This window comes from Phenylobacterium sp., assembly GCF_035569475.1.
GTDB lineage: Bacteria > Pseudomonadota > Alphaproteobacteria > Caulobacterales > Caulobacteraceae > Phenylobacterium.
Map to the genome: position 1 here is coordinate 1 of NZ_DATMNA010000111.1, position 42,451 is coordinate 42,451.

Sequence of the window (42,451 nt, forward strand, 5' to 3'; positions counted from 1 at the left end):
ACGAAGATCTGGCCGGCCTGGGTCTCGGAGGTCCGCAGGATCGAGATGCGCGGGAAGAGGCCTAGCTGCACCGCCTGCTGGGTGAGCGAGAAGGCGCCGGTGATCACCGCCTGGCTGGCGATGATGCTGGCGAGGTTGGCCAGCAGCAGGACCGGCCAATAGATCGCCTGCGGGATCATCCGGTAGAACGGGTCGACGTGAGCCGCGGGATGATGGATCACCAGGGCGCCCTGTCCCAGGTAGTTGAGCAGCAGGGCCGGCAGGACCAGAAAGATCCAGGCCGCGCGGATCGGGCTTTTCCCGAAGTGGCCCATGTCGGCGTACAGCGCCTCGGCGCCGGTCACCGCCAGGAACACGCTGCCCAGGATGACGAAGCCCAGGAAGCCGTTGTCGACCAGGAAGATGATCCCGTAGTGCGGCGACAGCGCCCGGAAGATCGTGGGGTCCTCGGCGATGTGGTAGACGCCCAGCCCCGCCAGGACCAGGAACCACACCGCGCAGATCGGCCCGAAGAACCTGGCGACGCTGGCCGTGCCGCGGGCCTGCACCAGGAACAGGCAGATCAGGATGCCCGCGGCGATGGGCACCACCAGCTTGGCGATCTCGTGCGGCGCGCCGGGCGCGTCGCGCACTCCTTCCACCGCCGACAGCACCGACATGGCCGGGGTGATGATCCCGTCGCCGTAGAACAGCGCGGCGCCGGCCATGCCGAGCAGCAGCACCCAGCCGGAGCGCCGGGGCACGATGCGCTGGGCGAGCGCCATCAGCGCCAGGGTGCCGCCCTCGCCCTTGTTGTCGGCCCGCATCAGGAAGACGACGTATTTGACCGTGACGATCAGGATCAGCGCCCAGGTCACCAGGGACACGACCCCCAGGACGGCGAGTTCCGGCGAGACGGTCGACCGCGTATGGCGCAGGGCCTCGCGCATGGCGTAGAGCGGGCTGGTCCCGATGTCGCCGAAGACGACGCCCATGGAGCCGAGCGCCAGGGCGAAGAAACTCTCTTTGATCGGGGAGCGATGCGACTCCTCGGGCGCCTCCAAGGCGCCGCCGGCCGTATCAGCCATCCAGTCTCTCCGGGGACCGAAACGGCATCCCCTTGGGCGGCCCGATGCCGTCTCGCGGCGGGCGCGATACACCCATTCCGAACCCCATTCAATGCTGCGCCGCAGCACGATGCCACAAAGGCGCCGCTTTTCCTTGAATGCCGGGCCCTGGGGCCTAGTTTCACACCGACGACTCGGAGGCGGGGATGGATCGCAGATTGGCGCTGGTGACCGGCGCCTCGGCCGGCATAGGCGCGGCCTTCGCCCGCATACTGGCGAGCCATGGCTATGACGTGGCCCTCACCGCGCGGCGCGCCGACCGGCTGGACAAGCTCGCCGAGGAGGTCTCGCTGCGTTACGGGGTCGAGGCCCTGACCGTGGCGGCCGACCTGGCCGATCCCGAGGCGCCGGGCCACGTCCTCGATTTCCTGACCGCCCATGGCCGGACGGTGGACGCGCTGGTCAACAACGCCGGCTACGGCCTGCCGGGCGCCTACGCCGACACCCGCTGGGACGACCAGCGCGCGGTGATCCAGGTGATGATGACCGCGCCGGCGGAACTGGCCCACCGGGTCCTGCCCGGGATGCTGCACCGGAAATTCGGCCGCATCGTCAACGTGGCCTCGCTCGCGGGCCTTGTCCCCGGCGTGGCTGGCCATACGCTCTATGGCGCGACGAAGGCCTTCCTGGTGCGCTTTTCCCAGAGCCTGCACCTGGAGACTCAGGCGCAGGGGGTGCATGTGAGCGCGCTCTGCCCCGGCTTCACCTTCTCCGAGTTCCACGACGTCGCCGGCACCCGGGCGCAGATCACCCAGTCGACGCCGCCCTGGCTGTGGCTGGGGGCCGACGAGGTGGCGGCGGCCGGCTATGAGGCGGTGGAGGCCAACCGCGCGATATGCGTGCCCGGCGCGCCGAACAAGGCCATCGCCGCGGCGGCCAAGCTGATCCCCGACGACTGGGCCATGGCTCTGATGGCCTCGCAGAGCTCGCGGTTCCGGAAGCTGTGATGCGCCTCTCCCTCTCTCGCTGCGCCCGGGGGAGAGGCTATTTGGCGTAGGGCGCGGCCGCCTCGGGTCTGATCAGCCCGTGGGTGGAGGCGGCGATGCCGGCCAGCAGGAACTGCACGGCCATGGCGCAGAGGATCAGGCCCAGCACGCGCACGATGATCGACAGCCCGATCTTGCCCAGCAGACGGCCGACGATCGGCGAGGCCAGGAACGACAGCAGGGTGGCCACCGAGACGGCGGCGATGGCGCCGACGCCGAGAGCCGCGCCCGGCAAGCCGTACTCCTTGGCCTGGCTGGCGTAGATGATCACCGTCGAGATCGCGCCCGGCCCGATCAGCAGCGGCATGGCGAAGGGCACGATCATCTGCTCGACGCGGCGGCGCACATAGGTGCGGCTGTCCTTGGCGTCCTCCGCGGCGTCGGCGAAGCCGGAGGTGAAGTCGTCGCCGAGCATCTTCAGTCCCAGGACGAACAGGATGACCCCGCCGGCGATCCGGAAGGCCGGAAGAGAGATGCCGAAGAAGGCCAGCAGGCTCAGGCCGGTGAAATAGAACAGGGTCAGGAAGCCCATGACGAACAACGAGATCACGAAGGCGATCTGCGCGCGTTCGCGGCCGGTGGCGCCCGCCGTCGAGGCGACGAACACCGGCACGTTGCCCGGGGGATCGAGCAGCGCGAACAGGGCGACGAAGAAGTTGACCGCGAAGTCCCAATGGATCATCCCTGGGTCTTAGCCCAAATCGCTGCGCGCGCCGAACCCCCTCGGCCCGCGCGTCCTTGCCCGGAGCCTTCGTCATGGCCGAAGCCGCGCTCGCAGATGCGCCCGTGAAAGCCGACCGCCGACTGATCGTCCCGCTCGACGTCCCGAGCGCAGAGGAGGCCCGCGCCACCGTGGCCGCGCTCGGCGACGCGGTCAGTTTCTACAAGATCGGCCTCGAACTCTTCGCCACCGAGGGCATGGCGCTGGCCCACGAGCTGAAACGGCAGGGCAAGCAGGTGTTCATCGACTGGAAGCTGCACGACATCGGGACCACCGTGCAGCGGGCCGCGGCCGTGCTGGCCGAACAGGGCTGCGATTTCCTGACCGTGCACGGCGAGCCCCAGGTCATGGCCTCGGCGGTGCGCGGCCGCGGGGCCTCGTCCCTGAAGATCCTGGCGGTCACCGTGCTGACCAGCCTTTCCGACGAGGACCTGCCGGAGATCGGCTACGAAAGCACCGTGCGGGCCCTGGTCGAGCGCCGGGTGCATCAGGCCATCGCCGCCGGCTGCGACGGGGTGATCTCAAGCCCGCGCGAGGCGTCCCTGGCGCGGGCGATCGGCGGCCGCGACTTCCTGGTGGTGACGCCCGGCGTGCGCCCCGACTGGTCCGCCAAGAACGACCAGGCCCGTGCGGCCACGCCGCTGGACGCCCTGAAGGCCGGCGCCTCGCACATCGTCTGCGGGCGGCCGATCACCGCCGCCAACGATCCGCACGCCGCGGCCCTCCGCGTCGCCGCCGAGATGGCGCAGGCGGGGTAGGCTTCCCTTCCCGCCAAGCGGGAGGGGAAGGATCAGAAATCGACGGCGATGCCCTTGCGTTCCCAGTCGCCGAAGCGGGTGGGTTCAAGGCCCTTGGGGCCGCCCTGTTCGGCGCCTGCCGCGGCGGCGGCCTCGGCTTGCGCGTGGCGCTGGGCGGCTTCTTCCAGGGCGCGCCGGGCTGCGGGCGTCAGCGGCTTATCCGGCGCCGCATTGGGCACATCTTCGTTCATGGCCCCGATTTTAGACCCGGCGGGCGCGTCCGCAAACCGCTTGCTTTGACGCCCCGGAGCGGGCACGCCGCGCCGCGTGACCGATCTTCCCGCCCAGACGCCCTCGCAGAATCCTCCCAACGACGCCGCCGGGCTGCCGGCCCGCGCCGCGGCCCTCGACCTGCTGACCGCGGCGCTCGGCGGCCGCGCCGGCATGGACGAGGGCCTGAGCCATCCCGCCCTGGCCGCCCTCGACGGGCGTGACCGGGCCTTCGCCCGCGCCCTGGTGATGGCGACCCTGCGCCATCTGGGCCCGATCGACGCCGCCCTGCAGGCGCGCGTGAAGAAGGCGCCGCCGGACAAGGTGGTGCAGATCCTCAGGCTGGGCGTCGCCCAGGCCTTCGTGCTGAAGACCCCGGCCCACGCCGCGGTCGGCACCTCGGTGGATCTGGTGGCCCAGGACAAGGGCCTTTCGATGTTCAAGGGGCTGGTGAACGCCGTGCTGCGCGGCCTGCTGCGCGAGCCGCCGCAATTGGACGATCCGGAACTGCTGGCCCCGGGCTGGCTCTACGCCCGCTGGCGCGCGGCCTTCGGGGCGGGCGAGGCGCTGAAGATCGCGGCCATGATCGCCGAGGAGCCGGCCACCGACCTGTCGCTGAAGGACCCGGCGCAGGCCACCGCCCTGGCCGCGGAGCTGGAGGCGACGGCGCTGCCCGGCGGATCGCTCCGCACCGAGCGGCGGGGCGACATCGCGACCTGGCCGGGGTTCGCCGAGGGCGCCTGGTGGGTGCAGGACGCCGCCGCCGCGATCCCGGCGCGCCTGCTGTCGGTCCAGGCGGGCGAGACGGCGCTGGACATGTGCGCGGCCCCGGGCGGCAAGACGCTGCAGCTCGCCGCGGCGGGCGCCCAGGTGGCGGCCGTCGACCGCGCGCCCGCGCGGCTGAAGCGGGTCGCCGAGAACCTGGCCCGCGTGGGCCTCGCCGCCGAGACCGCGGCCGCCGACGCGGCGACCTGGCCGGATAGGCGAAGCTTCGACGCCGTCCTGCTCGACGCCCCCTGCTCGGCCACCGGCACATTCCGCCGCCATCCGGACGTGCTGTGGGCCGCCAAGCCCAGCGACGTGGCGGGCCTGGCCGCCGTGCAGTCCAAGCTGCTGGACGCCGCCGCACGGCGCCTGAAGAGCGGCGGGCGGCTGGTCTACTGCGTGTGTTCCCTGGAGCCGGAGGAGGGCGAGGGTCAGGTCGCCGCCTTCCTCGGCCGCACGCCGGGCGTGGCGCTCGACCCCATCGCCGCGGGCGAGGGCGGCGCGCCGGCCCCCAGCGTCCTGCCCGACGGGACGCTCCGCATCCTGCCGCACCATATCGAGGGCGGCCTGGACGGCTTTTACGTGGCGCGGTTCAGGAAGGCCTAGCCGCCGAGCGGGGGGCGACGGCGGCGTTTGGGGGCTCCCCCTCTGGCCGGAAACCTCGCATCACGTTATGCGGACGCCATGGTCCGTTCCGCCCCCCTCATCGCCCCTTCGATCCTGGCGGCGGACTTCGCGCGCCTGGGGGAAGAAGCCGCCGCCGTCCAGCAGGCCGGGGCCGACTGGCTGCACGTCGATGTCATGGACGGCCACTTCGTGCCCAACATCACCATCGGGCCGGACGTGGTGAAGGCTCTGCGGCCGCACGTGACGATCCCGATGGACGTCCACCTGATGATCGCGCCGGCCGATCCCTACCTGGAGGCGTTCCGCAACGCCGGCGCCGATATCCTCAGCGTCCACCCCGAGGCCGGGCCGCACCTCAACCGCACCCTGCAGCGCATCCGCGCGCTCGGGGCCAAGGCGGGCGTGGTGTTCAACCCCTCCACCGACCCCTCGGTGATCCAGTGGATGATGGAGGACGTCGACCTGATCCTGGTGATGTCGATCAATCCGGGGTTCGGCGGCCAGAGCTTCATGACCTCGCAACTGCGCAAGATCGCGGCCCTGCGGGCGATGATCGACGCCACGGGCCGCGACATCCCGCTGGAGGTGGACGGCGGCGTCACGCCGCAGACCGCGAAGCTCTGCGTCGAGGCCGGGGCCACGGCGCTGGTGGCGGGCACGGCGGTGTTCAAGGGCGGGCCGGCCGCCTACGCCGCCAACATCGCCGCCCTGCGCGGCGCCTGAGCCGGGCGCGCCGATGGCCGGCCCGGCGCTCGACCGAATTCCGGGCGGCTATCCGATCTACGCCGCGGCCCTGGCGCTCTGGCGGCGCCCCGGCCTGGAATGGCGCGCCTCGCGGCTGAACCAGCTCCTGCTCGGCTATCCCGAGCCCGAGGGCCTGGCCGCCCAGCCGCGCGACCTGCGCCCGGCCAACGAGGAGGCCGGGCGGCGCATCCTGGCGGGCGGCCTGGTGTTCGGCGGCGAGACCCTGGCGGTCGGCCCGCGCGGCGATCCCTGGGACCGGCCCGCGCCCAGCCGCCGGTTCGCCGTCGCCCTGCACCGCTTCGGCTGGCTGAAGGACCTCACCGCCCATGGCGATCCCGGCGCCTGGGAGGCGCTTCGCCTGACGCTCGCCTGGCGGCGGCTGTTCGGCCGCTGGAACCGGTTCTCGTGGGAGGCCGGCGTGATCGAGCGGCGGGTGTTCAACCTGGCCTGCGCCATCGCCGCCCTCTCGGGTCCGGCCTCCGACGCCGAGGCCGACCAGATCGCCGCCGACCTGGCGCGGCAGGCGCGCTATCTGCTCAGCCTGGGCGACGGTCCGGCGCGAGCCGCGGAGCGGGCCGCCGCCGCGGCGGTGGCCGGCGCGGCCCTGGCTGGCGCCGCGGGCGAACATCTTCTGGACCGCGCGCTCGGCCGCCTGGCGCGGGCCCTGCCCGTGTCGGTGCTGCCCGACGGGACCCACGCCAGCCGCTCGCCGCAGGCGGCGCTGGAGCTGTTCTTCGACCTGCAGACCTTGGACGACGCCCTGGCCCAGCACGGTGTCCACGCGCCGGACGAGATGATGCGCGCCCTCGACCGGCTGGGCGGCGCGGTGCGGTTCTTCACCCTCGGCGACGGCCGCCTGGCGGCGTTCCAGGGCGGCGAGGCGCTGGCGGGGCCCTATGTCGCCGCCGCGCGGGCCGGGGAGGATTCGATCGACCGGGCGGTCCCGGCCGCGCGGGGCGGTTATCACCGGCTGGAGGCGCGCACCCTGCAGGTGATGGCCGACGCCGCCGCGCCGGCGGCGGGGGCCTGGAGCGAGGCCGCCTGCGCCCAGCCGCTGGCCATCGAGGTGCTGGCCCATGGCAAGCGCCTGATCGTCGGTTCCGGCTGGTCGCCGGACGCGGCCGGGCCACAGGCCCTGCGGCTGGTGGACGCCGCCTCCACGCTCTGCGTGTCGGAGGCGGCCTGCGGCGCGCCGTTGCAGGGCTTCGCGGCCCGCGCGCTAGGCCCGCGGCTGCGCGACGCCTATGCGGTCGACGGCGTCGACCGGCAGGCCGCCCGCGGCGGCGCCTGGCTGGAGGCCGGCCACGACGGCTGGGCCCGCCGCTTCGGCCTGCGCCATCAGCGCCGGCTCTATCTCGACCTCGACGCCGACGAGCTGCGCGGCGAGGACGCCCTGGTCCCGCTGGCCCAGCGCGGCGGGGCGGCCGGCCGCCGGTTCGCCCCCTTCGTGGTGCGCTTCCACCTGCACCCGCAGGTCAGCGCCCTGATCGCCCGCGACAGGACCAGCGTGCTGTTGAAGGTCGAGGGCCAGGCGGCAGGCTGGTGGCTGCGCAGCGACGCCCAGGAGGCGACGCTGGAACCCGCGGCGCACCTCGAGGACGGCCTGGTCCGCCACGGCCAGCAGATCGTCCTGCGCGGCCAGGCCCGCCTCGACGCCGGGGGGAAGCTGCGCTGGAAGCTCTCCGCGGCGCATCAGCCCAGCGACCAGAGCCAAGTTGACGCCGAGGCGGCGCCAGCCTAAGCCCCGCTCATCCTTGCGTGACTGGCGAAACTGAGGTGGGTGACCACCGGGGAGCGCAAAGGACCATAGCGCCGCTCGCCTGGGCCTTTCTCTTCACGCCAGGAGGATGCCGTGCCCGCCGCTCCCGATTTTCCGCCCGCCCCCGACCGCGCCCCGCTGAAGCGCGCCCTGCTGTCGGTCTCCGACAAGACCGGCCTGGTCGAAGCCGCCCGCGTGCTCGCCGCCGCAGGCGTCGAGCTGGTCTCCACAGGCGGCACCCGCAAAGCGATCGCCGACGCCGGCCTGCCGGTGAAGGACATCTCCGACCTCACCGGCTTCCCCGAGATGATGGACGGCGGCGTGAAGACCCTGCACCCGGTGGTGCACGGCGGCCTGCTGGGCGTGCGCGACGCGCCCGACCACGCCAAGGCCATGGCCGACCACGCCATCGGCGGCATCGACCTGGTCTATGTGAACCTCTACCCCTTCGAATCCACCGTGGCCGCCGGCGCCGACTACGCCACGGCGGTGGAGAACATCGATATCGGCGGGCCGGCGATGATCCGCTCGGCCGCCAAGAACCACGGCTACGTCGCCGTGTGCACCGAGATCGCCGACCTGGAAGAGGTGCTGGCCGAGCTGCAGGCCGACGGGACCACGAGCCTCGACCTTCGCAAGCGCCTGGCGGCGCGGGCTTATGCGCGCACGGCCGCCTACGACGCGGCGATCAGCGCCTGGTTCGCCGAGGCGGTGGGCGAGCAGTGGCCCAAGCGCCGCGCCTTCGCCGGCGAGCTGGTCCAGACCATGCGCTACGGCGAGAATCCGCATCAGGCGGCAGCCTTCTACCGCTTTGCCAACCCGCGCACCGGCGTGGCGACGGCCAGGCAATGGCAGGGCAAGGAGCTCAGCTACAACAACATCAACGACACCGACGCGGCCTTCGAGCTGATCGCCGAGTTCGATCCGGCCGACGGCCCGGCCTGCGCCATCATCAAGCACGCCAACCCCTGCGGCCTGGCCACCGGCAAGACGGTGCTGGAGGCCTATGAGCGGGCGCTGGCCTGCGACCCGGTGAGCGCCTTCGGCGGCATCATCGCGCTGAACCGGAAGCTGGATGCGGCGACCACGGAGGAAATCCTCAAGCTGCTCACCGAGGTGGTGATCGCCCCCGGCGTCGACGAAGACGCGCTCGCCCTCTTCGCCAAGAAGAAGAACGTCCGTCTACTGACGACCGACGGCCTGCCCAACCCTTTGTCGGCGGGCCTGACCTTCAAGTCGGTGGCCGGCGGCTTCCTGGTGCAGGGCCGCGACAACGCCCGCCTGACGCCCGCCGACCTGAAGGTGGTCACCAAGCGCGCGCCCACCGAGGCGGAGGTCCGCGACATGCTGTTCGCCTTCACGGTGGCCAAACATGTGAAGTCCAACGCCATCGTCTATGCCAAGGGCGGCCAGACCCTGGGCGTGGGCGCCGGCCAGATGAACCGCAAGGACTCCGCGCGCATCGCGGCCCTGCGCGCCGCCGACTTCGGTCTGGACCTGAAGGGCTCGGCCTGCGCGTCGGAAGCGTTTTTCCCGTTCCCCGACGGCCTGATCCAGGCGGCCGACGCCGGCTGCACCGCGGTGATCCAGCCCGGCGGCTCCATCGGCGACCAGAAGGTCATCGACGCCGCCGACGAACGCGGCGTGGCCATGGTCTTCACCGGCGTGCGGGTGTTCCGGCACTGAGCCGGCGACAATACCTCCTCTTCAGGGGAGGGCGGACCGCGCGGAGCGCGGGACGGGTGGGGGTTTGTGGGCCAGAACTCCGCGTTCGACCTTGAACCCGACTCCCCCCACCCCGGCCGCTCCGCGACTCGTCCCTCCCCTAAAGAGGAGGGACGGCGCACCGCTACCGCTTCTTCTTCACGCCCTCGGCGGCCAGCTCGCGCAGCGCTGCGTTGGCGATGGTGAGCTTGGCGAAGGTCCAGCCGCCGCCCGAGGCCTCGATCTCGTCGATGGTGCGGCGCGCGAGGCTGGCCTTGTCGGGCCGTAGCGCCGTCCAGGCCGAGGCGGCGTCGCGGGCGTGGTGGGCGTCCTCGCCCGCCTGGGCGCCGCCGGCGAAGGCCATCACCGTGCGCGTCAGGTCCGCCTGCTGGGTCAGCAGGTCCTCGATCAGCCGGCGAAGCGCCATCCGCTCGAAGTTGTCGCCCACCGCATAGGCGCCGGCCGCCTGGCGCACCCGGTCGAAGCCGAAGGCCTCGCCGACCGCATGGTAGAGCCGCGCCACATTGGCGAGCGGCCAACTGGAGGCCTCGGCGATGTCGACCAGGTCGCCGGCGATGGTCATGGGTTGCAGCACCGCCACCGCGCGGGCCTTGTCGGCCGGCGCCCCGGCCTCGGTGAGCTGGCGCACGCGCGCCTCCACCTGGGCCTGTTCGATGGGCGACAGGATGGCGGGCATCAGCTTCAAGAGGCCCTGGAAGCTCGGGCCATAGGCCTTGACCAGGGCGTCGACCTCGAGCTTGTCGCGCGCCGCGCGCCGGGTGAGCCAGAAGGTGGCGCCGCGCAGCGCCGCGCTCAGCCGGCGGAACAGGGCCATCTGCCCCGCCGCCGGGGCCTTGCCGTCCAGGGCGGCCACCGCATCCCACAGGTCCGCAATCCCCAGCACCGCCTTGGCCGCCTCATAGCCGGCGGTGAAGGCCCGCGCGTCGGCGCCCGCCGCGGGCATCAGCCGGGCCGGGAAGCTCGGGCCGCAGCGGTTGATGACGTCGTTGGCGACCACGGTGGCGATGATGTCACGCCGCAGCCGGTGGCGGCGCATGGGCTCGGCCCACTTGCGCATCGCCTTGGGGAAGTAGTCTTCCAGCAGGCGCTCGAAGAACGGGTCGTCCGGCGCGTCACTGGCGACGATGTCCCGCTTCAGCTCCAGCTTGCCGTAGGCCAGGAGGACCGCCAGTTCCGGGCGGGTGAGCGGGCGGCCCGCCTGGGCGCGCTCGGCCATCCCGGCCGCGTCGGGCAGGCCCTCGACGGCGAGGTCGAGGCGGCCGGCGTTGACCAGCTCGGTCATGAACTGGGCGTAGGGCGCCATCTCGCCCAGCGCGTCCATCTCCATCAGCGAGAGCGCGAGCGTCTGGTCGTAGTTGTGCGCCAGGACGTGGTCGGCGACGTCGTCGGTCATCGACTGCAGGAGGGTGTCGCGCCGCTTGCGGGTCAGCTCGCCGGTGCGCTCCAGCATGCCGGTGAGGATCTTGATGTTCACCTCGTGGTCGGAGGTGTCGACGCCGGCCGAATTGTCGATGGCGTCGGTGTCGATCCGCCCGCCGCCCAGGGCGTATTCGATGCGGCCCGCCTGGGTGAGGCCGAGGTTCGCGCCTTCGCCGACCACCTTGACCCGCAGCTCGGCGCCGTTGATCCGCACCGCGTCGTTGGCCTTGTCGCCGACGTCGGCGTTGGCCTCGGCTTGCGCCTTCACATAGGTGCCGATGCCGCCCAGGTAGAGCAGCTCCGCCTGGCTTTTCAGGATGGCGTTGATCAGCTCGGTGGGGGCGAGCGCATCGGCCTTCACCTCCAGCATCGCCTTCACCTGGGGCGACAGCGGGATCGACTTCAGCGTGCGGGAGAAGACCCCGCCGCCCTTGGAGATCAGCTTCCTGTCATAGTCCTGCCAGGACGAGCGCGGCAGGGCGAACATGCGGGCGCGCTCGGTCCATGACCGGGCCGGGTCGGGGTCGGGATCGAGGAAGATGTCGCGGTGGTCGAAGGCGGCCAGCAGCCGGGTCTGCTTGGAAAGCAGCATGCCGTTGCCGAACACGTCGCCCGACATGTCGCCGCAGCCGACCACGGTGAAGGGCTCGGCCTGGATGTCCTTGCCGAGCTCGCGGAAGTGGCGCTTCACCGCCTCCCAGGCGCCGCGGGCGGTGATGCCCATGACCTTGTGGTCGTAGCCGGCCGAGCCGCCGGAGGCGAAGGCGTCGCCCAGCCAGAAGCCGTAGGCCTCGGCGATGGCGTTGGCGATGTCGGAGAAGGTGGCCGTGCCCTTGTCGGCGGCCACCACCAGATAGGGGTCGTCCCCGTCGAAGGCGATGACGTTCTGCGGCCGGATCACCTTGCCGTCGGGGGCCAGGTTGTCGGTGATGTCCAAGAGGCCCGAGAGGAAGGTGGTGTAGGCCGCGACCCCTTCGGCGCGCACCGCGTCGGGCGACCCGCCCTTGGGCAACTGCTTGGGATAGAAGCCGCCCTTGGAGCCGACCGGCACGATCACCGCGTTCTTCACCTGCTGGGCCTTCACCAGCCCCAGCACCTCGGTCCGGAAGTCGTCGCGCCGGTCGCTCCAGCGCAGGCCGCCGCGGGCGACCGGGCCAAAGCGCAGGTGCACGCCCTCGACGTTGACGCCCCAGACGAAGATCTCGCGGTAGGGCTTGGGCGCCGGCAGGTCCGCGAGCTCGCCCGAGGCCACCTTGAACGAGATATAGGGCTTGGGCTCCCCGTCCGGTCCCGGCTGGTAGAAGTTGGTCCGCTGCATGGCGCCCACCAGCAACGCCAGGCGGCGCAGGACGCGGTCCTCGTCCAGGCTCTCCACCGATTGCAGGGCCTCGACGATGCGGGCCATCAGGGCGTCGGCCTGATCGCGCCGGGCCTCGACGCCGGCCCCGGTCTGCGGGTCGAACTTGGTCTGGAACAGGCTGAGAATCAGCCGCGCCACTTCCGGGTGGGCCGACAAGGCTTCTTCCTGCACCCGCTGGCTGGGATCGAGGCCGGACTGCTGGCGATGGCGGGCGAGCGCGCGGATCAGGGCCGCGTCGCGCCAGGGGATGGAAAGCGCCAGCACCAGGCGGTTGAAGCCGTCGTTCTCCGTGCGGCCGGTCCAGACGGCGACGACGGCGTCCTCGAAGGCGGCCTTCAGGTCGGCGAAGACCAGGTTCGCCCCGAGCGGGTCCTCGATCTCGAAGTCGTGCACCCAGACGGCGGGCATGCGCGGCCGGCAGACCGGGAAGCCGGCCTCGGCGAGCGCCTTCAGCCCCATGTTCTCCAGGATCGGCAGCACGTCGGACAGCGGCGCCGGCTGGGCCGGGCGATAGAGCTTGAAGCGGAACTGCAGCTTGGAATCGCCCGGCGAACGATAGGCGCGCACGCAGACCGCCTGGCCTTCGGCCATGCTGTCGATCACCGCCAGGTCCGCCAGGCCCTCCGACGGAGGGAAGCGGTCGCGGTAGCCGGCCGGGAAGGCCTCGCGGTAGCGGCCGAGGACCTCGGCCACTTCGCCCGGCGGGCGGCCCGAAGCGCGCACGGCGTCCTCGAAGCGGTCCTCCCAGGTGCGGGCGGCCTCGGCGATGGCGATCTCCAGCGCCTTGAGGTCGGGCTGGTCATGGTCGCGCGGCGAGAAGCCGATGATGTAGTGCACCCGCGCGAGCGGGGCGTCCGAGAAGCTCGGGTAGGAGGCGGAGACCCGGCCGCGGTAGGCGGTGGCCAGGATCCTGCCGGCCCGCGCCGCCAGGTCGGAATCGTAGTGGTCGCGCGGCAGGAACAGCAGCACCGAGGCGAAGCGCTCGAACGGGTCGCGCCGCTCGAACAGCCGCACGCGCGGCCGGTCGTAGAGGTGCAGGATGCCGAGCGACTGGGTGAGCAGCTCGTCCTCGGTCATCTGGAAGAGTTCGTCGCGCGGGTAGTTCTCGACGATGTTGCGCAGCCGCTTTTCGTTGTGGCTGCCGGGCGCGGTCTCCGCGCGGACCAGGGCGTTGGCCACCTTCTCGCGGATCAGGGGGACGGCGCTGGCCGGCTCGTCATAGGCCTCGGCGGTGAACAGGCCCACGAAGCGGACCTCGCCGAACGGCTTGCCCTGGGCGTCGTAGCGCTTGATCCCGACGTAATCCATGTAGCCGCGGCGGTGCACCCGGCTCTTGACGTTGGACTTGGCCACGGTGAGCGCCGGGTCCGACAGGATGCGGTGCTTGACGTCGGCCAGCAGGATCGCCGGCTCATTGGCGCGGCGCAGGACGTGGCGGGCCGGGTCGCGGAGCACGCCGAGGCCGTCCTTGGCCTGGTAGAGCGGCTCCTCGGCGGCGAACTCGCCGCTCTTCAGGCGTGGATATTCGTAGACCCGCGCGCCCAGGAACACGAACTGCTCGGCCTGCAGCCAGCTCAGGAAGGCGATCTCCTCGGGCCGCGCCTTCTCGCCGCTCAGCTTCAGTTCGGCCAGCGTCTTGCCCATCAGCTCCAGCATGGCGGGGAAGTCGTCCACCGCGGCGCGCACGTCCTTCAGGGTCTCGGTGACGCCGGCGACCAGGGCGTGCTCACGGTCCTTGCCGACGGGATCGAGGATCACCTGGATCATCGACTCGCGGCGCGCCAGGCCTGTCCCTCCGCGAACGCCGGCGCGGTCGCGCTGCACCTCGACGATGGGATGGAACAGGGCGCGCACCGAAAGCCCCTGCTCGGCGATCTCGCCCATGATCGAATCCACCAGGAACGGCGCGTCGTCCTGCACGATCTCCAGCCGGTCGAGGCCGCCGGCGTTTCCGCCGATCACCGGCGCGATGCGCACCGTCGGGCCGCGGCCGCGGCGGCGTTCGCCGAACCGCCAGAAGTCGGCTAGGTTGGCGGCCAGGTCCGCGGTGCTGAGTTCGGGCAGTTCGTCGGGGGCGGCGTCGGCCGCCGCCTGGGCGGCGAAGGCCTTGGCGTCGGTCAGGGCGGCGTCGTCCTTAAGCGCGGCGACGATGGCTTTCGGGAGGGCTCCGAGGGCGGGCGCGCGGGTCATGCGGCGGCTCCCGGAACGAGGACGGCGCCGGAGGAGAGTGTCCGGCGCCGTTTGGTTCCGCCGTGGGGGGGCGACGGAACGCTCTCTGCTCGCTGGGTCCGCGTGCTTGGGGGGAAGCGGACGCAGGCGCCGGACGTTTCACGCCCGGGGCCAACCATAGATAGGAGCCGATTTCGCAAGTTGAAGACCCTTGGATTTTGTTGTCGACGTCAGGCGGCTTTCGGGCGGCGCCGGGAAGGTTCGGAGAGGGGGCCCTTGGAGGGTGGCGGATCGGCGGCGTCGGGCGGCTCGTTGGGCATCTTGTTCTTCAGTTGCTGCGGGTCGCCGTCCGCCGAGAGAATCACCGCGATCCAGCGGCTGCCGTCGAACTGCGCCAGGATCACCATGGCCATGACGGTCAAGGGCGTCGACAGGAAGGCGCCCGTGAGCCCCCATATGGCGCTCCAGAAAGCCAGGGACAGCAGCACCATCACCGGGTCGATGTTGAGGCTGCGCCCCTGCATCCGCGGATAGACCACGTTGCCGATGATCACGCCGACCGCCTGCAGGGCGAGGAACAGGACGAACGCGCGCCCGTAGCCGTCGAACTGGACCAGGGCGAAGAGCGGCGGGGCGACGCCGGCGAACACCCCGCCGGCCACCGGGATATAGACCGCCAGGAAGATCAGGAAGGCCCAGAACAACGCGTCGTGCAGGCCCACCGCGACCATGGCCACGAAGGACAGGCTCGCCACCATCAGGCCGGTGACCGTCTGGACGAAGAGATAGCGCTCCACCCCGTCGCGGATGCGCAGGAAGGCGATCACCGCGTCCTGGCGCTCCTCGCGCTGCGGGAAAAGGCCGATGGCCTTGCGCTCCCAGCCCTTCCGCGAGGCCAGGATGAAGGCCAGGTAGACGAGGACGAACAGGGCGGTGGACGCGAAGTCCTGCACCGCGCGCGCCGCCAGGCCCAGGTACTTCGAGGCGTCGAGACCCTTGATGACGCTGAGCACGGTCGGCGGGTCTTTGACCCGGGCCATGCCGGCGAGCTGGGCGATGATCGCGTCGAGCTTGGGCTCGTAGGCGACCAACTGCCCCACGAAATTCGCCCCGTTCATCGCCACGAACACCGCCGTGCCGCCGAACAGCACGAGCGAGATGGTCACCGCCAGCGGCAGGGCGGCCCGGCGCGAGACGTGCGGCAGCCGGTGCTGCAGCACCCGGGCGAAGCCGTCGATCATCACCGCCAGGAACATCGCCAGCGCCAGCGGCGTCAGGATGCTGGCCATGAAGTAGAGCGTGGCGCCGGCCGCGATCACCGCCAGGACGACGAGCGCGTTGCGGGCGACGGTGGTCACGCCGGCAGGAGGGGCTGAGGCGGGCATCTGGGGCTTTCGCTTTGGGCGATCCCTACCCCGCTTCGACTCAGAAGGGGAGGGGTTTGCCTCTCCCGCCCGGGGCGTATTGCGGCGTCATGCCTCGTTCAGCGCCTTATCGAGAATGGCTTCGAGCCGCTCGGCCTTCCGGTCCGAACCGGATGGACAACCCGGCGCGAGTTCGCAGCTAGCGCGGCGCCATGCGGATCGCGCCGTCCAGGCGGACGTGCTCGCCGTTGAAGTAGCCGTTGGTGATCATCTCCAGCGCCAGGGAGGCGTACTCCGGCGCATTGCCGAGGCGCTTGGGGAAGGGCACCGAGGCGGCCAGGCCCGCCTTCACGGCTTCCGGCGCGAACTGCATCAGGGGCGTGTTGAAGATGCCGGGCAGGATGGTGTTCACCCGGATGCCGTCGCCGGCCAGGTCGCGGGCGATGGGCAGGGTCATGCCGACGATGCCGCCCTTGGAGGCCGAATAGGCCGCCTGGCCCATCTGGCCGTCGACCGCCGCCACCGAGGCGGTGTTGACGATGGCGCCGCGCTCGCCGTCCTCCATCGGCTCCAGGTCCAGCATGCCCTTCGCCGACTTGGCGATGCAGCGGAAGGTGCCGACCAGGTTGATCTGGATGATGAAGTTGAAGCTATCGAGCGGGAAGTGCTTGGTCTCGCCGGTCTGCTTGTCGCGGCTGGCGGTCTTGATGGCGTTGCCGGTGCCGGCGCAGTTGACCAGGATCCGCTCCTGCCCGTGCGCCGCGCGGGCCTTGGCGAAGGCCGCGTCGACGTCCTCTTCCGAGGTGACGTTGCACTTGCAGAAGACGCCGCCCACCGACTTGGCGACGGCCTCGCCCTTCTCTTCGTTCATGTCGAAGATGGCGATCTTGACGCCATGTTCGGCCAGCTTGCGCACGGTGGCCTCGCCGAGGCCCGAGGCCCCACCGGTGACGACCGCGGCGACGGAGGAATCGAGTTTCATGGGCGTGGCGCTCCCGCTTTGCGTGCTTGGACCTGGGTCCAGGCCTTTAGCCCCAAGCCTCGCCGCGAAAAAGTGTCACCTTACGTCAACGTCAACCTAGTCCTCGGCGGCGGGACCGAATTCCGGGAACAGCTGGGCGAAGGGCGAGGGCCCGTTCGGGTCCCAGCTATGGCGTGCGCCGACGGTGATGCCGCCGTCGACCACGATGTGCGTGCCGGTGACGAAGGCGGCGTCGTCGCTGGCCAGGTAGAGGGCCGCCTTGGCGATGTCGTCGGGCGCGCCCGCCTTGGGGATCGGCTGCACCTTGGCGCCGTGTTCGGCCACGCGGGCGGCCATCTGGTCGGCGACCTCGCGCGGCAGGCCGAGCGAGGCGCCGAAGATCGAGGTGGCGATCAGGCCCGGGCAGATGGCGTTGACCCGGATCTTCTGCGGCGAGAGCTGGGCCGCCGCGCAGCGGCTCATGTGGATCACCGCGGCCTTGGCGGAGGAATAGGCGATCGGCCCCCAGCCCGCCTGCAGGCCCGCGATCGAGGCGGTGTTGACGATCGAGCCGCCGCCGCGCTCCAGCATCAGGGGCGCGGCGTACTTCATGCCCAGCGCCGGTCCGCGCACCAGCACGTCGAAGATCCAGCTCCAGCGCTCGGCCTCGATCTCGGCGACCGAGCGCATGGCGTCGGAAATGCCGGCGTTGTTGAACAGCACGTCGAGGCCGCCGAACTCGCTCTTGGCGAGGCCCAGGGCGCCGGCGATGTCGCCCTCGACGGTGACGTCGCAGCGGACATAGCGCACCGCGCCCTTGAACCGCTGCTCGAGCATGCGGCCCTTCTCGTCCTGGATGTCGGCGGCGACGACCTTCGCGCCCTCCGCCACGAACAGCTCGACCGTCCCCAGGCCGATGCCCGAAACGCCGCCGGTGATGACGGCGACCTTGCCGTCCAGACGTCCCGCCATGCGGCGCTCCTTTACAATCTTCCTTTCCCGCGGAGCGGGAGAGGGAATGGTGGAGAGGGCACGGACTGGGCGCCGAGCTTGCGGCTTCCCCTTTCCAGCCCCCGCTCGGAGCCCGTCCTCGGGCCGACCTCCGGTCGGACCCGCGGGGCGGGCGGTCCCCTTTCCCACAGGTGGGAAAGAAAGAAGCGCCTCGGCGTCGGTCAGACGGTGATGACCACCTTGCCCATGGCCTGGCGGCTGCCCAGGTGGGCGATGGCCTCGGCGCCCCGGGCGAGCGGGAAGCGCTCGGAGACGTGAGGCTTGATCTTGCCCCGGGCGTAAAGCTCCAGCAGGTCGTCGATGCTCTTGGCGAAGGCTTCCGGGTTCTTGCCCGCCCAGCTCCCCCAGAACACGCCCACGATATCGCAGCCCTTCAGCAGGGCGAGGTTCAGCGGGATGCGCGGGATGTCGCCGGCGGCGAACCCGATCACCAGATAGCGGCCTTCCCAGGCGATGGAGCGCAGCGCCGGCTCGGCGTAATCGCCGCCGACGGCGTCATAGATCACGTCGGCGCCGTTCGGGCCGCAGGCGTCCTTGAAGAGGGCGCCCAGCGCCCGCTGGCCGTCCTTGTCGAAGGGCCCGCGGCCGTAGACCACGCCGGAGTCCGCGCCATGGGCGATGGCCAGGTCGACCTTCTCCTGGGTGGAGCAGGCGGCGATCACCCGTGCGCCCAGCGCCTTGCCCAGCTCGACGGCCGAAAGGCCGACGCCGCCGGCCGCACCCAACACGAGCAGGGTCTCGCCGGCCTTCAGGTGACCGCGATCGGTGAGCGCGTGCCAGGAAGTGCCGTAGGTCAGGATGAAGGCCGCGGCGATATCGTGCGGCATGGAATCCGGGATCTTCCAGACCCGGCCGGCGGGCAGCAGCACCTCCTCGGCCATGGCGCCCCACCCGGTGTTGGCCAGGATGCGGTCGCCGGGCTTCACATTGGTGACGCCCTCGCCGACCGATTTGACCACGCCCGACAGCTCGCCGCCCGGCGCGAAGGGGCGCTCGGGCTTGAACTGGTACTTGTCCTCGATCATCAGCACGTCGGGGAAGTTGACGCCTACGGCCTTTACCGAGATCACCGCGTGGCCGGGCTTGGCCTCGGGGCTGGGCACGTCCTCCAGGACGAGCGTCTCCGGCCCGCCAACGGCCTTGCTCAACAGCGCCTTCATGCCCGCTCTCCCGGTCAGCTCTTTGCAGTCGGCCGGACGCTAGCCCAGCGGCTGCGAGGGCGGAAGGCGGAAACCGAACGGACGTTTGAAAGCCGGGAGGTCAGAACCGGTGGGCTATGCCGAAGTAGACCTCCACGTCGGGCGTGTTGCGATTGAGCGCGAGGTTCAGGCCGGCGTCCAGTTGGCTGTTCTTGCCCACGGCGCGGGCGGCGATCAGATCGAAGCTGGCCTGGTAGGTCCGCGCCGCCGGATCGTCGTCGACCTGGCCCCAGAGCTCCGCGCCCAGGGTGGTGTCGCCGAAGCCTCGGGTGATCGAGACGGTGGTGCTGGCCGCCATGTGGACGCCACCGCCGGCGGCGTTGCGGACCACGTCGACCTCCGGCGTGAGGCCGAGGCCGAAGCCGACGCCGTTCAGCAACGGGCTGGTGATCGGCATGCGGACGCCGCCGCTCCAACCGCCCGCGCCCAGGCCGTGCGTCGCGGTGGGCGCATTGACGAAGCCCTGCACCGAGACCGCCACGCCGTCCTTGGCGTCGGGATTGGTGAGCGCCCAGCGGGCGCCCACCGTCAGATCGCCCACGCCGGTGACGTTCGGCGCGCCGCGCTGGTGCTCCACGATGAGCGGCGTCCAGGCGACCTCCGCCTCCAGGCGCGACGTCAGGCCGAGTCGGACCTCGCTGGCGCCCAGGCTGTAGGTCTCCGAATGAACGCCGCCGCTCCGCCGGAACACGGCGTCCGCCAGGGCCGTCTCGATCTGCACATGGCCGGCGTCGAGGATGCAGGGCGGCGTCGCCTTGCCCGGCCGGTCTGCGCAGAAGTCGCGCAGTCCCTGGCCATCGGCCGAGGCCGCCGCCGGGGCCGCGGCCTCGGTTTGGGCGCGCGCCGGCAGGGCGGGCAGCAGAACCAGGATCAGGAGGGCTAGAATTCTCATTCGTCGGGGATAATTCCCACTCGCAAACTTTCGGTAAACCAGCTCTGGGAATTTGGCCGCACGCGCGGACTCCCCTATATTGCCGGGCCTCCACACAGAAAGCCTGTCCCCTTGGGCGTGACCCTAGACCTTTCGCGCGCGCCGGCCACGCCTGCCGCGCCCATGAAGCCGAACCTGTCGGGTCTGACGCGGGCGGAGCTCGCCCAGGCGCTGGTGGCGGCCGAGGTCGTGCGCCCGGAGAAAGCGCGGATGCGCGCCAGCCAGCTCTGGCGCTGGATCCACCACTACGGCGTCACCGACTTCTCGCTGATGAGCGACGTGGCCAAGGAGATGCGCGCCGCCCTGGCCGAGGCCTTCAGCATCGCCCGGCCCGAGGTCGTCGAGCGCCAGGTGTCGCGGGACGGCACGCGCAAATGGCTGATCCGCACCGCGCCCGGCATCGAGATCGAGACGGTCTACATTCCCGACGTGGGCCGCGCCGGGGCGCTCTGCGTCTCCAGCCAGGTGGGCTGCACGCTCAACTGCACCTTCTGCCACACCGGCACCCAGGCTCTGGTGCGCAACCTCACGGCCGCCGAGATCGTGGCCCAGGTGCAGGTGGCCCGCGACGACCTGGGCGAGTGGCCCTCGCCCAAGGAGGACCGCCGGCTCTCCAACGTCGTCTTCATGGGCATGGGCGAGCCGCTCTACAACCTCGACAGCGTGGCCGCGGCCATCGACATCATCGCCGACGGCGAGGGCATCGCCATCTCGCGCCGGCGGATCACGGTCTCGACCTCCGGCGTCGTGCCGGAGCTGATCCCGCTGGGCGAGCGCACCCAGGCCATGCTGGCGATCTCCCTGCACGCCACCAACGATGAGCTGCGCGAGAAGCTGGTGCCGCTCAACAGGAAGTACCCGCTGGCCGAGCTGATGGCGGGCGTGCGGGCCTTCCCGGGCCTGTCGAACACCAAGCGGGTGACCTTCGAGTACGTCATGCTGAAGGGCGTCAACGATACGCCGGCCGAGGCCAAGGCCCTGGTCCAACTGCTGAAGGGCATACCGGCCAAGATCAACCTGATCCCGTTCAACCCCTGGCCGGGCAGCCCCTATGAGTGCTCCGACTGGGGGACCATCGAGGCCTTCGCCGCGATCCTCAACCGCGGCGGCTACGCCTCGCCGATCCGCACGCCCCGCGGCCGCGACATCCTCGCCGCCTGCGGCCAGTTGAAGAGCGAGAGCGAAAAGGTCCGAGCCAGCGCCCGGCGCAAGGCAGCGGCGACCGAGGCCGCCCCTCAATAGTTCCGCTCGTCGTCCCCCGGCTTGTCCCGGGGGGCCTACGATCACGGCGGTCAAGGGCGGGCGCTGCGGCGCCGCCGTGATTCCGCGTCGATACGGAGATCATAGGTGGCCCGCGCAAGCCGGGCCATGACGACCGTTGTTGAGGTGTGGCGCCGTGCTATCCAGGGCGCTCCGCCGAGAGAGCAAGCCGCCATGACCACGCCCCTCCAGTCGCCGGAGATTCAGGCCTTCGCCACAGGCTTCCCGGTCACCCTGCTGCACGCCGGGGTGACGGTGGCCATACTGTTCGCGGCGGCGACGCTTTACGTCATGCTGACGCCCCACAAGGAAATCCGGCTGATCCGCGAGGGCAACACCTCCGCGGCCGTGTCGCTCGCCGGCGTCCTGGTCGGCCTGGCCATACCGCTGGCCGTTTCCCTGAAGGCCTCGACCAGCCTGATCGAGCTGGCGCTGTGGGGCGTGGCGATCACCCTGGTGCAGCTCCTGATCTTCCGGCTGGTCGACCTGATCCTGCACGGCCTGCCCAAGCGCATCCAGGACGACGAGATGGCCGCCGCCGCCATGCTGGTGGGCGCCAAGATCGCCACCGCCCTGATCCTCGCCGCCGCGGTCTCCGGCTAGGACAAGAGCCGGCGCGTCCATGCATTTCCCCAGGCTGCCCGACTGGCTGATCTACGCCGCGGTGGTGGCGGCCCTGCTGTTGGCCGCGGTCGGCCGCCAGGAGCGCGCCGACGCCCCGCCGGCCCCGCCGCCGACCACCGAGGCCGAGGGCGCGGCCCTGGGCCCCGCCTCGCCCTTCGACCCGGCGGTGGTGGTGGAGGTGGCCGACAAGACCGAGGCCGGCGCCGGGACGGCCTTCTCCGTCGCGCCCTCCGGGGTCTGGATCACCGCGCGCCATGTGGTGGAAGGCTGCTCGAAGGCCGCGATCGTGGTCTCACCTGGGCGCGGCGTCGCCGCCAGCGTCCGCATCGACCCCAGCGCCGAGACCGCGATCCTCACCACCGACGGCGGCGCGGCCGCCCTGCCGCTCGGCCTCTCCCAGCGGCTGCGGCGCGGGGAGCGGGCCTTCCACCTGGGCTTCCCGCAAGGCCGCCCCGGCGAGGCGAGTTCGCGCCTGCTGGGCCGCGAGAACCTGGTGGTTGAGGGCCGCGGCGCGCGCACCGAGCCGGTGCTGGTCTGGGCCGAGACCGGACGGACGGACGGGCTGAAGGGCACGCTGGGCGGCCTCTCGGGCGCGCCGGCGCTCGACGACCACGGCCGGGTGATCGGCGTCACCATCGCCGAGGCCCCACGGCGCGGACGCATCTACACCACCTCGCCGGAGACCACCGCCAGGACCCTGGGCGCCGGCGGTCTGCGCCTGCCGGATTCGGCCGGCGCGCCGATCACCGCCGACAACTACGGCCGCGTCGCCGACGACCTTCGCCGCAACCTTCGGGTCGCCCAGGTGGTCTGCCTGACCGCCTAGCCTGGACAGCGCCTAGGCGGGCGCCATGGCCAGGGTGCGGCGGTTCACGCGGGCGAGCAGCAGGAACAGCACCAGGGCGGGAATCGCGATCAGGCCCGCGCCGACGAAGGCGATCTCATAGGCCGGCATCTGGCCGTAGGTCTTCGCCAGCCCCTCGACGATCACGCCCGAAAAGCCCTTCAGGAACTTGCCCAGGAGGGCGTAGGCCGACGACAGCAGGGCGTACTGGGTCGCCGTGTAGCCGAGGCTCGTGAGGCTCGACATATAGGCGATCAGGGCGACGCCGGCGTAGCCCTGCACGAAGTTGTCGCCGCCCATCACCGCGCCGAACATCGGCACATTGCCGGGATAGAGCGCCAGGAGGGCGAAGGAGGCCGTGCCCAGCCCCTGGAGGATCGCCCCAGTGATCAGGGTCGGGAACAGGCCCAGCCGCACCGCGCTCAGGCCCCCGATCGCCACCCCGGCCAGGGCGCCGAACAGGCCGATGGAGCCCCGCACCGCCGCCACCGCGTCCTTGGTCAGCCCCAGGTCCACATAGTAGGGCGTGTACATCGGCCCCATGACGAAGTCGGGCAGGCGATAGGTCGCGATGGCGATCAGCATCAGGAAGCCCAGCGCCTTGTGCTGGGCGAAGAAGTCGACGAACGGCCCGACGACGGCGTCGAAGAAGCCGCGCGGATTCCACAGCGGCGCCTGGGCCTTCAGCGCGGCCTGGGCGCGGGCGGGCTCCAGGGCGAACCAGGTCGCGACCAGGCCGATCGACATGGCCGCCCCATAGGCCACATAGGCCCCGGGCCAGCCGATCCGCGCGGCCACCGCCAGGATCAGGGCGTCGGCCGCGATGATCGCCGCGCGATAGCCGAGCGCGGCGGCGGACGACAGCAGGCCCTGCTCGTCGCTGTCGGACGCCGCCTCGATGCGCCAGGCGTCGATGGCGATGTCCTGGGTGGCCGAGGCGAAGGCGGTCAGGAGGGCGAAGGCGCCGATGGCCGTCAGTCCGCCGGGCCCCTTCGGCCCCACGATGGCGATCCCCACCAGGCCGGCGGCGACCAGGATCTGGGCGAAGGCCATCCAGCCGCGGCGCCGTCCGAGCCGGCCCAGCAGCGGCAGGTCCACGCGATCCACCACCGGCGACCACAGCCACTTGAGCGAATAGGCCAGGCCCACCCAGGAGATGAAGCCGATCGCCTTCAGCCCCGTGCCCTCGTCGCGCAGCCAGTAGCCGAGGGTGTTGGCGGTGAGCAGGAAAGGCAGGCCCGACGAGAAACCCAGCGCCAGGGTCACCGCGACCTTGGGCTGGCGCAGCTCGCGCAGAACCTCCATGGCCGTGCGCTTGCGGCGCGGCGGGGCGCTGGCTTGGCTGGTCATCGGCGGCCTCGTGGGCGAACGGCGCGCCCCGGCGCCCGGTCAGCCGACCTTGGCGCGCCTCAGGGCTTCGGTCCAGCCCGGTCCCGTCCAGCGGGTCAGGGTGGCGCGCAGCGCGTCCGGCGACATCGGCTTGACCAGGAAGTCGTTCATCCCCGCCGCCAGGCACGCGTGGCGGTCGTCCTCGAAGGCGTTGGCGGTCAAGGCCACGATGGGGGTCTCGACGCCGAGCTGGCGAAGGGCGCGGGCGGTCTCCACCCCGTTCAGGCCCGGCATCCGCATGTCCATCAGGATCAGGTCATAGGCCCCGACCTTGGAGGCTGCGATGGCCTCGTCGCCGCCGCTGGCGTGGTCGACCTCGCAGCCCTCGCGGGTCAGGAGCGCGCGGGCCAGCAGGGCGTTGATCGGATTGTCCTCGACCAGGAGCACCTTCTTGCCCGGCGCGGCGGCCGTGGCGATCCGCTCGTCCTCGGCGCCGGCGGAGGAGGCCTGCTCGGCGCCGGCGGCGATCAGCACCCGTTCGGCCAGGGAGGCGCGGCGCAGCGGCTTGATGAGATAGCCGGCGAAGCCCGAGCGCCGGTAGCGGCCGATCAGGGCGCGCTCTTCCGGAGCCAGCAGGATGATGGCGCGGCGCTCCGGCGGCCGACGCACCAGCCGCGCGCCGGTGGCGAGCGCGTGGTCCACCAGGACCACGTCGCCGAACTGGGTGCGGGCGATCAGCTCGTCCATATGGGCGGCCGGGACCGGCCGGCCGTCGCAGGCCTCGATCTGCCGCCGGGCGGCCTCGCGGACCATGGGATTGGCCGAGGCCACGCCCACCTTGCGGCCGGCGAGACCGGCGGCCGCAGCCGGAGACGCGGCGGGCCGGAACGCCGCCTCGAACCAGAAGCAGGCGCCGCCCTGCGGCCGCGCCTCGACGCCGACCGCGCCGTCCATGGCCAGCGCCAGCCGCCGGGCGATCGCCAGGCCCAGCCCCGCGCCGCCCAGGTGGGCGTGGGCCGGGTCGGCCTGGGCGAAGGCCTCGAAGATGCGTTCGCGCTGGTCGGCGGTGACGCCGGGGCCGGTGTCCTCGACGGTGAAGCGCAGCCGCCCGCGCTCGCCGGGGACCACGCCCACCAGCACGCCGCCGGTCTCGGTGAACTTTACCGCGTTGCCGGCGAAGTTGAGCAGGATCTGGCGCAGGCGGCCTTCGTCGGCGCGGATCGCGCCGGGAACCGCCGGCGCCGCCCAGGCGATTTCGACACCCTTCTCCCGGGCCCGCGGCGACAGCAGCTCGCAGACCCCGCGCAGCAAGGCGTCGACCTCGACCTCGCCCGGATGCAGCTCGATCTTGCCCGCTCCCAGCTTGGCGAAATCCAGCACGTCGTTGACGAGGGTGAGCAGATGCTCGCCGGAATCGCGGATGGCGGCGGCGTAGGCGCGTTGCTCGGCGGTCAGGCGCGTGCCCTCCAGCAGCCGCGACATCCCCAGCACGCCGTTCAGCGGGGTGCGGAACTCGTGGCTGAGGGAGGCCAGTTGCTCGGCGCTGATCTGGGCGCGCCGCGGACGGCGTTGGGCGAGCGGTCTGGCGGGCCTTGCGGGAGGTCTGCGCATGACGCCTGCGATAGCCGCAAACGCCTTAACGGTCGGTCAAGCGGCCGCGCCGCCCGCCATCTCGCGGGCCAGGGCCAGGAGGGCCATGCGGGTGCGCGGATCGGGAATGGCGTTGAACGCCTGCAGGATCTCGAGCGCGCCGGGGCGGGAAAGCGCGCGGAACACGTCGTCGTCGTCGTCGCGGCCGGACACCTCCTCGCCCACCAGCCAGGAGATGGAGGTGCTGAGCGCCTGGGCGGCGGTCAGCAGGGTCGAGGCCGCGACCCGGTTCGCGCCGCGCTCGTACTTCTGCACCTGCTGGAAGGACACCCCGAGCCGTTGCGCCAGGTCGCTCTGCGAAAGCCCGAGCTGGCGGCGGCGGGTGCGTAGCCGTGCGCCGATCATCAGCTCCAGTTGTGCGGTGCGGCCGGGGTCGGGTGTGTCCATCGCGACGCCTCCAATGCGTCACAGTGTAGCTGATCGCTCGCGGGCGGGCGTGTTAAAGTAGACGCCAGCCGCAAGTCATCGTTAACTGCCGGCGCTATGCGAGCACGCGACATCATCGTCGAAGATCCGGTGGGCCTGCTCACACCGCGCGAGCGCGAATGCCTGCGGCTGGTCGACCAGCACCTTTCCTCCAAGCAGATCGCCCGCCAGCTCGGCATGTCGAAGACTTCCGTCGACACCTATTGCGACCGCGCGCGCCGCAAGCTGGGGGTGGAAGACCGCTACGCTGCGGCGCGGCTGGCGCGTCAACTGGACGTCGACCTGCCGGTTAACCATGTCCTGACCGGATCAGGACACGACGCGATCAGGACAGACGCCGCCGTTAACCTCTGGCCGGATGAGCCGGCAACAGAGGGGGTGGCCCATGGGCGACTGGCAGAACTTCGACAACAGAGCGGTGATCGGCAAGGCCTTGCGGCTGCGCCGGGAGATCGACGACTTCGAGGCCCGCTGGCCGACACCGGCGGCCCGGGAGGAAGCCCTCCCGACCTTTACCTGGGCGCAACTGGAACGACAGCTCGTAGATCTGGCGGCCACGGAGGCGCAAGCCTCGATGGTCCGGCATTTGGTGTCGGGTACGCGGAAGCTGGCGCCGTTCAAGCCTTCGGAAATGGTCCTGCGGGAGATTCTCTGCATGACCTGGGTTCTGCTCGACGAGAACTTCAAGTCGGAACCCGACGCTGGCTTGGCCGAAATGATCTGAGTCCCGTCGCCCGGCTCGGCGCCATCGTGGCGATCGCCGTCATCACCGCCCTGGCTTTCGGGGGGATGTTGGCGGGCCTCCATGCGCTCCAGGACCTCGGGCGAACTTTTTTCCGGGCCTGAACCGGACCGAAACCATACCCGGCTTAAACCTTTAGGCGCCCGTCGCAGCCCGGCGAGCGCAGGAGAGAACTCATGCTCAAGCAACGTCGTATGATCGCCGAGCAAGTCGCCGGCGCCCTGTTCGAAGCCGAAGCCGCCATCGACGCGGCGCTGGCCAAAACCGCTGCGCTCACCGGGGTCATGCCGAGCCTCCGCCGGCAGGCCGGGGCCTCGGCCCTGATCGGCCAGGACGCCGTGGAGCGCGCCAGCCAGGCGATCGCCGCGCTCGCCGACGCCCGCCGCGCCATCGTCGAGACCCACAAGGAGCTCTCGATCGTCCAGACCCAGATCGGCCTGGGCGCGGTGGTGATGACCGACCCGGGCAGCGGCGACAAGCCGCCGCCCTCCTTCGCGTCGACCGAGGAGGTCCAGGTCGGCCGCCGCGCCCTTCGCCCGGTCCGCGCCGCGTAGAATCCCTTCCGCCCTCACGGGCTGTCTGGCAGATTGGACCCTCGGCTCTCGCCGGGGGTCTTTTTTCTTGCATCCGCACAGCTACGCCCTGCCGCCCTGGGTTGGACTGGCGATCACGGTGATCGTCGGTGGAGGCGCCTTCTGGAAGGGAGGGCGAGAGGAACAGGTCGCGGCCGGCGGTCTGATGCTGAGCTGGCTGACCACCCTCGTCCTGCGCGATCCCCGCTGGTCGGGGACCCAGTGGGGCGCCTTCGGGGCCGACATTTGCCTGCTGGTCCTGCTCGCGGCGGTCGCGCTGCGAACCCGCCGCTACTGGCCGCTGTTCGCGGCGGCCTTTCAGTTGCTCTGCGTCGTCACCCACATCGCCCGTATCGTGGACCCCGGCGTGCGGGCCTGGGCCTATGCGACCGGGCAGGTCATCTTCAGCCAATGGGTGTTCTTCGCCGTGGGTATCGGCGTGTTCAACACCTGGCGCGCCAGCCGTCAGCCGGCCAGCGACGGCGATCCGATGACCGATCCCGGGGCGATGCGGCGGTAGATCAGCGCCTCGGCCACGTGGACCCGCCGCACGGCGTCCGCGCCCTCCAGGTCGGCGATGGTGCGCGCGAGCCTCAGGGTCCGGGTCCAGCCACGGGCGGTGAGGCCGCCGGCCTCCGCGGCGCGGGTCAGCAGCGCGCGGGCCGGCGCGTCGAGGGCCGCGATGGTCTCCAGCCATTCGCCCTCGGCCCGGGCGTTCAGCGCCGCCGCGCCCTCGCCGCCGCGGACCGCCCGCTCGGCCTGGGCGCCGCGGGCCTCGGCCACCCGCGCGGCCGCCTGGGCGGTCCCCTCCGCCGGCGCGGGCAGGGCCAGATCGGCGGCGGTGACCGGCGGCACCTCCACCTGCAGGTCGATGCGGTCCATCAGCGGACCCGAAATGCGGCCCAGGTAGTCGCTCTGGCAGCGGGGCGCGCGACCGCAGGCGCCGCGCCCAGGCCCGCCCAGGCCGCACCGGCACGGGTTCATCGCGGCCACCAGTTGCACCCGGGCCGGATAGCGCACATGGGCGTTGGCGCGGGCGACGATCACCTCGCCGGTCTCCAGCGGCTGGCGCAGGCTGTCCAGCGCCTGGGCGCTGAACTCCGGCAGTTCGTCGAGGAACAGCACCCCGTTGTGCGCCAGGCTGACCTCGCCCGGCTTGGTCTTCAGGCCTCCGCCGGTCAGCGCCGCCATGGTCGCCGAATGGTGCGGCGCGCGGAACGGCCGCGCGCGGGTCAGCTCGCCCTTGGCGATCAGGCCGGCCACCGAATGGACCATGGAGGTCTCCAGCAACTCCTCAGGCGTCAGCGGCGGCAGCAGGCCCGGCAGGCGGGCGGCCATCATCGACTTGCCCGACCCCGGCGGCCCGACGAAGGCCAGGTTGTGGCCGCCCGCCGCGGCGATCTCCAGCGCCCGCTTGGCGTTCTCCTGACCCTTCACCTCGCGCAGGTCCGGCCGGCGCTCGCCGTCGCGCATGGGTCCGGGCTTGGGCGCCGAGAGGACCTGGGTCCCCCGGAAGTGGTTCACCAGGGCGATCAGCGACGGCGCCGCCAGGATCCGCGTCTCGCCCGCCCAGGCGGCCTCCGGCCCGCAGGCCTCCGGGCAGATCAGCCCCAGGCCCATGCCGCCTGCGGCCACCGCCGCCGGCAGGGCGCCCGAAGTCTGCACGATGCGGCCGTCCAGAGACAGCTCGCCCACCGCGGCCCAGTCGGCGAGCGCGTCGGGCGGGATCACGCCCATGCCGGCCATCACCGCCAGCGCGATCGGCAGATCGTAGTGGCTGCCCACCTTGGGCAGGTCCGCGGGCGCGAGATTGACGATGATCCGCTTGCCCGGCATCGCCAGGCCAAGGCCGGTGAAGGCCGCGCGGACCCGTTCCCGGCTCTCCCCCACCGCCTTGTCGCCCAGGCCCACCACGATGAAGGCGAATTCGCCGCCGGTGAGCTGAGCCTCCACGTCGACCCGGCGCGCCTCGACGCCTTCGAACGCCACGGTCACAACCCGTGCGGCCATGCCCTTTCCCCAGCCCCCCAAGACCTTGTGGTCAATCGTCAGTTATCCACAAGATCGCACCACACGGCCGCGCTCAGATCAAGAACAAAAATAGAACTTATGGGGAAAACGAGACGTTTCCGTGACTTGAGGGCGCGTCTTGCGGGGACAACCTAGGCGGTAGAGCGAAGGGTTTCAATCCGTTGCCAGAGGATATCGGCGGCGTCGATTCCGGTGAAGGTCTTGAGCGCCACGGCCCCCGTGGGCGAGGTGACGTTGATTTCGGTCAGATAGTCGCCGATCACGTCGATGCCGACGAACAGCAGGCCGCGCGCCTTCAGCTCCGGGCCGATGGCGGCGCAGATCTCCCGGTCGCGGGCGGTCAGCTCCACGGCCTCGGCGCGGCCGCCGACCGCCAGGTTGGAGCGGATCTGGCCCTTCTGCGGCACCCGGTTGATCGCGCCCACGGCCTCGCCGTCGATCAGCAGGATCCGCTTGTCCCCCTGGGTCACCGACGGCAGGAATTTCTGCAGGATCACCGGCTCGGGGCTGAGCTGGGCGTGTATCTCCAGCAGGGCTTCGAGGTTGGGGTCGTCGGCCAGGTGGCGCGTCACGCCCGATCCGCCGCGGCCGTTCAAGGGCTTCAGCACGACGTCGCCGTGCCGCCGCCGGAACTCGGCGATCGCCTCGCGGTCGGAGGTGATCAGGGTCGGCGGCTGCAGGCGGGGGAAGTCGGTGACGAACAGCTTTTCCGGGGCGTTGCGAACCGAGACCGGGTCGTTCACCACCAGGGTCCCAGGGTGGACCTTCTCCAGGAAGAAGGTCGAGTCGATGTAGTTCATGTCGAAGGGCGGGTCCTGGCGCAGCAGGATCACGTCGAAGGCGGCGAGGTCCACCCGCTTGAAATCCCCCAGCGTGGCGTGGTCGCCCACCCGGCGCTGGACGCTGACCTGCCGGCCGCGCGCGAACACCCGGCCCTCCTCCATGGCGAGGGTGTCGGTGGTGTAGACGAACAGGCTGTGACCGCGGGCCTGGGCCATCTCCATCATCAGGAAGGTCGTGTCGCCCTCGATGTTGATCCCCTCGATGGGGTCCATCTGCACCGCGACCTTGAGGGACATGGAGAGCTCCGGGCGACCTGGACCTTGGGAGATAGGCCGCTGCGGGCCGCAGCGCCAGCCGTGCAAACGTGAAGGATCAACGATCCTTCCGAGACCGCAAAGCAAACTGGCTGCCATGAGATTTATGGCGCGGCCTGTCCGCTGGACGAGGCCTTCACCTCGAAGCCGAAGGGTCGCCCGCGCTAGTTCAACTGCAACCGCACCCGCTCGCGCTGGGCGCGCGCCGCCAGGGCCGCGCCGCCGTCGAGTTCCGTCGCCCGCGCCAGGGCCTCGAGCGATCCGGCCAGGGCGCCCTGGCCCTCGCGGGCGGCGGCCACGTCGAGCCAGGGGCGGTGGTCGCTGGGATCCAGCAGGGCGCGGCGCAGGGCGGCGCGCTCGGCGCGGGGGAAGTCGCGCATCTGGATGGCCCGGGCGTAGATGGTGTTCTGCAGGCGCATCAGCACTGCGCGGTCACTGACCGGCGCCATCAGCCGGTCCAGCCGGTCGGCGACGTTGGGGGTGAGGCCCGCGTGGAGGGCGCGCCGGGTCAGCTCGGACGGCAGGACCACGCGGCCCTCCGAGAACGGGTCCAGGGCCAGCGGGCCTTCCTCGGTCTCGATGCGCAACAGGAAGTGGCCGGGGAAGTCGACGCCCTGGACGGTGAGCGCGCATTTCCGCGCGGCGTGCAGGTAGAAGACCCCCAGCGCCACCGCCAGCCCCTTGCGCCGCTCGGCCACGGCCACGACGTCGGCGTTGTCGGGGTCCTCGTAGGTCAGGAGGTCGCCGGCCAGCCGAAGATCGCCTGCCATGCTCTCGGCCAGGGCCTCCTCGGCGCTCTCCTGCTTCAGGCGCAGCCCCAGTCGCTCGACGCCTGCCGCGCCCAGGTCTCGGGCGGCCTGCGGGTCGCGCGCGGGGTCCTCGTGGATGGCGCAGGCGATCGCGGCTTCCAGCAGCGGGAAATCGGCGTCGGGCGCGGCGCCCGCGCCAAGCAACAGGGTCTCAGCTTCCTCGCGACTCATGGCGTTGTCGGCTGGTCCCTCAGTTTCCCTTCCAGGCGTCGGGAATATGCCTGGGGAGTCTGCCCGGCGCGAGGGCTATCAGGTCGAGACGCACCGCCGCACCGCCGAGGGCGGGCCGCCCGGCCGCCAGGGCCCGGCCGGCGCGCCGCAGCCGCTCGCGCTGGTCGAAGGTCACGGTCTCCAGGGCGGCGAGCAGGCTGGTGCGGCGCTTGACCTCGACCACCGCCAGCACCTTCCCGCGCAGGGCCAGGAGGTCGATCTCCGCCTGGCGCGTCTTCAAGCGGAAGCCCAGGATGCGGTAGCCCTTGGCCATCAGCCATAGCGCGGCCAGCACCTCGGCGCGGCGGCCGGCCTCGCGCCCCGCGCGGCCGCGCGCCTGGCGGACCTCGCCGCGTCTCACCGGCCCGCCCGCAGGGCCATGGCCCGCTGGTAGACGTCGCGGCGCGAGAGGCCGAGCGCCTTGGCCACCTCGGCGGAGGCCTCGGCCGGGCGCAGGCGTAGAAGCGCGTCGGCGAGCGCGGCGTCGATGTCGCCGGCGCTGGCCTCGGCTTCGTGGCCGGGACCGACCAGGATCACGATCTCGCCCTTCGGCGCGTCGAGCCGCGGATCGGCGGCCAGCTCCGCCAGCGGGCCGCGGTAGAGGGTCTCGTAGAGCTTGGTGAGTTCGCGGCAGACGACGGCCTCGCGCGCGGCGCCCAGCACGGCGGCCATGTCGGCCAGGCTGGCTGCCAGGCGCGAGCCGCCTTCGAAGAACACCAGGGTGGCGCGGATCGGCGCCAGTTCCTCCAGGAAGGTCCGCCGCGCGGCGCTCTTCGGCGGCGGGAAGCCCGCGAACAGGAAGCGGTCGGTGGGCAGGCCCGCGGCGGAGAGGCCGGCCAGCAGGGCCGAGGGGCCGGGAATCGGGAACACCGCCACGCCCGCTGCGGCGGCCTCGCGCACCAGCTTGTAGCCGGGGTCGGAGACCAGCGGCGTCCCGGCGTCGGAGATGAGCGCGACGCGTTTGCCCTCCGCCAAGGCCGCCATGGCCTTGGGCCTCGATCGTTCGGCCCCGTGCTCGTCGTAGCGTTCCAGCTTCGCCGACAGGCCATAGGCGCCGAGCAGCTTGCCGGCCACCCGGGTGTCCTCGGCCAGCACCAGGTCCGCGGCGGCCAGCACGTCCAGCGCGCGCAGGGTAATGTCGCGCAGGTTGCCGATCGGCGTGGCCACCACATAGAGCCCCGGCGCCAGGGTCGAGTCGTCCAGGGCGGGCGGCGGAAGGCGTTGGGCCATGGCGGAGGGTTCGCCGGTCATGACACCGATGTCAAAGGGCCAGCTCCTGAGTCAGCCGATCCAGCACCAGCCGCCCGGCGGGCGTCGCCCGTAGCCGGCCGGGATCGTCGGCCAGCAGGCCGAGCATCACGAGTTCGGCGATCCGGGCGGACGGGATCGCCAAGGCGGCGACATCCGCCCGCGGCACGCCTTCGGTGATTCGCAGGCCGCTGAGCAACCGCTCCTGGGCGGCCTCGCGGGGGCTGAGGGTCTCAGGGGCCGCGAAGCCCACGCCGGTTTCCGCCACACGGGCGATGTAATCGGCCGGCCTCGCTGCCGCATGGGTGGCCCGGCGCGCGCCCTCGACGGTGATCCGGCCGTGGGCGCCCGGCCCCGCGCCGATGTAGTCGCGGCCTTGCCAGTAGATCAGGTTGTGGCGCGACCGGGCGGCCTCGCCGCGGGCGTGGTTGGAGACTTCGTAGGCCTCGAACCCGGCGGCTTCGAGCACCCGCTGGGTGGTGTCGAACAGCTCGGCGCCGGTGTCGGCGTCCGGCGGCATGAAGGTCCCGCGGCGCACTGCGCGGTCGAAGGCGGTGCCGGCCTCGATGGTGAGCTGGTAGGGCGAGACGTGCTCGGCGCCCAGGTCGACGGCCGCCTTCAGCTCCGCCGCCCAGACCTGCGGCGTCTGGCCGGGCCGGGCGTAGATCATGTCGATGGAGAGCCGCGGAAACGCCCGGGTCGCCGCCCGCGCCGCCCGGATCGCGGTCGCCGCGTCGTGGTTGCGACCCAGGAACCCCAGCGCCGCGTCGTCGAGCGACTGCAGGCCGAGCGACAGGCGATTCACCCCGGCGTCGGCGAAGCCCGCGAACCGCTGGGCCTCGGCGTCCGTCGGGTTGGCCTCCAGGGTGACCTCGAGGTCCGCCGCCGGGGTCCAGAGGCGCCTTGCGGCCGCGATCATCTCGCCCGCCCACTCAGGGTCCATCAGCGACGGCGTGCCGCCGCCCAGGAACACCGAGGCCAGTTCGCGCGGCCCGGTCAGCGTCGCCTGCGCCTCCAGGTCCGCGACGATCGCGCGGGCGAGCGCGGCGGGCTCGTCGCCACGCCGGTCCTTGAAGACGTTGAAGTCGCAGTAGGGGCAGATGCGCGCGCAGTAGGGCCAGTGGATGTAGACCCCCACCTTCGGCGCCGTTGTCACAAGAGCGCGGCCTTCAGCTTGGCGAAGGCCCTGGCGCGGTGGCTCATGCCGTCCTTGGCCGAAGGCTCCATCTCGCCGAAGGTCTGGGCGAACCCCTCGGGGACGAAGATCGGGTCGTAGCCGAAGCCCTTGTCGCCGCGCGGCGGGAAGCTGAGCGTCCCGTCCACCCGGCCCTCGACCACCACCGCCGGGCCGCCCGGCCAGGCGACCGCGAGCGCGCTGGTGAACCAGGCGCTGAAATCCTTGGCGCCGGTCTCCTCCAGGCGCTCCTCGACCTTCTTCATGGCCACGGTGAAGTCGCGCCCCGGTCCCGCCCAGCGCGCCGAGTAGATGCCGGGCGAGCCCTCCAGGGCCGCCACCGACAGGCCGGAATCGTCGGCCAGGGCGATCAGGCCGCTGGCCTCGGCCGCCGCGCGGGCCTTCAGCAGGGCGTTGCCGGCGAAGGTCGTCTCGGTCTCGTCCGGTTCGGCCAGGCCCAGCTCGCCAGCGCTCACCAGCGCGAAGCGGTTCTCCAGGATCTCGCCCAGTTCGCGGGCCTTGCCGGGGTTGTGGGTGGCCACCACCAGCCGGCTTCCAGGCTCCAGCTTCAGCGCCATCGATTCACGCTCCCTTTACGCGTTTGCGACCATAGCCGCGCCCCGTCGTGTTGCATTGCAAAAGTTTAATATCGTTACTCGATATTAATTTGATCGCTAATCGATGCGGCCGTATTGAATACCGACATCGGGACGGGACACCGACCCACAAATACGCTGCACCGCAGCAATTCGAACGAAAGGAACCGACCAATGTTCTCGAATGTGATGAAGACCTTCGACCGCGTTTCCCTGGGCATCTTCATGGCGCTCGCCGTGACCCCGATGCTGGCAGTCGCCGTCGCCGCCACGATCAACTAGGCTCATCGCCTTGGGGTTCGTCCGACCCGCTCCCGCCGCGCTCTTCGCCAGCGCCGCCGGGGCGGGTTTTGGCGTCGGCTGGGGAGCTTCTCGATGCGCGCGCTAGGACCGGGATCGGTCTCCAGTTTCCTGAAGATCATCCTCGATGTGGTCTTCGCCGCCCTCTGGATCGCCCTGGGCGCCGTGGCGCTGGCCACCCTGGCCGCCCTGCTGTTCAGCTTCAATCCCGACCTCTTCCCCGACATCATGAGCAGGAACGCCGCGGTCGTCGCGACCCGCGGGCCGCTGTTCGCCGGCATGCTGCTGGTGTTCGGCCTGTCGATCGGCGGCGTGCTGGTGATCGTTCATTCCCTGCGCCAGATCTTCACCACCCTGACCGCCGGCGATCCCTTCCACCCGACCAACGTGCGGCGCCTGCGCCTGATCGGCCTGATGCTGGCGGCGCTGGAGATCGGCCGCTATTGCGTCTGGGGCCTCAGCCCCTTCCTGCCCTGGATCAAGGACGTGAAGCCCGACTTCAGCCTCACCGCCTGGTTCTCCGTCCTGGTGGTCTTCGTGCTGGCGGAGGTGTTCCGCGAAGGCGCCCGCCTGCGGCGCGAAGCCGAGCTGACGATCTAGGCGGCGCCCCAGACCATGCCCATCCGCGTCCAACTCGACCGCGTCCTGCTCGAACGCCGCATGTCGCTCACCGAACTCGCCGACCGGGTCGGCGTGACCATCGCCAACCTGTCGATCCTGAAGACCGGCAAGGCCCGCGCCGTGCGCTTCTCCACCCTGGCGGCGCTTTGCCGGGAGCTGGAGTGCCAGCCGGGCGACCTGCTCACCTACGAAGCGGGGCCTTCGGATGATCAGCCGGACGACGACGAGTGATCCTCGGCTCCTCCCTCGCTTGCGGCGGAGGAGCTATCGCAGCGCGGCGAGGAACTTGGCTTCACCGTGAGAAGCCTTGCAATCTCAAAGCTCCATTTCTATATGCGGCGCACAATGCTGCACTGCACACAGGAGTGTTCCCGATGATCGCTGCGATTGAACGGGTTCTGAACGCCCTCTTCGCGCCCCTGGCGCGCGAGCTGAACCGGATGCCGCCTTCGGCCTTCCGCTATTTCGTGGCCGGGCTCTAGGACCAGACGACCGCTCTCGGCGGTAAGCGAAGCGGGCGGCTGGGCGACCGGCCGCCCGCTTTGCGTTCTCAGCCGCCGGTCGCCGCGCGCTGCAAGGCGACCAGTTCGCCGATCCCCTTGCGGGCCAGCGAGAACAGGGACTCGAACTCGGCCTCCGAGAAGCCGCGCTTCTCGCCGGTGGCCTGGATCTCGACGATGTCGCCGCGGCCGGTGAGCACGAAGTTGGCGTCCGCCTCGGCGTTGGAGTCCTCCTCGTAGTCGAGGTCCAGCACCGGCGTCCCGGCGAACACCCCGCAGCTTACCGCCGCCACCTGATCGAGGATCGGGTCGGTGGCGATCACGCCCTCCTCCAGCAGGTATCTGGTGGCCAACCGCAGCGCCACCCAGGCGCCGGTCACCGAGGCGGTGCGCGTGCCGCCGTCGGCCTGGATCACGTCGCAGTCGATGGAGATCTGCCGCTCGCCCAGCGCCTTCAGGTCGACGATGGCGCGCATGGAGCGGCCGATCAGCCGCTGGATCTCCTGGGTGCGGCCCGACTGCTTGCCCTGGGCGGCCTCGCGCCGGCCGCGGGTGTGGGTCGCGCGGGGCAGCATGCCGTACTCGGCGGTGACCCAGCCCTGGCCCTTGCCGCGCAGGAAGCCGGGGACGCCTTCCTCGAGGCTGGCCGTCACCAGCACCTTGGTGTGGCCGAAGCTCACCAGGCAGGAGCCTTCCGCATAGCGGTTGACGCCGGTCTCCAGGGTCACGGGCCGCAGCACGTCGGCGAGGCGTTCGGACGGGCGCATGGGGAGACTCCTGGGGATGGCGGCTTGATTGGGCGCGCGGCTTGCGCGGACTGAGGCCGCGCTTATCCTAGATCGGCAAGGTCCCGTCCATGGACGCCACCCGAGAACCCGCCGCCGCAAACGTGAGCACCCCCCTCTTCGCCTCCGGTCCCTCCCTGGCCGAACTCGACGAACGCGCGCGCGACATCTTCCGCCGCATCGTGGAGAGCTATCTGGAGACCGGCGAGCCGGTGGGCTCGCGCACCCTGTCGAAGGGCGGCCTGCCGCTGTCGCCGGCCTCGATCCGCAACACCATGCAGGACCTGACCCAGCTCGGCCTGCTCGGCGCGCCGCACGTCAGCGCGGGGAGGCTGCCGACCCATGCAGGCCTGCGCCTGTTCGTCGACGGCCTGCTGGAGGTGGGCGACGTGGGCGCGGTCGACCGCCAGGCCATCGAGGCGCGCCTGCACGCCCACGGCCGCAACTTCGAGGACGCGCTCAACGAGGCCTCCTCGATCCTCTCCGGCCTGGCCGGCGGGGCGGGCGTGGTGGTGACCCCGATCCGCGACGCCGGCGTCAAGCATGTGGAGTTCGTCTCGCTCGGCGTGGAGCGCACCCTGGCGATCATGGTCTTCGCCGACGGCACGGTGGAGAACCGGCTGATCCGCCTGCCGGCCGGGGTGACGCCCTCTGCGCTCACCGAGGCCTCGAACTTCCTCAACGCCCGCCTGCGCGGCCGCACCCTGGCCGAGGCCAAGGTGGACCTCGCCGCCGACATCGCCCGCGCCCGGCGCGAACTCGACGCCAGCGCCGCGCGGCTGGTGGAGGACGGCCTGGCCGCCTGGGGCGGCGGCGACGCGGAGGACCGCGCCCTGATCGTGCGCGGCCGCGCCAACCTGCTGGACGAACCGGGCGCCGTCGACGACCTGGAACGGGTGCGCTCGCTGTTCGAGGACCTGGAGCAGAAGGAGCAGTTGATCTCGCTGCTGGACGGGGTGCGCGAGGGCCAGGGCGTGCGCATCTTCATCGGGGCGGAGACCAAGCTGTTCTCACTTTCAGGTTCCGCCGTGATCGCCGCACCCTATATGACGGGGTCGCAGCGGGTGCTGGGCGCGATCGGCGTGATCGGCCCGGCCCGGCTGAACTATGCGCGGATCATCCCGTTGGTGGACTATACCGCGCGCGTGCTGGGTCAGGTGATGAAAGCCTGAGCGACAAGAGCTGAGAGACGAGAGCTAGATGTCCGAAGACAATACGCCCGACGAAGCCGACGCCTTCCTCGCCGAAGCGGGCGAGGCCGAGCTGTCGGCGCTGAAGGCCGAGAACGCGGCGCTGAAGGAGCAGATCTTGCGCTACGCCGCGGAAGCCGAGAACACCCGGCGCCGCGCCGAGCGCGAGGCCAACGACGCGCGCGCCTATGCGATCCAGAAGTTCGCCCGCGACCTCTTGGGCGTGGCCGACAACCTCTCGCGGGCCCTGGCGCACGAGCCGGCCGACGGCGGCGACCCGGCGATCAAGAACTTCGTGCTCGGCGTGGAGATGACCGAGAAGGAGCTGCTCGGCGCCTTCGAACGCAATGGGCTGAAGCGTATCGCGCCGGCCAGGGGCGACAAGTTCGACCCCCACCAGCACCAGGCCATGGCCGAGGTCCCGGGGACCGACGTGCCGGCCGGCGGCGTGGTCGAGGTGATGCAGCCCGGCTACGAACTGCTCGGCCGCCTGGTGCGCCCGGCCATGGTGATGGTGGCGGCCAAGGAGGCCGGCGCCCAGCCCGACGCGCCCAAGCCGGGCGGCGCGGGACCGAACCCCTACGCCAGCGGCGATGAGGCCGATCCGGGCGGTTCTGTGGATCGGCGCGCCTGAGGGCCTGAGCGCCCCTTCCGTCAGCCTGCAAAATGGCTAATGTCGCAAGTCCTTCCAGGTCGGGGGGCGCGGGGGCGATTTGCGTTCCGCGCGGTGCGGTTCGGACAAACACATGAAGCTGACGATCGAGCGGGCGGCGCTGCTTAAGGCGCTGGGGCATGTGCAGAGCGCGGTGGAGCGGCGCAACACCATCCCGATCCTGTCCAACGTGCTTCTGTCCGCCGAGCGCGACCGGCTGACGTTCTCGGCCACCGATCTCGACATGGAGATCATCGACGAGGCCCTGGCCCAGGTGGACCAGCCCGGCCAAATCACCGCGCCGGCCCATACCCTCTACGAGATCGTCCGCAAGCTGCCGGAAGGCGCCGACGTGGTGCTCAGCTTCACGGGCGAGGACCCGCGCCTGACCGTCTCGGCCGGGCGCAGCCGCTTCAACCTGCCGGTGCTGCCGGCCGGCGACTTCCCGGTGATGACCTCCGACGGCCTGTCGGGCCGCATGGCGGTGGATGTCACCGACCTGATCCGGCTGATCGACAAGACCAAGTTCGCGATCTCCGCCGAGGAGACCCGCTACTACCTGAACGGCCTCTACCTGCACACGGTGGTCGAGGAGGGCCAGACCAAGCTGCGCGCGGTGGCCACCGACGGCTCGCGCCTGGCGCTGGCCGAGATGGCGGCGCCGGACGGCGCGGCCGGCCTGCCGGGCGTGATCGTGCCCCGCAAAACCATCGCCGAGGCCAGGCGCCTGCTGGACGACGCCGGCGAGCAGGTCGAGCTGCAGATCAGCCCCCAGAAGGTGCGCCTGGATTTCGGCGGCGCGGCGCTGACCTCCAAGGTGATCGACGGCACCTTCCCCGACTATCCGCGAGTGATCCCCAAGGACAACAACCGCATCGTGCGCGTGGACTCCAAGCTGTTCGCCCAGGCCGTCGACCGCGTGGCCACCATCTCGGCGGAGAAGTCCCGGTCCGTGCGCATGGCCGTCGAGGGCGGAAAATGCGTGCTCACCGTGCGCAACATGGAGGCCGGCCAGGCGGTGGAAGAGCTGGAACTGGACTACGACGGCGACGCCTTCGAGCTCAGCTTCAACGCCCGCTACCTGCTGGACATCACCGACCAGATCTCGGGCGAACTGGCCGAACTGCGCTTCGGCGGCCCGAACGATCCGGCGCTGGTTCTCGATCCGCAGGACGCGGACGTGCAGTACATCCTGATGCCGTTGAGGGTTTAGCGCGGGGCGCCATCCCTCCTCTTTAGGGGAGGGTGGCCGAGGCGAAGCCGAGGTCGGGTGGGGGTGTGTGGGCCAAGCTGAGAGTCCGCCGCCTGAACGCGACTTCCCCACCCTGGCCGCTTCGCGGCCTGTCCCTCCCCTAAAGAGGAGGGATGATCTCAGTGCCCGTGCGACCCTTCGTAGACCCCCGGCGCGGCGTACTCGCTCTCCGGTCCCTCGGTCCCGCTGGCCAACTCGAAGCGGCGGTCGCAGTAGGGGCATTCGACGAAGTCGGCCTCGCCCATCTCCAGATAGACCCGCGGGTGGCCGAGCGCGCCGCCGACCCCGTCGCAGGCCACGCGCTTGGAGCGCACGACGATGACCTCGGGCGCCGGCAGGTTGGGGACCAAGGCCCCCTTGGCCGGCGCCGGTTCGGGCTTCTTCTTCGCGGAAGCGGGTTTCACGAGCGGCTTGGAGGCGGCTTTGCGGGCCATCGGGCAATCCTTCTGAGCGGCCCGATTGTGGAGGGGCCGCCGCGCGCCTAGGTATGCGAGCGCGGCTTTCCCAGTCAATGTGGAGAGGGCGACGACGGGATGCTCATGAATCTGCCGGACTACGCGATTGAGGCCAAGGGCCTGGTCAAGACCTACGCGGCCACCAAGACGACGCCGGAAATGCGGGCGCTGAAGGGCATCGACCTGGCGATCCCGCGCGGCTCGATCTTCGGCCTGCTGGGGCCGAACGGAGCCGGCAAGTCGACCTTCATCAACATCCTGGCGGGCCTGTGCCGCAAGACCTCCGGCACGGTCAGCATCTGGGGCCGCGACATCGACGAGCGGCCCCGCGACGCGCGCGCCGCCATCGGCGTGGTGCCGCAGGAGATCGCCGCCGACCCCTTCTTCACCCCGGCCGAGTCGCTGGAGGTGGCCGCGGGCATGTACGCCGTGCCCAAGGCCGAGCGCCGCACCGCCGAGCTGCTGAATGCCCTGGGCCTCGGCGACAAGGCCAACGCCTACGTGCGCCAGCTCTCCGGCGGCATGAAGCGCCGCCTGATGGTCGCCAAGGCCATGGTCCACAACCCGCCGGTGCTGATCCTCGACGAGCCCACCGCCGGCGTCGACGTGGAGCTGCGCCGCCAGCTCTGGGCCTATGTGCTGGAACTGAACCGCAAGGGCGTGACCATCGTGCTCACCACCCACTACCTGGAAGAGGCCCAGGAGCTCTGCGACCAGATCGCGATCATCAACCGCGGCCAGGTGGTGGCCTGCGAGCCGACCACCACGCTGCTGGCCCGGATGGACATGCGCAAGGTGCTGGTGACCCCGCTGGAGCCGATGACCGCCGCGCCGGCCCTGGCGGGGTTTGAGACCGCCCTGCTGCCCTCCGGCGGCTTCACGGTCAGCTACCGCACCGGCCAGTCGTCCGTCGAACAGGTGCTGGCCGCCATCCGCGCCGCCGGCCTGCACATCAAGGATATCGCCACCGAGGACCCGGACCTGGAAGACGTGTTCGTGTCGCTGACCTACGCCGCGCCGGAGCCGGTAGGGTCCTAGGGCCCGCTCACCGCCAGGTTCCGCATCACCCAGCCGCCGTCCTTGCTGTGGAAGACCGACTGCAGGCCGTCGGTGACCGCGGCCCAGGTCTTCGAGCCCGGCGCGATCTCCTCCACATGCCCCTCGCCTGGGATCGCGTAGGTCCAGGCGCGGATGTCGCCCGCCGCGCGCGCCCTGGCCACATAGGCCTTGCCCTGTGCGGGCGGGGCCGTCTCGTCCAGGGCGCCGTGGATCAGCATCCGGGGCGTGCCGAGCGGCAGGAGGCCCGCGGGTGAGGTATCGCTCAAGGGGTCGGGCCGAGCCGAGCCGGCCAGAAGGCGCGCGACGGTCGCCTCGCCGCAGCCGTCCTTGGCCGTCACCAGATCGGGCAGGCCGCCCAGGCTGACCGTCCAGGCGATGTTCAGCGGTTTCGGATCTTGCAGCGGGCTTGAGGCCGGCAGCTTCGGCCGCGCCGTCAGCCACAGGGCGAGTTGGCCGCCCGCCGAATGGCCCAGCACCACAAGCTTGTCGGTCGCAAGGCCGTAGTCCCGTCCGTGCGCCAGCAGCGCGTCGGCGGCGGCGCTGACGTCCTGGAAGGTTCCAGGATAGCCGCCGCCGGGCCTGTCGACGCCGCGGTATTCGATGTTCCACACCGCGATCCCGCGCCTGCGCAGATCCTCGGCGGCATAGTCCATGATGTGCAGGTTCGCGACGCCGGAGCGCCAGCAGCCGCCATGGATCATCAGCACCGTGGGGAACGGGCCCTTGCCGTCCGGGCGCCAGACCTCGGCCACCTGCAGCGGGTCGGGGCCATAGGCGATCCGCGCCGTCGCCTTCGGCAGGGGCCGGCCCATCAGGTCGGGCCAGTCCATCAGCTTCGGCTGGGCCTGGGCCGGAAGGGCGAGAGCGCAGGCCAGTCCCGCCAGCGCCAAGCTCCTCAGGAGCTCCGATGGCCTCATGCGGTCAGGCTGCGGATGTCGCGCCAGCGATAGGCGACCTCGTAGAGCAGCCGGCCGCCCGGGCCGGGCTCCTGCCGCGCCGCCTCCGGCTCGCCGCCCAGGTGCTCGTAGAAGCCGCGGGCGCGCAGGTTGTCGCGTAGCACCGAGACCATCAGCGAGGTCGCCCCCTGGGCCGCCAGCGCGCGGGCGGTCTGGCCCATCAGCCGCGCGCCCAGCCCGTGCCCCTGCGCCTGGCGCAACACATAGAGCGTGGC

41 protein-coding genes, 1 pseudogene and 1 riboswitch are annotated in these 42,451 nt (G+C 71.3%); of the genes and pseudogenes, 19 read left to right on the plus strand and 23 right to left on the minus strand.

Annotated elements, in window-relative coordinates:
* On the minus strand, nucleotides 1–1,067 hold a 1,067-nt coding region (locus tag VNW53_RS18050; protein ID WP_414693297.1), incomplete at its 3' end, for a KUP/HAK/KT family potassium transporter.
* A gap of 185 nt (nucleotides 1,068–1,252) precedes the next feature.
* Between VNW53_RS18050 and VNW53_RS18055 the strand changes: the two genes are divergently transcribed.
* Nucleotides 1,253–2,053 carry an SDR family oxidoreductase gene (locus VNW53_RS18055; protein WP_325557298.1) on the plus strand — a complete coding sequence of 267 codons (801 nt, stop codon included), beginning with the start codon at nucleotides 1,253–1,255 and terminating at the stop codon, nucleotides 2,051–2,053.
* Between the two features lie 37 nt (nucleotides 2,054–2,090).
* On the opposite strand, the gene VNW53_RS18060 is transcribed toward VNW53_RS18055, so the two are convergent.
* A complete protein-coding gene (locus VNW53_RS18060; protein ID WP_325557299.1) occupies nucleotides 2,091–2,774 on the minus strand; it encodes a MarC family protein in 684 nt (227 codons plus the stop codon).
* A gap of 104 nt (nucleotides 2,775–2,878) precedes the next feature.
* Between VNW53_RS18060 and pyrF the strand changes: the two genes are divergently transcribed.
* A complete protein-coding gene (gene pyrF / locus VNW53_RS18065) occupies nucleotides 2,879–3,571 on the plus strand; it encodes an orotidine-5'-phosphate decarboxylase (RefSeq protein WP_325557350.1) in 693 nt (230 codons plus the stop codon).
* A gap of 32 nt (nucleotides 3,572–3,603) precedes the next feature.
* Here pyrF and VNW53_RS18070 read toward each other — a convergent pair whose 3' ends face one another.
* The gene (locus VNW53_RS18070) at nucleotides 3,604–3,801 is read right to left on the minus strand and encodes a DUF1674 domain-containing protein (protein WP_325557300.1); all 198 of its coding nucleotides are present in this window, start codon (nucleotides 3,799–3,801) and stop codon (nucleotides 3,604–3,606) included.
* 76 nt (nucleotides 3,802–3,877) lie between these two features.
* Between VNW53_RS18070 and VNW53_RS18075 the strand changes: the two genes are divergently transcribed.
* The 4 genes from VNW53_RS18075 to purH all read left to right on the plus strand — a co-directional run bounded on the left by VNW53_RS18075 (nucleotide 3,878) and on the right by purH (nucleotide 9,401).
* Nucleotides 3,878–5,191, plus strand: a complete 1,314-nt coding sequence (locus VNW53_RS18075) for an RsmB/NOP family class I SAM-dependent RNA methyltransferase (RefSeq protein ID WP_325557302.1) — start codon at nucleotides 3,878–3,880, stop codon at nucleotides 5,189–5,191.
* 78 nt (nucleotides 5,192–5,269) lie between these two features.
* Nucleotides 5,270–5,935: a ribulose-phosphate 3-epimerase gene (rpe, locus tag VNW53_RS18080; RefSeq protein ID WP_325557303.1), complete on the plus strand. Its 666-nt coding sequence runs from the start codon at nucleotides 5,270–5,272 to the stop codon at nucleotides 5,933–5,935.
* 13 nt (nucleotides 5,936–5,948) lie between these two features.
* Nucleotides 5,949–7,697, plus strand: a complete 1,749-nt coding sequence (locus VNW53_RS18085; RefSeq protein ID WP_325557304.1) for a heparinase II/III family protein — start codon at nucleotides 5,949–5,951, stop codon at nucleotides 7,695–7,697.
* 7 nt (nucleotides 7,698–7,704) lie between these two features.
* A riboswitch (ZMP/ZTP riboswitch) is annotated at nucleotides 7,705–7,789 on the plus strand.
* Nucleotides 7,790–7,808: 19 nt separating this feature from the next.
* Entirely contained in the window at nucleotides 7,809–9,401 is a 1,593-nt protein-coding gene (purH, locus tag VNW53_RS18090) for a bifunctional phosphoribosylaminoimidazolecarboxamide formyltransferase/IMP cyclohydrolase (protein WP_325557305.1), read from the plus strand.
* Nucleotides 9,402–9,564: 163 nt separating this feature from the next.
* Here purH and VNW53_RS18095 read toward each other — a convergent pair whose 3' ends face one another.
* From VNW53_RS18095 to VNW53_RS18120, 6 genes are all read right to left on the minus strand, one after another.
* Nucleotides 9,565–14,409 (minus strand): NAD-glutamate dehydrogenase, encoded by a 4,845-nt coding sequence (locus tag VNW53_RS18095; protein WP_325557306.1) that lies wholly within the window; start codon nucleotides 14,407–14,409, stop codon nucleotides 9,565–9,567.
* A 209-nt stretch (nucleotides 14,410–14,618) separates the two neighbouring features.
* The gene (locus VNW53_RS18100; RefSeq protein ID WP_325557307.1) at nucleotides 14,619–15,773 is read right to left on the minus strand and encodes an AI-2E family transporter; all 1,155 of its coding nucleotides are present in this window, start codon (nucleotides 15,771–15,773) and stop codon (nucleotides 14,619–14,621) included.
* Nucleotides 15,774–15,951: 178 nt separating this feature from the next.
* A complete protein-coding gene (locus VNW53_RS18105; RefSeq protein WP_325557308.1) occupies nucleotides 15,952–16,734 on the minus strand; it encodes an SDR family NAD(P)-dependent oxidoreductase in 783 nt (260 codons plus the stop codon).
* 96 nt (nucleotides 16,735–16,830) lie between these two features.
* Nucleotides 16,831–17,685, minus strand: coding sequence for an SDR family oxidoreductase (locus VNW53_RS18110; RefSeq protein WP_325557309.1), 855 nt, complete (start codon nucleotides 17,683–17,685; stop codon nucleotides 16,831–16,833).
* A gap of 200 nt (nucleotides 17,686–17,885) precedes the next feature.
* Nucleotides 17,886–18,884 carry an NADPH:quinone oxidoreductase family protein gene (locus VNW53_RS18115; protein ID WP_325557310.1) on the minus strand — a complete coding sequence of 333 codons (999 nt, stop codon included), beginning with the start codon at nucleotides 18,882–18,884 and terminating at the stop codon, nucleotides 17,886–17,888.
* A 100-nt stretch (nucleotides 18,885–18,984) separates the two neighbouring features.
* Nucleotides 18,985–19,815: a transporter gene (locus VNW53_RS18120; protein WP_325557312.1), complete on the minus strand. Its 831-nt coding sequence runs from the start codon at nucleotides 19,813–19,815 to the stop codon at nucleotides 18,985–18,987.
* A 111-nt stretch (nucleotides 19,816–19,926) separates the two neighbouring features.
* Between VNW53_RS18120 and rlmN the strand changes: the two genes are divergently transcribed.
* The 3 genes from rlmN (at nucleotide 19,927) to VNW53_RS18135 (ending at nucleotide 22,564) form a co-directional block, all read left to right on the plus strand.
* A complete protein-coding gene (rlmN, locus tag VNW53_RS18125) occupies nucleotides 19,927–21,096 on the plus strand; it encodes a 23S rRNA (adenine(2503)-C(2))-methyltransferase RlmN (protein ID WP_325557314.1) in 1,170 nt (389 codons plus the stop codon).
* A gap of 192 nt (nucleotides 21,097–21,288) precedes the next feature.
* Nucleotides 21,289–21,717 carry a DUF350 domain-containing protein gene (locus VNW53_RS18130; RefSeq protein ID WP_325557315.1) on the plus strand — a complete coding sequence of 143 codons (429 nt, stop codon included), beginning with the start codon at nucleotides 21,289–21,291 and terminating at the stop codon, nucleotides 21,715–21,717.
* A 19-nt stretch (nucleotides 21,718–21,736) separates the two neighbouring features.
* Nucleotides 21,737–22,564: a serine protease gene (locus VNW53_RS18135; RefSeq protein ID WP_325557316.1), complete on the plus strand. Its 828-nt coding sequence runs from the start codon at nucleotides 21,737–21,739 to the stop codon at nucleotides 22,562–22,564.
* A gap of 12 nt (nucleotides 22,565–22,576) precedes the next feature.
* Here VNW53_RS18135 and VNW53_RS18140 read toward each other — a convergent pair whose 3' ends face one another.
* Genes VNW53_RS18140 through VNW53_RS18150 form a run of 3 tightly spaced genes read right to left on the minus strand, consistent with a single transcriptional unit; the run spans nucleotide 22,577 to nucleotide 25,948 of the window.
* Nucleotides 22,577–23,932: an AmpG family muropeptide MFS transporter gene (locus tag VNW53_RS18140; protein WP_325557317.1), complete on the minus strand. Its 1,356-nt coding sequence runs from the start codon at nucleotides 23,930–23,932 to the stop codon at nucleotides 22,577–22,579.
* Between the two features lie 39 nt (nucleotides 23,933–23,971).
* Nucleotides 23,972–25,522 (minus strand): response regulator, encoded by a 1,551-nt coding sequence (locus VNW53_RS18145; protein WP_325557318.1) that lies wholly within the window; start codon nucleotides 25,520–25,522, stop codon nucleotides 23,972–23,974.
* 36 nt (nucleotides 25,523–25,558) lie between these two features.
* Nucleotides 25,559–25,948 carry a helix-turn-helix domain-containing protein gene (locus VNW53_RS18150; protein ID WP_325557320.1) on the minus strand — a complete coding sequence of 130 codons (390 nt, stop codon included), beginning with the start codon at nucleotides 25,946–25,948 and terminating at the stop codon, nucleotides 25,559–25,561.
* A 96-nt stretch (nucleotides 25,949–26,044) separates the two neighbouring features.
* Here VNW53_RS18150 and VNW53_RS19915 point away from each other — a divergent pair.
* The 4 genes and pseudogenes from VNW53_RS19915 to VNW53_RS18170 form a co-directional block, all read left to right on the plus strand.
* Nucleotides 26,045–26,191: pseudogene (locus VNW53_RS19915) on the plus strand (LuxR C-terminal-related transcriptional regulator); the annotation flags it as partial.
* Nucleotides 26,192–26,372: 181 nt separating this feature from the next.
* On the plus strand, nucleotides 26,373–26,711 hold the full coding sequence (locus VNW53_RS18160; RefSeq protein WP_325557322.1) for a hypothetical protein: 339 nt from the start codon (nucleotides 26,373–26,375) through the stop codon (nucleotides 26,709–26,711).
* Nucleotides 26,712–26,905: 194 nt separating this feature from the next.
* Nucleotides 26,906–27,283, plus strand: coding sequence for a hypothetical protein (locus VNW53_RS18165; protein ID WP_325557323.1), 378 nt, complete (start codon nucleotides 26,906–26,908; stop codon nucleotides 27,281–27,283).
* A gap of 67 nt (nucleotides 27,284–27,350) precedes the next feature.
* Entirely contained in the window at nucleotides 27,351–27,821 is a 471-nt protein-coding gene (locus VNW53_RS18170) for a hypothetical protein (protein WP_325557324.1), read from the plus strand.
* Here the strand turns inward: VNW53_RS18170 and VNW53_RS18175 are convergent.
* The 7 genes from VNW53_RS18175 to rdgB all read right to left on the minus strand — a co-directional run bounded on the left by VNW53_RS18175 (nucleotide 27,767) and on the right by rdgB (nucleotide 34,448).
* Nucleotides 27,767–29,311 carry a YifB family Mg chelatase-like AAA ATPase gene (locus tag VNW53_RS18175; RefSeq protein ID WP_325557325.1) on the minus strand — a complete coding sequence of 515 codons (1,545 nt, stop codon included), beginning with the start codon at nucleotides 29,309–29,311 and terminating at the stop codon, nucleotides 27,767–27,769. The two genes, VNW53_RS18170 and VNW53_RS18175, sit on opposite strands and share 55 nt — an antisense overlap.
* Nucleotides 29,312–29,463: 152 nt before the next feature.
* Entirely contained in the window at nucleotides 29,464–30,411 is a 948-nt protein-coding gene (gene gshB / locus VNW53_RS18180) for a glutathione synthase (protein ID WP_325557326.1), read from the minus strand.
* A 182-nt stretch (nucleotides 30,412–30,593) separates the two neighbouring features.
* On the minus strand, nucleotides 30,594–31,409 hold the full coding sequence (locus VNW53_RS18185) for a SirB1 family protein (RefSeq protein WP_325557327.1): 816 nt from the start codon (nucleotides 31,407–31,409) through the stop codon (nucleotides 30,594–30,596).
* Between the two features lie 19 nt (nucleotides 31,410–31,428).
* Nucleotides 31,429–31,809 (minus strand): YraN family protein, encoded by a 381-nt coding sequence (locus VNW53_RS18190; RefSeq protein WP_325557329.1) that lies wholly within the window; start codon nucleotides 31,807–31,809, stop codon nucleotides 31,429–31,431.
* Nucleotides 31,806–32,678, minus strand: coding sequence for a 16S rRNA (cytidine(1402)-2'-O)-methyltransferase (rsmI, locus tag VNW53_RS18195; RefSeq protein ID WP_325557331.1), 873 nt, complete (start codon nucleotides 32,676–32,678; stop codon nucleotides 31,806–31,808). Before rsmI ends, VNW53_RS18190 begins: the two co-directional genes overlap by 4 nt.
* A gap of 31 nt (nucleotides 32,679–32,709) precedes the next feature.
* Nucleotides 32,710–33,852 carry a radical SAM family heme chaperone HemW gene (gene hemW / locus VNW53_RS18200; RefSeq protein WP_325557332.1) on the minus strand — a complete coding sequence of 381 codons (1,143 nt, stop codon included), beginning with the start codon at nucleotides 33,850–33,852 and terminating at the stop codon, nucleotides 32,710–32,712.
* Complete coding sequence (rdgB, locus tag VNW53_RS18205; protein WP_325557334.1) at nucleotides 33,849–34,448, minus strand: RdgB/HAM1 family non-canonical purine NTP pyrophosphatase; 600 nt, start codon at nucleotides 34,446–34,448, stop codon at nucleotides 33,849–33,851. Before rdgB ends, hemW begins: the two co-directional genes overlap by 4 nt.
* 393 nt (nucleotides 34,449–34,841) lie before the next feature.
* On the opposite strand from rdgB, the gene VNW53_RS18210 reads away from it, so the two are divergent.
* Nucleotides 34,842–35,366: a DUF2975 domain-containing protein gene (locus VNW53_RS18210; protein WP_325557335.1), complete on the plus strand. Its 525-nt coding sequence runs from the start codon at nucleotides 34,842–34,844 to the stop codon at nucleotides 35,364–35,366.
* 15 nt (nucleotides 35,367–35,381) lie between these two features.
* Nucleotides 35,382–35,618 (plus strand): helix-turn-helix transcriptional regulator, encoded by a 237-nt coding sequence (locus tag VNW53_RS18215; RefSeq protein WP_325557336.1) that lies wholly within the window; start codon nucleotides 35,382–35,384, stop codon nucleotides 35,616–35,618.
* Between the two features lie 319 nt (nucleotides 35,619–35,937).
* On the opposite strand, the gene rph is transcribed toward VNW53_RS18215, so the two are convergent.
* The gene (gene rph / locus VNW53_RS18220) at nucleotides 35,938–36,654 is read right to left on the minus strand and encodes a ribonuclease PH (protein ID WP_325557338.1); all 717 of its coding nucleotides are present in this window, start codon (nucleotides 36,652–36,654) and stop codon (nucleotides 35,938–35,940) included.
* Nucleotides 36,655–36,776: 122 nt separating this feature from the next.
* On the opposite strand from rph, the gene hrcA reads away from it, so the two are divergent.
* The 3 genes from hrcA to dnaN all read left to right on the plus strand — a co-directional run bounded on the left by hrcA (nucleotide 36,777) and on the right by dnaN (nucleotide 39,727).
* The gene (gene hrcA / locus VNW53_RS18225; RefSeq protein ID WP_414693298.1) at nucleotides 36,777–37,844 is read left to right on the plus strand and encodes a heat-inducible transcriptional repressor HrcA; all 1,068 of its coding nucleotides are present in this window, start codon (nucleotides 36,777–36,779) and stop codon (nucleotides 37,842–37,844) included.
* A 28-nt stretch (nucleotides 37,845–37,872) separates the two neighbouring features.
* Nucleotides 37,873–38,496: a nucleotide exchange factor GrpE gene (gene grpE / locus VNW53_RS18230; protein WP_325557341.1), complete on the plus strand. Its 624-nt coding sequence runs from the start codon at nucleotides 37,873–37,875 to the stop codon at nucleotides 38,494–38,496.
* Between the two features lie 112 nt (nucleotides 38,497–38,608).
* The gene (gene dnaN / locus VNW53_RS18235) at nucleotides 38,609–39,727 is read left to right on the plus strand and encodes a DNA polymerase III subunit beta (RefSeq protein WP_325557342.1); all 1,119 of its coding nucleotides are present in this window, start codon (nucleotides 38,609–38,611) and stop codon (nucleotides 39,725–39,727) included.
* 158 nt (nucleotides 39,728–39,885) lie between these two features.
* Here the strand turns inward: dnaN and VNW53_RS18240 are convergent, their stop codons facing one another.
* Complete coding sequence (locus VNW53_RS18240) at nucleotides 39,886–40,200, minus strand: zinc-finger domain-containing protein (protein ID WP_325557343.1); 315 nt, start codon at nucleotides 40,198–40,200, stop codon at nucleotides 39,886–39,888.
* Between the two features lie 105 nt (nucleotides 40,201–40,305).
* On the opposite strand from VNW53_RS18240, the gene VNW53_RS18245 reads away from it, so the two are divergent.
* Nucleotides 40,306–41,259, plus strand: coding sequence for an ABC transporter ATP-binding protein (locus VNW53_RS18245; RefSeq protein ID WP_325557351.1), 954 nt, complete (start codon nucleotides 40,306–40,308; stop codon nucleotides 41,257–41,259).
* On the opposite strand, the gene VNW53_RS18250 is transcribed toward VNW53_RS18245, so the two are convergent.
* Both VNW53_RS18250 and VNW53_RS18255 read right to left on the minus strand, forming a co-directional pair.
* Nucleotides 41,256–42,170 carry an alpha/beta hydrolase gene (locus tag VNW53_RS18250; RefSeq protein ID WP_325557345.1) on the minus strand — a complete coding sequence of 305 codons (915 nt, stop codon included), beginning with the start codon at nucleotides 42,168–42,170 and terminating at the stop codon, nucleotides 41,256–41,258. The two genes, VNW53_RS18245 and VNW53_RS18250, sit on opposite strands and share 4 nt — an antisense overlap.
* A gap of 23 nt (nucleotides 42,171–42,193) precedes the next feature.
* The coding region (locus tag VNW53_RS18255; RefSeq protein ID WP_325557346.1) for a GNAT family N-acetyltransferase at nucleotides 42,194–42,451 on the minus strand (258 nt) is incomplete at its 5' end.

What these genes read in the sequence shown, in the direction of transcription:
- VNW53_RS18055 (WP_325557298.1), top strand. Translation starts at nt 1,253, where the DNA reads ATGGATCGCAGATTGGCGCTGGTGACCGGCGCCTCGGCCGGCATAGGC.
- VNW53_RS18060 (WP_325557299.1), bottom strand. Translation starts at nt 2,774, where the DNA reads ATGATCCATTGGGACTTCGCGGTCAACTTCTTCGTCGCCCTGTTCGCG.
- VNW53_RS18070 (WP_325557300.1), bottom strand. Translation starts at nt 3,801, where the DNA reads ATGAACGAAGATGTGCCCAATGCGGCGCCGGATAAGCCGCTGACGCCC.
- rpe (WP_325557303.1), top strand. Translation starts at nt 5,270, where the DNA reads ATGGTCCGTTCCGCCCCCCTCATCGCCCCTTCGATCCTGGCGGCGGAC.
- VNW53_RS18085 (WP_325557304.1), top strand. Translation starts at nt 5,949, where the DNA reads ATGGCCGGCCCGGCGCTCGACCGAATTCCGGGCGGCTATCCGATCTAC.
- VNW53_RS18095 (WP_325557306.1), bottom strand. Translation starts at nt 14,409, where the DNA reads ATGACCCGCGCGCCCGCCCTCGGAGCCCTCCCGAAAGCCATCGTCGCC.
- VNW53_RS18100 (WP_325557307.1), bottom strand. Translation starts at nt 15,773, where the DNA reads ATGCCCGCCTCAGCCCCTCCTGCCGGCGTGACCACCGTCGCCCGCAAC.
- VNW53_RS18105 (WP_325557308.1), bottom strand. Translation starts at nt 16,734, where the DNA reads ATGAAACTCGATTCCTCCGTCGCCGCGGTCGTCACCGGTGGGGCCTCG.
- VNW53_RS18110 (WP_325557309.1), bottom strand. Translation starts at nt 17,685, where the DNA reads ATGGCGGGACGTCTGGACGGCAAGGTCGCCGTCATCACCGGCGGCGTT.
- VNW53_RS18115 (WP_325557310.1), bottom strand. Translation starts at nt 18,884, where the DNA reads ATGAAGGCGCTGTTGAGCAAGGCCGTTGGCGGGCCGGAGACGCTCGTC.
- VNW53_RS18120 (WP_325557312.1), bottom strand. Translation starts at nt 19,815, where the DNA reads ATGAGAATTCTAGCCCTCCTGATCCTGGTTCTGCTGCCCGCCCTGCCG.
- VNW53_RS18130 (WP_325557315.1), top strand. Translation starts at nt 21,289, where the DNA reads ATGACCACGCCCCTCCAGTCGCCGGAGATTCAGGCCTTCGCCACAGGC.
- VNW53_RS18135 (WP_325557316.1), top strand. Translation starts at nt 21,737, where the DNA reads ATGCATTTCCCCAGGCTGCCCGACTGGCTGATCTACGCCGCGGTGGTG.
- VNW53_RS18140 (WP_325557317.1), bottom strand. Translation starts at nt 23,932, where the DNA reads ATGACCAGCCAAGCCAGCGCCCCGCCGCGCCGCAAGCGCACGGCCATG.
- VNW53_RS18145 (WP_325557318.1), bottom strand. Translation starts at nt 25,522, where the DNA reads ATGCGCAGACCTCCCGCAAGGCCCGCCAGACCGCTCGCCCAACGCCGT.
- VNW53_RS18150 (WP_325557320.1), bottom strand. Translation starts at nt 25,948, where the DNA reads ATGGACACACCCGACCCCGGCCGCACCGCACAACTGGAGCTGATGATC.
- VNW53_RS18160 (WP_325557322.1), top strand. Translation starts at nt 26,373, where the DNA reads ATGGGCGACTGGCAGAACTTCGACAACAGAGCGGTGATCGGCAAGGCC.
- VNW53_RS18165 (WP_325557323.1), top strand. Translation starts at nt 26,906, where the DNA reads ATGCTCAAGCAACGTCGTATGATCGCCGAGCAAGTCGCCGGCGCCCTG.
- VNW53_RS18175 (WP_325557325.1), bottom strand. Translation starts at nt 29,311, where the DNA reads ATGGCCGCACGGGTTGTGACCGTGGCGTTCGAAGGCGTCGAGGCGCGC.
- gshB (WP_325557326.1), bottom strand. Translation starts at nt 30,411, where the DNA reads ATGTCCCTCAAGGTCGCGGTGCAGATGGACCCCATCGAGGGGATCAAC.
- VNW53_RS18185 (WP_325557327.1), bottom strand. Translation starts at nt 31,409, where the DNA reads ATGAGTCGCGAGGAAGCTGAGACCCTGTTGCTTGGCGCGGGCGCCGCG.
- rsmI (WP_325557331.1), bottom strand. Translation starts at nt 32,678, where the DNA reads ATGGCCCAACGCCTTCCGCCGCCCGCCCTGGACGACTCGACCCTGGCG.
- rdgB (WP_325557334.1), bottom strand. Translation starts at nt 34,448, where the DNA reads ATGGCGCTGAAGCTGGAGCCTGGAAGCCGGCTGGTGGTGGCCACCCAC.
- VNW53_RS18210 (WP_325557335.1), top strand. Translation starts at nt 34,842, where the DNA reads ATGCGCGCGCTAGGACCGGGATCGGTCTCCAGTTTCCTGAAGATCATC.
- VNW53_RS18215 (WP_325557336.1), top strand. Translation starts at nt 35,382, where the DNA reads ATGCCCATCCGCGTCCAACTCGACCGCGTCCTGCTCGAACGCCGCATG.
- rph (WP_325557338.1), bottom strand. Translation starts at nt 36,654, where the DNA reads ATGCGCCCGTCCGAACGCCTCGCCGACGTGCTGCGGCCCGTGACCCTG.
- grpE (WP_325557341.1), top strand. Translation starts at nt 37,873, where the DNA reads ATGTCCGAAGACAATACGCCCGACGAAGCCGACGCCTTCCTCGCCGAA.
- dnaN (WP_325557342.1), top strand. Translation starts at nt 38,609, where the DNA reads ATGAAGCTGACGATCGAGCGGGCGGCGCTGCTTAAGGCGCTGGGGCAT.
- VNW53_RS18240 (WP_325557343.1), bottom strand. Translation starts at nt 40,200, where the DNA reads ATGGCCCGCAAAGCCGCCTCCAAGCCGCTCGTGAAACCCGCTTCCGCG.
- VNW53_RS18245 (WP_325557351.1), top strand. Translation starts at nt 40,306, where the DNA reads ATGAATCTGCCGGACTACGCGATTGAGGCCAAGGGCCTGGTCAAGACC.